This is a genomic window from Pseudomonas sp. TH21 (assembly GCF_016651025.1).
Lineage (GTDB): Bacteria > Pseudomonadota > Gammaproteobacteria > Pseudomonadales > Pseudomonadaceae > Aquipseudomonas > Aquipseudomonas aylmerensis.
The window spans coordinates 6,358,173-6,413,803 of record NZ_JAEKEQ010000001.1; the positions used below are offsets into that span (position 1 = coordinate 6,358,173).

At 61.6% G+C, this 55,631-nt stretch carries 53 protein-coding genes and 1 pseudogene (2 of these 54 cut by a window edge); 21 read left to right on the forward strand and 33 right to left on the reverse strand.

The window, feature by feature from the left end; all coding sequences use genetic code 11:
• A protein-coding gene (locus JFU04_RS28350) for an ABC transporter permease (RefSeq protein ID WP_065902356.1) crosses the window boundary here: on the forward strand, nucleotides 1-764 show its 3' portion. 355 nt of this gene lie to the left of the window's left edge; 764 of the gene's 1,119 nt are visible here — the last part of the coding sequence; its start codon lies off the left edge, out of view; the stop codon is at nucleotides 762-764.
• Nucleotides 765-952: 188 nt separating this feature from the next.
• Here JFU04_RS28350 and JFU04_RS28355 read toward each other — a convergent pair whose 3' ends face one another.
• Complete coding sequence (locus tag JFU04_RS28355) at nucleotides 953-1,360, reverse strand: flagellar basal body-associated protein FliL (RefSeq protein ID WP_065902358.1); 408 nt, start codon at nucleotides 1,358-1,360, stop codon at nucleotides 953-955.
• Between the two features lie 150 nt (nucleotides 1,361-1,510).
• Between JFU04_RS28355 and JFU04_RS28360 the strand changes: the two genes are divergently transcribed.
• Nucleotides 1,511-2,488, forward strand: a complete 978-nt coding sequence (locus tag JFU04_RS28360; RefSeq protein WP_106802333.1) for an NADPH:quinone oxidoreductase family protein — start codon at nucleotides 1,511-1,513, stop codon at nucleotides 2,486-2,488.
• Between the two features lie 290 nt (nucleotides 2,489-2,778).
• Complete coding sequence (gene glpT / locus JFU04_RS28365; protein ID WP_065902361.1) at nucleotides 2,779-4,116, forward strand: glycerol-3-phosphate transporter; 1,338 nt, start codon at nucleotides 2,779-2,781, stop codon at nucleotides 4,114-4,116.
• Here glpT and JFU04_RS28370 read toward each other — a convergent pair.
• Together JFU04_RS28370 and JFU04_RS28375 are read right to left on the reverse strand one after the other, a co-directional pair.
• Complete coding sequence (locus JFU04_RS28370; protein ID WP_065902362.1) at nucleotides 4,113-4,766, reverse strand: gamma-glutamylcyclotransferase; 654 nt, start codon at nucleotides 4,764-4,766, stop codon at nucleotides 4,113-4,115. The two genes, glpT and JFU04_RS28370, sit on opposite strands and share 4 nt — an antisense overlap.
• A 27-nt stretch (nucleotides 4,767-4,793) precedes the next feature.
• Nucleotides 4,794-7,181: a TonB-dependent receptor plug domain-containing protein gene (locus JFU04_RS28375; RefSeq protein WP_120450444.1), complete on the reverse strand. Its 2,388-nt coding sequence runs from the start codon at nucleotides 7,179-7,181 to the stop codon at nucleotides 4,794-4,796.
• Nucleotides 7,182-7,509: 328 nt separating this feature from the next.
• Here JFU04_RS28375 and JFU04_RS28380 point away from each other — a divergent pair, with 328 nt between their 5' ends.
• Nucleotides 7,510-7,992 (forward strand): sn-glycerol-3-phosphate transporter, encoded by a 483-nt coding sequence (locus tag JFU04_RS28380; protein ID WP_065902364.1) that lies wholly within the window; start codon nucleotides 7,510-7,512, stop codon nucleotides 7,990-7,992.
• Between the two features lie 683 nt (nucleotides 7,993-8,675).
• On the opposite strand, the gene JFU04_RS28385 is transcribed toward JFU04_RS28380, so the two are convergent.
• The 5 genes from JFU04_RS28385 to JFU04_RS28405 all read right to left on the reverse strand — a co-directional run bounded on the left by JFU04_RS28385 (nucleotide 8,676) and on the right by JFU04_RS28405 (nucleotide 13,907).
• On the reverse strand, nucleotides 8,676-9,644 hold the full coding sequence (locus tag JFU04_RS28385; RefSeq protein WP_120450451.1) for a CDP-6-deoxy-delta-3,4-glucoseen reductase: 969 nt from the start codon (nucleotides 9,642-9,644) through the stop codon (nucleotides 8,676-8,678).
• On the reverse strand, nucleotides 9,644-11,110 hold the full coding sequence (ubiD, locus tag JFU04_RS28390; protein ID WP_065902367.1) for a 4-hydroxy-3-polyprenylbenzoate decarboxylase: 1,467 nt from the start codon (nucleotides 11,108-11,110) through the stop codon (nucleotides 9,644-9,646). The genes JFU04_RS28385 and ubiD overlap by 1 nt, the downstream gene beginning before the upstream one ends.
• A gap of 156 nt (nucleotides 11,111-11,266) precedes the next feature.
• Nucleotides 11,267-12,526 carry a transcription termination factor Rho gene (gene rho / locus JFU04_RS28395; protein ID WP_003176825.1) on the reverse strand — a complete coding sequence of 420 codons (1,260 nt, stop codon included), beginning with the start codon at nucleotides 12,524-12,526 and terminating at the stop codon, nucleotides 11,267-11,269.
• Nucleotides 12,527-12,760: 234 nt separating this feature from the next.
• The gene (trxA, locus tag JFU04_RS28400; protein ID WP_015886460.1) at nucleotides 12,761-13,090 is read right to left on the reverse strand and encodes a thioredoxin TrxA; all 330 of its coding nucleotides are present in this window, start codon (nucleotides 13,088-13,090) and stop codon (nucleotides 12,761-12,763) included.
• Nucleotides 13,091-13,211: 121 nt separating this feature from the next.
• Nucleotides 13,212-13,907, reverse strand: coding sequence for a FadR/GntR family transcriptional regulator (locus tag JFU04_RS28405; protein WP_201146105.1), 696 nt, complete (start codon nucleotides 13,905-13,907; stop codon nucleotides 13,212-13,214).
• A gap of 255 nt (nucleotides 13,908-14,162) precedes the next feature.
• Between JFU04_RS28405 and JFU04_RS28410 the strand changes: the two genes are divergently transcribed.
• The 4 genes from JFU04_RS28410 to JFU04_RS28425 are packed head-to-tail and all read left to right on the forward strand — an operon-like array spanning nucleotide 14,163 to nucleotide 17,002.
• Entirely contained in the window at nucleotides 14,163-14,948 is a 786-nt protein-coding gene (locus JFU04_RS28410) for a transporter substrate-binding domain-containing protein (protein ID WP_065902369.1), read from the forward strand.
• Nucleotides 14,949-14,962: 14 nt separating this feature from the next.
• Entirely contained in the window at nucleotides 14,963-15,631 is a 669-nt protein-coding gene (locus JFU04_RS28415; RefSeq protein ID WP_017736949.1) for an amino acid ABC transporter permease, read from the forward strand.
• Nucleotides 15,628-16,278 carry an amino acid ABC transporter permease gene (locus tag JFU04_RS28420; protein WP_065902373.1) on the forward strand — a complete coding sequence of 217 codons (651 nt, stop codon included), beginning with the start codon at nucleotides 15,628-15,630 and terminating at the stop codon, nucleotides 16,276-16,278. The genes JFU04_RS28415 and JFU04_RS28420 overlap by 4 nt, the downstream gene beginning before the upstream one ends.
• Nucleotides 16,265-17,002, forward strand: coding sequence for an amino acid ABC transporter ATP-binding protein (locus JFU04_RS28425; protein ID WP_065938032.1), 738 nt, complete (start codon nucleotides 16,265-16,267; stop codon nucleotides 17,000-17,002). The genes JFU04_RS28420 and JFU04_RS28425 overlap by 14 nt, the downstream gene beginning before the upstream one ends.
• Here the strand turns inward: JFU04_RS28425 and JFU04_RS28430 are convergent.
• The 4 genes from JFU04_RS28430 to JFU04_RS28445 all read right to left on the reverse strand — a co-directional run bounded on the left by JFU04_RS28430 (nucleotide 16,974) and on the right by JFU04_RS28445 (nucleotide 21,479).
• On the reverse strand, nucleotides 16,974-17,507 hold the full coding sequence (locus JFU04_RS28430) for a hypothetical protein (protein ID WP_201146107.1): 534 nt from the start codon (nucleotides 17,505-17,507) through the stop codon (nucleotides 16,974-16,976). The genes JFU04_RS28425 and JFU04_RS28430 overlap by 29 nt on opposite strands.
• The gene (locus JFU04_RS28435; protein WP_274610263.1) at nucleotides 17,497-19,935 is read right to left on the reverse strand and encodes a fimbria/pilus outer membrane usher protein; all 2,439 of its coding nucleotides are present in this window, start codon (nucleotides 19,933-19,935) and stop codon (nucleotides 17,497-17,499) included. Before JFU04_RS28435 ends, JFU04_RS28430 begins: the two co-directional genes overlap by 11 nt.
• A 70-nt stretch (nucleotides 19,936-20,005) precedes the next feature.
• On the reverse strand, nucleotides 20,006-20,722 hold the full coding sequence (locus JFU04_RS28440; protein ID WP_201146110.1) for a fimbria/pilus chaperone family protein: 717 nt from the start codon (nucleotides 20,720-20,722) through the stop codon (nucleotides 20,006-20,008).
• Between the two features lie 100 nt (nucleotides 20,723-20,822).
• Nucleotides 20,823-21,479: a DUF1120 domain-containing protein gene (locus JFU04_RS28445; protein ID WP_065902377.1), complete on the reverse strand. Its 657-nt coding sequence runs from the start codon at nucleotides 21,477-21,479 to the stop codon at nucleotides 20,823-20,825.
• 447 nt (nucleotides 21,480-21,926) lie between these two features.
• On the opposite strand from JFU04_RS28445, the gene ppx reads away from it, so the two are divergent.
• A complete protein-coding gene (gene ppx, locus JFU04_RS28450) occupies nucleotides 21,927-23,429 on the forward strand; it encodes an exopolyphosphatase (RefSeq protein ID WP_065902379.1) in 1,503 nt (500 codons plus the stop codon).
• 329 nt (nucleotides 23,430-23,758) lie between these two features.
• On the opposite strand, the gene ppk1 is transcribed toward ppx, so the two are convergent.
• Nucleotides 23,759-25,981, reverse strand: coding sequence for a polyphosphate kinase 1 (gene ppk1 / locus JFU04_RS28455; protein WP_065902381.1), 2,223 nt, complete (start codon nucleotides 25,979-25,981; stop codon nucleotides 23,759-23,761).
• Between the two features lie 18 nt (nucleotides 25,982-25,999).
• Nucleotides 26,000-27,013, reverse strand: a complete 1,014-nt coding sequence (gene hemB / locus JFU04_RS28460; RefSeq protein WP_120450458.1) for a porphobilinogen synthase — start codon at nucleotides 27,011-27,013, stop codon at nucleotides 26,000-26,002.
• Nucleotides 27,014-27,220: 207 nt separating this feature from the next.
• Between hemB and JFU04_RS28465 the strand changes: the two genes are divergently transcribed.
• The gene (locus JFU04_RS28465) at nucleotides 27,221-27,856 is read left to right on the forward strand and encodes a DedA family protein (protein ID WP_106802324.1); all 636 of its coding nucleotides are present in this window, start codon (nucleotides 27,221-27,223) and stop codon (nucleotides 27,854-27,856) included.
• On the opposite strand, the gene JFU04_RS28470 is transcribed toward JFU04_RS28465, so the two are convergent.
• Complete coding sequence (locus tag JFU04_RS28470) at nucleotides 27,837-29,072, reverse strand: sterol desaturase family protein (RefSeq protein WP_106802323.1); 1,236 nt, start codon at nucleotides 29,070-29,072, stop codon at nucleotides 27,837-27,839. The genes JFU04_RS28465 and JFU04_RS28470 overlap by 20 nt on opposite strands.
• A gap of 116 nt (nucleotides 29,073-29,188) precedes the next feature.
• On the opposite strand from JFU04_RS28470, the gene elbB reads away from it, so the two are divergent.
• Nucleotides 29,189-29,854 carry an isoprenoid biosynthesis glyoxalase ElbB gene (elbB, locus tag JFU04_RS28475; RefSeq protein WP_106802322.1) on the forward strand — a complete coding sequence of 222 codons (666 nt, stop codon included), beginning with the start codon at nucleotides 29,189-29,191 and terminating at the stop codon, nucleotides 29,852-29,854.
• A 167-nt stretch (nucleotides 29,855-30,021) separates the two neighbouring features.
• On the opposite strand, the gene JFU04_RS28480 is transcribed toward elbB, so the two are convergent.
• Nucleotides 30,022-30,477, reverse strand: coding sequence for a YaiI/YqxD family protein (locus tag JFU04_RS28480; RefSeq protein WP_065902390.1), 456 nt, complete (start codon nucleotides 30,475-30,477; stop codon nucleotides 30,022-30,024).
• 2 nt (nucleotides 30,478-30,479) lie between these two features.
• Entirely contained in the window at nucleotides 30,480-32,375 is a 1,896-nt protein-coding gene (locus JFU04_RS28485) for an FTR1 family protein (RefSeq protein WP_201146112.1), read from the reverse strand.
• 268 nt (nucleotides 32,376-32,643) lie between these two features.
• Here JFU04_RS28485 and JFU04_RS28490 point away from each other — a divergent pair, with 268 nt between their 5' ends.
• Genes JFU04_RS28490 through JFU04_RS28505 form a run of 4 tightly spaced genes read left to right on the forward strand, consistent with a single transcriptional unit; the run spans nucleotide 32,644 to nucleotide 35,787 of the window.
• Nucleotides 32,644-34,041 (forward strand): COG3014 family protein, encoded by a 1,398-nt coding sequence (locus tag JFU04_RS28490; RefSeq protein ID WP_065902394.1) that lies wholly within the window; start codon nucleotides 32,644-32,646, stop codon nucleotides 34,039-34,041.
• A 10-nt stretch (nucleotides 34,042-34,051) separates the two neighbouring features.
• Nucleotides 34,052-34,423 carry a YcfL family protein gene (locus JFU04_RS28495; protein WP_008439304.1) on the forward strand — a complete coding sequence of 124 codons (372 nt, stop codon included), beginning with the start codon at nucleotides 34,052-34,054 and terminating at the stop codon, nucleotides 34,421-34,423.
• Nucleotides 34,424-34,452: 29 nt separating this feature from the next.
• Complete coding sequence (lpoB, locus tag JFU04_RS28500) at nucleotides 34,453-35,040, forward strand: penicillin-binding protein activator LpoB (protein ID WP_015886479.1); 588 nt, start codon at nucleotides 34,453-34,455, stop codon at nucleotides 35,038-35,040.
• A 3-nt stretch (nucleotides 35,041-35,043) separates the two neighbouring features.
• Nucleotides 35,044-35,787: a penicillin-binding protein activator LpoB gene (locus JFU04_RS28505; RefSeq protein ID WP_201146114.1), complete on the forward strand. Its 744-nt coding sequence runs from the start codon at nucleotides 35,044-35,046 to the stop codon at nucleotides 35,785-35,787.
• Between the two features lie 141 nt (nucleotides 35,788-35,928).
• Here JFU04_RS28505 and JFU04_RS28510 read toward each other — a convergent pair whose 3' ends face one another.
• From JFU04_RS28510 to JFU04_RS28520, 3 genes are all read right to left on the reverse strand, one after another.
• Complete coding sequence (locus JFU04_RS28510; RefSeq protein ID WP_065902398.1) at nucleotides 35,929-36,561, reverse strand: LysE family transporter; 633 nt, start codon at nucleotides 36,559-36,561, stop codon at nucleotides 35,929-35,931.
• An 88-nt stretch (nucleotides 36,562-36,649) separates the two neighbouring features.
• Nucleotides 36,650-37,222, reverse strand: coding sequence for a mechanosensitive ion channel family protein (locus tag JFU04_RS28515; protein WP_065902400.1), 573 nt, complete (start codon nucleotides 37,220-37,222; stop codon nucleotides 36,650-36,652).
• Nucleotides 37,222-39,132 carry an ATP-binding cassette domain-containing protein gene (locus JFU04_RS28520; RefSeq protein ID WP_065902402.1) on the reverse strand — a complete coding sequence of 637 codons (1,911 nt, stop codon included), beginning with the start codon at nucleotides 39,130-39,132 and terminating at the stop codon, nucleotides 37,222-37,224. The genes JFU04_RS28515 and JFU04_RS28520 overlap by 1 nt, the downstream gene beginning before the upstream one ends.
• Nucleotides 39,133-39,182: 50 nt before the next feature.
• On the opposite strand from JFU04_RS28520, the gene JFU04_RS28525 reads away from it, so the two are divergent.
• Nucleotides 39,183-39,650 (forward strand): TIGR02444 family protein, encoded by a 468-nt coding sequence (locus JFU04_RS28525; RefSeq protein ID WP_201146116.1) that lies wholly within the window; start codon nucleotides 39,183-39,185, stop codon nucleotides 39,648-39,650.
• Here the strand turns inward: JFU04_RS28525 and JFU04_RS28530 are convergent.
• Nucleotides 39,647-40,864 (reverse strand): AlgP family protein, encoded by a 1,218-nt coding sequence (locus JFU04_RS28530; protein WP_201146118.1) that lies wholly within the window; start codon nucleotides 40,862-40,864, stop codon nucleotides 39,647-39,649. The two genes, JFU04_RS28525 and JFU04_RS28530, sit on opposite strands and share 4 nt — an antisense overlap.
• Before the next feature lie 193 nt (nucleotides 40,865-41,057).
• Between JFU04_RS28530 and JFU04_RS28535 the strand changes: the two genes are divergently transcribed.
• Nucleotides 41,058-41,735, forward strand: a complete 678-nt coding sequence (locus JFU04_RS28535; RefSeq protein WP_065902408.1) for an FKBP-type peptidyl-prolyl cis-trans isomerase — start codon at nucleotides 41,058-41,060, stop codon at nucleotides 41,733-41,735.
• Between the two features lie 54 nt (nucleotides 41,736-41,789).
• Here the strand turns inward: JFU04_RS28535 and JFU04_RS28540 are convergent, their stop codons facing one another.
• From JFU04_RS28540 to JFU04_RS30770, 8 genes and pseudogenes are all read right to left on the reverse strand, one after another.
• The gene (locus tag JFU04_RS28540) at nucleotides 41,790-42,248 is read right to left on the reverse strand and encodes an Rsd/AlgQ family anti-sigma factor (RefSeq protein ID WP_065902409.1); all 459 of its coding nucleotides are present in this window, start codon (nucleotides 42,246-42,248) and stop codon (nucleotides 41,790-41,792) included.
• A gap of 210 nt (nucleotides 42,249-42,458) precedes the next feature.
• Nucleotides 42,459-42,980, reverse strand: a complete 522-nt coding sequence (locus JFU04_RS28545; protein WP_065902411.1) for a disulfide bond formation protein B — start codon at nucleotides 42,978-42,980, stop codon at nucleotides 42,459-42,461.
• A 237-nt stretch (nucleotides 42,981-43,217) separates the two neighbouring features.
• Complete coding sequence (locus JFU04_RS28550; RefSeq protein ID WP_201146119.1) at nucleotides 43,218-44,459, reverse strand: heme biosynthesis protein HemY; 1,242 nt, start codon at nucleotides 44,457-44,459, stop codon at nucleotides 43,218-43,220.
• A 5-nt stretch (nucleotides 44,460-44,464) separates the two neighbouring features.
• The gene (locus JFU04_RS28555) at nucleotides 44,465-45,580 is read right to left on the reverse strand and encodes a uroporphyrinogen-III C-methyltransferase (RefSeq protein WP_201146121.1); all 1,116 of its coding nucleotides are present in this window, start codon (nucleotides 45,578-45,580) and stop codon (nucleotides 44,465-44,467) included.
• A 38-nt stretch (nucleotides 45,581-45,618) separates the two neighbouring features.
• Nucleotides 45,619-46,368, reverse strand: coding sequence for a uroporphyrinogen-III synthase (locus tag JFU04_RS28560; protein WP_065902419.1), 750 nt, complete (start codon nucleotides 46,366-46,368; stop codon nucleotides 45,619-45,621).
• Nucleotides 46,365-47,306: a hydroxymethylbilane synthase gene (gene hemC / locus JFU04_RS28565; protein ID WP_201146123.1), complete on the reverse strand. Its 942-nt coding sequence runs from the start codon at nucleotides 47,304-47,306 to the stop codon at nucleotides 46,365-46,367. The genes JFU04_RS28560 and hemC overlap by 4 nt, the downstream gene beginning before the upstream one ends.
• Before the next feature lie 138 nt (nucleotides 47,307-47,444).
• A complete protein-coding gene (locus JFU04_RS28570; RefSeq protein WP_065902423.1) occupies nucleotides 47,445-48,191 on the reverse strand; it encodes a LytR/AlgR family response regulator transcription factor in 747 nt (248 codons plus the stop codon).
• A pseudogene (locus JFU04_RS30770) lies at nucleotides 48,188-48,304 on the reverse strand (sensor histidine kinase); the annotation flags it as partial. The gene JFU04_RS28570 and the pseudogene JFU04_RS30770, both read right to left, overlap by 4 nt.
• Nucleotides 48,305-48,693: 389 nt before the next feature.
• Here JFU04_RS30770 and argH point away from each other — a divergent pair.
• On the forward strand, nucleotides 48,694-50,088 hold the full coding sequence (argH, locus tag JFU04_RS28575; protein WP_034110688.1) for an argininosuccinate lyase: 1,395 nt from the start codon (nucleotides 48,694-48,696) through the stop codon (nucleotides 50,086-50,088).
• 92 nt (nucleotides 50,089-50,180) lie between these two features.
• Here argH and JFU04_RS28580 read toward each other — a convergent pair whose 3' ends face one another.
• The gene (locus JFU04_RS28580; RefSeq protein ID WP_201146125.1) at nucleotides 50,181-50,840 is read right to left on the reverse strand and encodes a glutathione S-transferase family protein; all 660 of its coding nucleotides are present in this window, start codon (nucleotides 50,838-50,840) and stop codon (nucleotides 50,181-50,183) included.
• Between the two features lie 126 nt (nucleotides 50,841-50,966).
• On the opposite strand from JFU04_RS28580, the gene JFU04_RS28585 reads away from it, so the two are divergent.
• From JFU04_RS28585 to JFU04_RS28595, 3 genes are all read left to right on the forward strand, one after another.
• Complete coding sequence (locus JFU04_RS28585) at nucleotides 50,967-51,251, forward strand: hypothetical protein (RefSeq protein WP_201146127.1); 285 nt, start codon at nucleotides 50,967-50,969, stop codon at nucleotides 51,249-51,251.
• Nucleotides 51,252-51,436: 185 nt separating this feature from the next.
• Nucleotides 51,437-51,691, forward strand: coding sequence for a TIGR02647 family protein (locus tag JFU04_RS28590; RefSeq protein ID WP_010207442.1), 255 nt, complete (start codon nucleotides 51,437-51,439; stop codon nucleotides 51,689-51,691).
• Between the two features lie 168 nt (nucleotides 51,692-51,859).
• On the forward strand, nucleotides 51,860-54,700 hold the full coding sequence (locus tag JFU04_RS28595) for a class I adenylate cyclase (protein WP_201146128.1): 2,841 nt from the start codon (nucleotides 51,860-51,862) through the stop codon (nucleotides 54,698-54,700).
• Here JFU04_RS28595 and rnk read toward each other — a convergent pair.
• The 3 genes from rnk to cyaY all read right to left on the reverse strand — a co-directional run.
• Complete coding sequence (gene rnk / locus JFU04_RS28600; RefSeq protein ID WP_010207444.1) at nucleotides 54,697-55,110, reverse strand: nucleoside diphosphate kinase regulator; 414 nt, start codon at nucleotides 55,108-55,110, stop codon at nucleotides 54,697-54,699. The genes JFU04_RS28595 and rnk overlap by 4 nt on opposite strands.
• A 131-nt stretch (nucleotides 55,111-55,241) precedes the next feature.
• Nucleotides 55,242-55,460 carry a DUF1289 domain-containing protein gene (locus JFU04_RS28605; RefSeq protein ID WP_106802310.1) on the reverse strand — a complete coding sequence of 73 codons (219 nt, stop codon included), beginning with the start codon at nucleotides 55,458-55,460 and terminating at the stop codon, nucleotides 55,242-55,244.
• A 2-nt stretch (nucleotides 55,461-55,462) separates the two neighbouring features.
• Nucleotides 55,463-55,631: the 3' portion of an iron donor protein CyaY gene (gene cyaY / locus JFU04_RS28610; protein ID WP_065902433.1), read on the reverse strand. It continues 164 nt past the right edge of the window; only the last 169 of its 333 coding nucleotides appear in the window; its start codon lies beyond the right edge, outside the window; the stop codon is at nucleotides 55,463-55,465.

Consider the following 55,631-nt stretch of genomic DNA (forward strand, 5'->3'; position numbering starts at 1 on the left):
TGAATGTCGACGCCACGGCGATGAGCCAGGCATTCATGGGCGCGGGCTACATCGGGCGGATTTTCCAGCGCGAATTGCTCAACTACAGCGGTCAAACCGATGCTGCGAGCAAGACGCCCGCCCTGCTGACCACCCGGGCGCTGTTCAACACCAACCTGGAGGGCGGCTGGTTCCTGGCGGTGATCCAGATCGTCAACAACATCACCATCCTCGCCATCGTCCTGACCGGCACCGCGCTGCTGCGCGAGCGCGAGCACGGCACCCTTGATCACCTGCTGGTGCTGCCGCTGACGGCGCTGGAAATCATGCTGGCGAAAATCTGGAGCAACATGCTGGTGGTGGTGCTGTGTACCTGGCTGTCGCTGGAGGTGGTGGTCAAAGGCTTGCTCGGCGTGCCGCTGGCCGGATCCCTGAGCCTGTTTCTGTTAGTGACGGCGCTGTACCTGTTTGCCAGCACCGCGCTGGGTATCTTCCTCGCCACCCTGGCCCGCTCGACACCACAGTTCGGCTTGCTGGCGATCCCGGTGATCATCCCGATGCTGTTGCTCTCCGGCGGTAGCACGCCGCTGGACAGCATGCCCGAATGGTTGCAGTGGGTGATGCAGGGCTCGCCTTCGACACACTTTGTAAGCCTGAGCGCGGCGATTCTGTTTCGGGATGCGGGGGTGAGCGTGGTGTGGCCTGACTTGTTGGCGCTGGCCGGGATTGGCTTGCTGTTTTTTGCGGTGGCGTTGGCCAGGTTCCGTAAAAGCCTGGCCTCCTAACGTCTATGAACCGGTTCTCGTGGCGAGCGGGCTTGTTGTGGCGAGCGGGCTTGCCCCGCGTTGGGCTGCGCAGCAGCCCTGATCGAGTTTCACATTTCTTCAGACACACCGAGGCGTAGGGTTTTGGGGCGGCTTCGCCACCCAACGCGGGGCAAGCCCGCTCGCCACGACAAGCCTGTTCTGCCGCGTTACTGGATGATCAGGTTGTTGAACAACAGGTCTTCCACCACCGGTTTGCCCGTCTCGTCGTTCATCACTTGCTGGGTCTGCTTGAGCGCTTCCTGGCGCAGCTTTTCCTTGCCTTCAATGGTGCTCATGGTCTCGCTGGTCTGCTGGGTGAACAGCGCTACCAACTGGTTGCGGATCAACGCATCGTTGGCTTTGACCGCTGCGGCAGCCTCGGGGCCAGTGACGCGCAGGGCGATGTCGGCCTTGAATACCTTGAGTTTCGCCGTGCCGTCCAGGCCGTAGTTGCCCACGAACGGCGGGCTCAGGCTGATATAGCTGACCTTCGGCGCCTCGCCTTCTTTGGCTTCTTCGGCCTGCGCTGCCATCGGCAAGGTCAGGGCCAGCATCAACAGGATCCACGCTTTCACAGTTCATTCCTCAAATTCGGTTGCCCGGTAGCATAACGCTAGCAAGGCTGAGTACAAGCTTATGGCGGCTTATCAGGCCGGGGCATGCTCGTTGACCCACGGGCGTACCCTCCTACACTTATCGGCCACGATGCCAAAAGGAATAGTCCGATGAAAGCTGTGCTGTGCAAAGCCTTCGGCCCCGCCGAAACCCTGGTGCTGGAAGAGACCGCAAGCCCTACGATCAAGAAGAACGAAATCCTGCTGGACGTGCATGCCGCCGGGGTGAATTTCCCGGACACCCTGATCATCGAGGGCAAGTACCAGTTCAAGCCGCCCTTCCCGTTCTCGCCGGGTGGCGAAGCGGCGGGCGTAGTCAGTGAAGTGGGAGAAAAGGTCAGCCACCTGAAAGTCGGTGACCGGGTCATGGCGCTGACCGGCTGGGGCAGCTTTGCCGAACAGGTCGCGGTGCCCGGCTATAACGTGCTGCCGATCCCGCCGAGCATGGACTTCAACACCGCCGCCGCCTTCAGCATGACCTACGGCACTTCGATGCACGCGCTGAAACAGCGCGCCAACCTGCAACCCGGCGAAACCCTGCTGGTCCTCGGTGCCTCCGGTGGCGTCGGCCTGGCCGCCGTGGAAATCGGCAAGGCCATGGGCGCGCGGGTGATCGCCGCCGCCAGCAGCGCCGACAAGCTGGCCGTGGCCAAGGCTGCGGGCGCCGATGAGTTGATCAACTACAGCGAAGCCAGCCTCAAGGACGAGATCAAGCGCCTGACCGACGGCAACGGTGCCGATGTGATCTATGACCCGGTGGGTGGCGACCTGTTTGACCAGGCCATCCGCGCCATCGCCTGGAACGGCCGCCTGCTGGTGGTGGGCTTTGCCAGCGGACGCATCCCGGAACTGCCGGTCAACCTGGCGCTGCTCAAGGGCGCGGCAGTGGTCGGAGTGTTCTGGGGCTCGTTCGCGCAACGCCAGCCGCAGGACAATGCGGCGAACTTCCAGCAACTGTTCAGTTGGTATGCCGAGGGCAAGCTCAAGCCGCTGGTCTCGCAGGTGTACCCGCTGGAGCAAGCCGCCCAGGCGATCAATGACCTGGGGCAGCGCAAGGCGGTGGGCAAAGTCGTGGTCCAAACCCGCTGACCAATTGAAATGTGGCCGATGTGGAAGCTGGCTTGCCTGCGATAGCGGTGGGTCAGCCAACACAAGTGCAGCTGCGAGACCACTCTCGCAGGCAAGCCAGCTCCCACCGTTGATCTTCTTGGGCCTCAAGACCTGATACCGACCATCACTTATCTATTAGCGACATGTTCGTAAGAGAACATGCGATTGCTCCCATTTCCTGTATTTGCGGATAAGAGGCAATGCTATTTTCGGTAACGAAACTGTAACATTCGCATCCGCAGTCAAAACAAGAAATTTGGAGCTCTTGAATGTTTGCTTTCTTTCGTCCTGCCGCACACCAGGCACCCCTGCCTGAAGAAAAAATAGACAGCACTTACCGACGCCTGCGCTGGCAGATCTTCGCCGGTATTTTCTTCGGTTATGCCGGCTACTACCTGCTGCGCAAAAACTTCTCGCTGGCCATGCCCTACCTGATCGACGAGGGTTACACCCGAGGTGAGCTGGGCCTGGCGATGTCGGCCATCGCGATTGCGTACGGCCTGTCCAAATTCCTCATGGGCCTGGTGTCCGACCGCTCCAACCCGCGCTACTTCCTGCCCTTCGGCCTGCTGGTGTCGGCAGGGGTGATGTTCATTTTCGGTTTCGCGCCTTGGGCCACGTCCAGCGTGACGATGATGTTCATTTTGCTGTTCATCAACGGTTGGGCCCAGGGCATGGGCTGGCCGCCAAGCGGGCGGACCATGGTGCACTGGTGGTCGCAGAAAGAACGCGGCGGCGTGGTCTCCGTGTGGAACGTGGCGCACAACGTCGGTGGCGGCCTGATCGGCCCGCTGTTCCTGCTCGGCATGGCGTGGTTCAACGACTGGCACGCAGCGTTCTACGTCCCGGCCACCGTGGCGTTGCTGGTGGCGGCCTTCGCCTTCATTACCATGCGCGACACCCCGCAATCGGTAGGCTTGCCGCCGATCGAGCAATACAAGAATGATTACCCGGAAGGCTACGACGCCAGCCACGAAGACGAATTCAGCGCCAAGGAAATCTTCGTCAAATACGTGCTGCGCAACAAAATGCTGTGGTACATCGCGTTCGCCAACGTGTTCGTCTACCTGCTGCGCTACGGCGTGCTGGACTGGGCGCCGACTTACCTCAAGGAAGCCAAGCACTTCACGGTCGACAAGTCGTCCTGGGCGTACTTCTTCTATGAGTGGGCGGGCATTCCGGGCACGCTGCTGTGCGGCTGGATGTCGGACAAGATCTTCCGGGGCAACCGTGGCCTGACCGGCATCGTGTTCATGGCGTTGGTGACCGTGGCGACCCTGGTCTACTGGCTCAACCCGCCAGGCAACCCGGTGATCGACATGATCGCGCTGTTCTCCATCGGCTTTCTGATCTATGGCCCGGTGATGCTGATCGGCCTGCAGGCGCTGGAACTGGCACCGAAGAAAGCCGCCGGTACGGCTGCGGGTTTCACCGGTCTGTTCGGTTACCTTGGGGGTTCGGTGGCGGCGAGTGCGGCCATGGGCTACACCGTGGACCATTTCGGCTGGGACGGTGGTTTTGTGCTGCTGATCGCCGCGTGCCTGCTGGCTATCGCGTTCCTGATCCCCACGCTGTGGCACACCAACAGCGTCAGCGCGGCGCGCTAACCGCCTGAGCAATCCTTGGCACACCGCTTGAGCCGCGCCTCCAGGTTTTTATCTGGCATGGCGTGGCTACGCAGGGCGTTGACGGTCTGCTCGACATAATCGCGAGTCGTGCCGTAACGCCCGCAAGCGCTTTCCAGCACATGATTGAGCACTTCGTCGGGCAAGTTGCCGGCGTAGCTGGGCAAGTGCCGCTCCAACACAAACCCCAACGCCTGCACCTGGCTGCCATCTTCCAGACGGCAACTGAGCCAATGTGGCCGGTACGAGGGATAGGGCATTTCGCGGCGCCACAGGGCGTAGAGCGACGCTTCCAGCTGATCTTCCGGCAGCCGATAGGCAAATCCGCTGCAGGAACCCCCGCGATCCAGCCCGAACACCAGCCCCGGCAACTCCGGCGTACCCCGATGTTCGTGAGACCACAGGTACAGGCCCCGGTGATAACCGTGGACCCGTGCCCGCACCCGCTCGGTGGACGAGCACTCAGGGCGCCAGATCAGCGAACCATACGCAAATAGCCAGACCGGCCCACCCTTGTGCCGACCCATGGTGGCCTGCATCGAGCTCAACAACTGTTCGTGAGTGAGTTGCGGCCCCAGATCGAGCCGCGGAGGGTAAGCCAATTGCAAAAGATCGGATTCAATGGCGGTCATGGCGAAAAGCGGTACGCCTCCTGTGTGTTACCAGTTGTAAGCAACTTTACCGTAATAAAACGCGCCGCTGTAACCGTACGGCGAAAAAGTGCTATAGGCGAGATTGCCACCACTGCTGGCGAAGGCGTTGACCTTTTCCGGGTATTTATCGGTGACGTTGTCGCCGCCCAGGGTGAACGTCCAGTTCTTCAGCTTGTAGTCCGCTGACAAATCCAGCACCCAGGCGGCCTTGAAGGTCTGGTCGTTGACCTTGTCCGCCTGGTAGCTGGTGAATTCACCATAGCGCACCAGGTTGCTGTGCAACGCCCAATTTCCGAAGGTGAAGTCGTTACCCAGGCTCAGCTTGTGCTGCGGCGTGGTATCGCCGAGCAACCCGATGCGCTCACGACGGTCCACACGCAGCAGGTTCACGCCCAGGCTGTCGAGAATCGCCGGGTTGGCCTTCACGTCCGTCACCTTGGTGTGGTTGTAGTTGTAACCTACGGTGCTGTTCCAGCGGATGCCGTTATCGAACTGGTAGCGATAGTTGGCTACCAGGTCGACGCCGTCGGTGCTGGTGTTGGTGGCATTGGTGAAATAGCGGGCACTCGTGTAGTTGATGTTGCCGACGCCATTGGCTTGCAGGTAGGCAATGGCCGCCGGGTTGAGGTTGAGGTTCGACGACAGGCTGATGCGGTCGCGGATGTCGATGCGGTAGACATCGAGCGTCACGGTCAGGTCATCGGCGGGCTCCAGCACCAGGCCGAGGCTGTAGTTGCGCGATTTCTCGGCCTTGAGGTCTTCAGCGCCGAGCAGGCGGGCGACCTGGCTGTTGGCGGGAAAGGTACCCGCTTCCTGGATAGTGCTGCCGATCAACTGCGACGAGGTGTAGGCAAAGTTCTGCTGGGCCAGGGACGGCGCGCGAAAGCCATTCGAGACACTGCCCCGCAAGGCCACCTGCGGCGTGAAGTCATAACGCGCCGACAACGAGCCGCTGACATTGGAGCCGAAGTCGCTGTAGTCCTCATGGCGCACGGCCGCAGAAGCGCTGAGTTTCTCGGTGAAATTGGTTTCCAGGTCCAGGTACTGGGCCCAGTTATGCCGCGAGCTGGTGCCGGCATCGGCATCGCGGAATCCACCCAGGCCGGAGCTGCCGGTCTGGTAGTAGGACGCCGGCTCACCCGCCTCGATCTCGTAGCCCTGGTGCAGGTATTCACCGCCGAACGCTACCGAAACCGGATACGGCAGCCAGCCCACATCGAACTCGCGGGACAGGTCCAGGCTGACTTGTTTCTGATCGTTGCTCAGCGTGCCGTTATCGAACTTGCGCGGCGTGGCCAGGCCCAGGGAGGTGTTGATGGTTTCGGTGCTCAGCTCGTATTGGTTCTTGCCATAGTTGGCCGACAAATCGTAATGCCAGTCATAGGCCAGCAGGCCGCGCAGGCCTACTACCAGCGAGGTGTCTTCCAGGTTGCCCTTGATCAGCGGCAGGTAGCCGTTGGGGTTGAGCGCCGGAATGTTGTTGGAGGCATTGCTCGCCCGATAGAACGCCGCCGTCTCGCCCCGCCGCTTGCTATAGCCACCGAAGGTGTAGAACTCCAGCCCATCGTTGAAGGCATATTCGGAGTTGAACGCCAGCTTGCCTTCATTGGTTGCCGGTTCACCCTGGCGAAACACCTGCTGGCCGTAGGTGGTAGAGCCTACGCTGGCGGGTCGGAAGTCTTTACCGGCGCGGTTGGTGTAATCGTTGTCCGCCCCCTCGGCCGAGAGGTTGATGAAACCGTTGTCCCCTACTGCCAGGCCGGTGTTGCCGCTGATATTGCGCTGGATACCATCGCCTTTCTTGTACTCGCCAAACTTGCTGGAGATCGAGCCACCATGGTCGGCGTGCTTGAGGATCACGTTGATCACCCCGGCAATGGCATCGGAGCCATAGCGCGCGGAAGCACCGTCGCGCAGCACTTCAATGTGGTCCACCGCCGACAGCGGGATCGCATTGAGGTCTGCCGGTGCCGAACCACGGCCTACCGCCCCGCCCAGGTTGACGAACGCGCTGGTGTGGCGGCGCTTGCCGTTGACCAGCACGAGCACCTGGTCCGGCGACAACCCGCGCAACTGCGCCGGGCGAACCAGCTCGGCGCCGTCCACCAGGCTTGGGCGCGGGAAGTTGATCGACGGAATCAGCCGCGCCAACACTGCCCCCAGCTCATCGGAGCCGGTACTGCGCAAGCTATCGCCGGAAATCACATCGATAGGCGACAGCGACGCACTGGCCGTGCGCTCCTGGGCGCGGGTACCGGTAACGATGACAGTGTCGAGTTTGGGTGCATCGGCGGCGGGCGTTTGCGCCGCCAGGACTGGATTGAATCCCACAGCGGTCAGCAAATTGGCCGACAAAATCGCTGTGTACAACGCGTGTTTCTTGTAGCTCCCCATACCGCTCCCCTAAATCAAAATTCAGAACGTCAGTGTCCTGAGTTCGTACGATCGATCCGGCTGGCGGGCGGTAGCGGTCAGTTGTTGGTCATTGGAAGAAAAATCGGTAGTCCGTTGAGATATAGCTTAAAGATATTTATGTAACAAATTAAATACCTTTAAGGAATAAGCGAATGCATAAGCACGGCGCCCCACTCGTCAGGATTGAGGGTGGCAATCCCGTTACTTTCAGCCCGGGTTCAGCCTTGGGAGTGCTCCTGCCGTCAAAATAGCGCGCACATCACGACCCACCTAGCCGCCGATCAAACCGACTATCGAGGTCGCACCCATGAAGACATTTCGACTGCCTGGCCTGTTGTTTCTCGCCCAGGCCACCACTGCGCTGGCCGGAGAGACACCGCCGGCCAACGACGACAAAGGTTTCTGGTACGCGCAGACCAGTGTCTACACCCGACACTTTGCGCCCGACCCGGACCACAACAACCACCAGGACCTGATCGGCCTGGAACGCAATGAGGCGTCAGGCTTTGTGTATGGCGGAGCGACATTTCGCAATTCGTTCCGCCAGCGTTCCTACTACGCCTACGCGGGCAAGCGCTATGACATGTCGGACTATCCGGTGTACTTGAAGCTGACAGGCGGGGCGATCCAGGGTTATCGCGGCGAGTACCGCGACAAGATCCCCTTGAACCGTTTCGGCGTGGCCCCGGTGATCATTCCGTCGGTAGGCACCCATTACGGGCCGGTGGCGGCAGAATTTGTGCTGTTGGGGTTCAATGCGGCGATGGTGACGACTGGCGTGCGCTTCTGAAGCTCACACGGCGCGAACCAATGTGGGAGCGGGCTTGCGATTGCGTTATGCCAGTCAGCAGATATTGCGCTGACCCTCCGCTATCGCAGGCAAGCCAGCTCCCACATTTGGACTGTATTTCAAGGTTGGAACCGAGTTGTATCGACCGCTCAAATGCCGGTGCAGCACCCCGGCCCTCCAGCCCGAACAGCGATCAAAACTGTGGGAGCGGGCTTGCTCGCGAAAGCGGTGGGTCAGTTGCTGAAGATGCTGGCTGATCTGGCGCCTTCGCGAGCAAGCCCGCTCCCACATTTGGGCTGTATTTCAAGGTTGGAATCGAGTTGTGCCGACCGCTCAAAATGCCGGCGCCGCGCCTCGAATCCCAAGCCTGAACAGCGATCAAAACTGTGGGAGCGGGCTTGCTCGCGAAAGCGGTGGGTCAGTTGCTGAAGATGCTGGCTGATCTGGCGCCTTCGCGAGCAAGCCCGCTCCCACATTTGGGCTGTATTTCAAGGTTGGAACCGAGTTGTACCGACCGCTCAAAATGCCGGCGCCTCGAATCCCAAGCCCGAACAGCGATCAAAACTGTGGGAGCGGGCTTGCCCGCGAAAGCGGTGGGTCAGTCGCTGAAGAGGGTGACTGATCTGGCGCCTTCGCGAGCAAGCCCGCTCCCACATTTGGGCTGTATTTGATGTTTGCTCGGCTCAGGGCCGAGGCGCGTAGGCGAACACATCGGCGCGCATCTGGTGTGCATCCATGCCGGCGTCGACGAGCGCGTCCAGGGTGCCGTAGATCATCGCCGGTGAGCCGCTGGCGTAGACATGCACCGTCTTGAGGTCGGCAATGTCTTCGCACACGGCTTCATGCAGCAGGCCGCAGCGTCCTTCCCAGCCGCACAGGTCGCTGACAACCTTGTGCAGGAAGAGGTTGGGCAGTTGCTGCCACTGGTCCCAATGCTCGATCTGGTAGAAATCTTCCGGTCGACGCACGCCCCAATACAGGTGCACCGGGTGCTTGAAGCCGGATGCGCGGCAGTGCTCGATCAGGCTGTGCATCTGCGCCATGCCGGTGCCGGCGGCGATCAACACCAGCGGCCCGTCCGGCAGCTCCGCCAGGTGGGTGTCACCGAACGGCAGTTCGACACGCGCCATCTGGTTGCGCTGCAGCTGTTCCAACAGGCTGCGCGCGCTGTCTTCGCGGACCAGCACATGCAGCTCCAGCTCGCGCCCGGCGTGAGGCGCCGACGCCAGGGAAAACGCCGACTTCTCACCGTTCTCCCGTTCGATCATCAGGTATTGCCCGGCGTGGTAACGCACGGCCTTGCCTGCCGGAGCCCGCAGGCGCACGCGCCACACATCGCCACCGACATCCACACACTCACTCAATTGGCACGACAACTTGCGCAACGGCAACTCTCCCGGCGCCAGCACGCCATCCCACAATACAATGCAATCTTCCAGCGGCTCGGCGATGCAGGTGTAGAACTCACCGTGGTCACGCACCTCACCGCCTTGTTGCACCCGGCCCTCAACCAGCAACGCGGCACACACATGGCACACCCCATTGCGGCACGCCTGGGGACACTCGTAGCCCAGGCGACGCGCGCCTTCGAGGATTCGCTCGCCGGGGACCAGCTCCAGCACCGCGCCGGAAGGTTGCAGGGTTACACGCATCAATCTATTCCCAATTCTTTCCAGATCGCATCGACACGCGCCGTCACGGCTTCATCCTTGACGATGACCCGACCCCACTCGCGGGTGGTTTCGCCCGGCCATTTATGCGTGGCATCCAGGCCCATCTTCGACCCCAGGCCCGACACCGGCGAGGCGAAGTCGAGGTAGTCGATCGGCGTGTTGTCGATCATCACCGTGTCGCGCTTGGGGTCCATGCGCGTGGTGATGGCCCAGATCACGTCGTTCCAGTCGCGGGCGTTGATGTCGTCGTCGGTGACGATAACGAACTTGGTGTACATGAACTGTCGCAAAAACGACCACACACCCAGCATGACGCGCTTGGCATGGCCCGGGTACGACTTCTTCATGGTCACGATGGCCATGCGGTACGAGCAGCCTTCGGGCGGCAGGTAGAAATCGGTGATCTCCGGGAATTGCTTCTGCAGGATCGGCACGAACACTTCGTTCAGCGCCACGCCGAGAATTGCCGGCTCATCCGGCGGACGGCCGGTGTAGGTGCTGTGGTAGATCGGCTTGATCCGATGGGTGATGCGCTCGACGGTGAACACCGGAAAGCTGTCGACTTCGTTGTAGTAGCCGGTGTGGTCGCCGTAAGGGCCCTCATCCGCCATCTCGCCAGGGTGAATCACGCCTTCGAGGATGATTTCGGCGGTGGCCGGCACTTGCAGGTCGTTGCCGCGGCACTTCACCAGTTCGGTACGGTTACCGCGCAACAGGCCGGCGAAGGCGTACTCGGAAAGGCTGTCCGGCACCGGGGTGACGGCACCGAGGATGGTCGCCGGGTCGGCGCCGAGGGCCACGGACACAGGGAACGGCTTGCCGGGGTGCTTCTCGCACCACTCGCGGAAATCCAGGGCGCCGCCACGGTGGCTCAGCCAACGCATGATCACCTTGTTGCGGCCGATCACTTGCTGGCGATAGATGCCGAGGTTCTGGCGATCCTTGTTCGGGCCCTTGGTGACGGTCAGGCCCCAGGTGATCAGCGGGCCGACGTCGCCGGGCCAGCAGGTTTGCACGGGGAGCATGGCAAGGTCGACGTCATCGCCTTCGATGACCACTTCCTGGCACACCGCGTCCTTGACCACCTTTGGCGCCATGGCAATGATCTTGCGGAAGATCGGCAGCTTCGACCAGGCATCCTTGAGGCCCTTGGGTGGCTCAGGCTCCTTGAGGAACGCCAGCAGCTTGCCGATCTCGCGCAGTTCGCTGACCGACTCGGCGCCCATGCCAAACGCCACGCGCTCGGGGGTGCCGAACAGGTTGCCGAGCACCGGGATATCGAAACCGGTCGGCTTCTCGAACAGCAGCGCCGGGCCCTTATTGCGCAGGGTACGGTCGCAAATCTCAGTCATTTCCAGCACCGGCGAAATCGGCATCTGGATACGTTTCAACTCTCCGCGCTGCTCAAGTTGCTGCACGAAATCCCGAAGATCCTTGAATTTCATTAACCATGCCACCCGTAAAATAGGCGTACATCCTACCTGCTCTGGCGGCGGCTGGCAGCTTATCGCGGTGCATTTGCGTGCCGAAGGTGCTTAAAAAACGCACGAAAAAAAATGGCGCCCCTGGGGGCGCCATTTTTTCGGACCTGAAACGTCGTATTACTTACGCTTCATCGACAGGAAGAACTCGTCGTTGGTCTTGGTGGTTTTCAGCTTGTCGATCAGGAACTCGATGGCGGCGACTTCGTCCATCGGGTGCAGCAGCTTGCGCAGGATCCACATGCGCTGCAGTTCGTCGTCGGCAGTCAGCAACTCTTCGCGGCGGGTGCCGGAGCGGTTGATGTTGATGGCCGGGAAGACGCGTTTTTCCGCGATGCGACGGTCCAGGGGCAGTTCCATGTTGCCGGTACCCTTGAACTCTTCGTAGATCACTTCGTCCATCTTCGAGCCGGTTTCAACCAGCGCGGTGGCGATGATGGTCAGCGAACCGCCTTCCTCGATGTTCCGCGCGGCGCCGAAGAAACGCTTCGGTTTCTCCAGGGCGTGGGCGTCGACACCACCGGTCAATACCTTGCCGGAGCTCGGGATCACGGTGTTGTAGGCACGGGCCAGGCGGGTGATGGAGTCGAGCAGGATCACCACGTCTTTCTTGTGCTCGACCAGGCGCTTGGCCTTTTCGATCACCATTTCGGCAACCTGCACGTGGCGGGTTGGCGGCTCATCGAACGTGGAGGCAACCACTTCGCCGCGCACGGTGCGCTGCATTTCGGTCACTTCTTCCGGACGCTCATCGATCAGCAGCACGATCAGGTGAACTTCAGGATTGTTACGCGCGATGTTCGCGGCAATGTTCTGCAGCATGATGGTCTTGCCGGCTTTCGGCGGTGCGACGATCAGGCCACGCTGGCCCTTGCCGATCGGCGCGCACAGGTCGATCACACGACCGGTCAAGTCTTCGGTGGAACCGTTACCGGCTTCCATCTTCATGCGCACGGTCGGGAACAGCGGGGTCAGGTTCTCGAAGAGAATCTTGTTTTTCGCGTTCTCGGGGCGATCGAAGTTGATCGTGTCGACCTTGAGCAGGGCGAAATAACGCTCGCCTTCCTTCGGAGGGCGGATCTTGCCAACGATGGTGTCACCGGTGCGCAAGTTGAAGCGACGGATCTGGCTCGGCGAGACGTAGATATCGTCTGGGCCGGCGAGATAGGAGGCGTCTGCAGAGCGGAGGAAGCCGAAGCCGTCCTGGAGAATCTCCAGCACGCCATCACCGGAGATTTCCTCGCCGCTTTTCGCGTGCTTCTTGAGCAGGGAGAAAATCACGTCCTGCTTGCGCGAACGGGCCATATTTTCTATGCCCATTTCTTCGGCCAATTGGAGCAGGTCGGTAATCGGCTTTTGCTTGAGTTCAGTCAGATTCATATAGGAATGACGTAATCATTTATGGAGGGGGGAAATTAAGCTTTTGGCTTAATGAGGCCGCGCCGCAGAGAAGGCGACAGGATCGCGTACTAATCGAAAAGGAATGCGTCGGCGACGGCTTGCAGGGGGCAGTGGAGAAACCAGTGCGGGGCCGAATGTACCACCTGAGTTTCGGAGCGTCTAGCCCTGTTTCACGAAAAAGCCCCGCAATTTGCGGGGCTTTTTTGACGACGTTTAGATGTTCGCGTCGAGGAAAGCTTGCAGCTGGGACTTCGACAGCGCGCCGACCTTGGTGGCTTCGACGTTGCCGTTCTTGAACAGCATCAACGTAGGGATACCACGCACGCCATGCTTGGCCGGGGTTTCCTGGTTGTCGTCGATGTTCAGCTTGGCAATGGTCAACTTGCCTTCGTAGGTGGTTGCAATGTCGTCCAGGACCGGAGCGATCATTTTGCAAGGGCCACACCACTCAGCCCAGTAGTCAACCAGCACCGGGCCAGCAGCCTTGAGTACTTCGGCCTCAAAGGTCGCGTCGGTGACGTGCTTGATAAGATCGTTGCTCATGGATGTCTCCGGATTGTAAGCAAAAAAAACGTTGCCCATCATAGCCGCCCTTCCCCCGTTCAGGAAGCCGCCTCTGATTGAGTCTTCCTATGATGGCGCATGAGTTTGGGTATGGCCCGACTCAGGGCGTGACGGGCGTCACGAAGGCGATGCCAGTGCGCAATGCCGCATTGCGCACGTGTTCCTGCATGTTTTTTTGTGCCGCCGCACTGGCGCGACGGGCCAGGGCGCGCAGGATCCTGCGGTGCTCCTGCCAGGTCTCCATGGCCCGCTCCGGCCGGATGAACGGTAGTTTCTGGCTCTCCAGGAACACCTCGGCGCTGGCACTCAGGATGCTCACCATCGCCTGATTGCCGCTGGCCAGGAGGATGCACTGGTGGAATTCGAAGTCCAGCCGGGCCGCCGCTTCAAAGTCACCGGCCTTGAGCACCTTGCGCATCGCCTCGACGTTATCTTCCAGGCTGTCCAGCTCATCGAGGGTCAAGGTCATCGCCGCCAACCCTGCCGCAAACCCCTCGAGGGCGTAGCGCAACTGGAAGATATCCAACGGCGTGGCCTGCGCCGCGAAGGGCCAGGCAAACCCCGGCGCCTCTTCTGCCGCCTGCACGAACACGCCCTTGCCCGGCTGCACGCTGACCACCCCCAGGGCACTGAGGGACGACAACGCTTCGCGCAATGACGCCCGACTCACCCCCAACTGCACCGCCAGGTCGCGCTGGGACGGCAGGGCGTCGCCCGGCCCGAAGCCTTGCTCCTTGATCAGTTTACGGATGGCCTGCAGGGCCGCTTCCGGTACGGCTTGGGCGATGGAATTCATAAAAAACTCAAGGTTCTCGTCATCAGAGCGGCTAGTTGTAAAGCTATTCGAAGGCCACGGCAAGCCACGCCCCAAAGGGGCTCGCAGGGTTTTACCGGCGCTCGAAAAAGGTGCGAAAAGCCTCCTGACTGTTCAGACCAGTAAGACCACACAACCTCAACAAATCCCGGCCCTTCAGACGATTCCGAGAGGGCTGGCATGGGCTGTGCACTGAGCAAAATCAGAAAATTCCTTCGCCCTTCTCGGAGAGTTGCCATGACCAAGCGCTACAGCGCCCTGCTCACTGCCCTGTTTGCCAGCCTGATGCTCAGCCAGGCACCTGCCCAGGCCAACGGTCTGGACGATATTGTCGCCCGTGGCACCCTCAAGGTCGCCGTGCCCCAGGACTTCCCGCCCTTCGGCTCGGTCGGCCCGGACATGAAGCCTCGCGGACTGGACATCGACACCGCCAAGCTGCTGGCCGACCAGCTCAAGGTCAAGCTGGAACTGACCCCGGTCAACAGCACCAACCGCATTCCGTTCCTCACCACTGGCAAGGTCGACCTGGTGATTTCCAGCCTGGGTAAAAACCCCGAGCGCGAAAAGGTCATCGACTTCTCCCGGGCCTATGCACCGTTCTACCTCGCCGTATTCGGCCCGCCTGACGCGGCGATCAGCACCACCGACGACCTCAAGGGCAAGACCATCAGCGTGACCCGTGGCGCCATTGAAGACATCGAGCTGACCGCCGTGGCGCCCAAAGAGGCCACGATCAAGCGCTTCGAAGACAACAACTCGACCATCGCCGCCTACCTGGCCGGCCAGGTCGACCTCATCGCCAGCGGCAACGTAGTGATGGTGGCGATCAGCGAGCGCAACCCGAAACGCGTGCCGGCGCTGAAAGTGAAACTCAAGGATTCGCCTGTGTACGTCGGCGTAAACAAGAACGAGCCGGCGTTGCTGGAGAAGGTCAACCAGATCCTGGTCGCGGCAAAAGCTGACGGCAGCCTGGAAAAGAATGCAATGCAATGGCTGAAAGAGCCACTGCCTGCCGATCTGTGAAGCGGAGCTGATTGATGGCCTATCAATTCGACTTTGTGCCGGTGCTGGCCAATACCGACCTGCTGTTGCGCGGCGCGCTGTTCACCCTTGAGCTGACCGCCATCGGCGCCATCCTGGGGGTAGCCCTGGGCACCGTCGGCGCGGTGGTGCGGGCGTGGAAGATCCAGCCGTTTGCGTGGTTCTTCGGGGTGTACGTCGAGTTGATCCGCAACACGCCGTTCCTGGTGCAGTTGTTTTTCATCTTCTTCGGCCTGCCGTCCCTGGGGCTGAAGATCACCGAATGGCAAGCCGCCGTGCTGGCGATGGTGATCAACCTGGGGGCCTACTCCACCGAGATCATCCGCGCCGGCATCCAGGCCATCCCCCGTGGGCAACTGGAAGCCGCTGCGGCGCTGGCAATGACGCGCTTCGAGGCGTTCCGCCATGTGGTGCTGCTGCCGGCGCTGGGCAAGGTGTGGCCGGCCCTGAGCAGCCAGATCATCATCGTGATGCTCGGTTCGGCGGTGTGTTCGCAGATCGCCACCGAGGAGTTGAGCTTTGCCGCCAACTTTATCCAGTCGCGCAATTTCCGTGCGTTCGAAACCTATGCCCTGACCACCCTGGTGTACCTGTGCATGGCGCTGATGATTCGCCAGTTGCTGAACTGGATCGGCCGCCGGTTTGTGATGAGGAACAGTCGATGAGTGATTTCTCCTTCTGGGACATCGTGCGCAACCTGGCCATCGGCTTGCAATGGACGTTGCTGCTGTCGCTGGTGGCGTTTATCGGCGGCGGCGTGATTGGTTTGTTGGTGATGACGATGCGCATCAGCCGCAAAGCCTTCCCGCGCAATGTCGCCCGCACCTACATTGAACTGTTCCAGGGCACGCCGCTGTTGATGCAGCTGTTCCTGGTGTTTTTTGGCATTGCCCTGCTCGGGGTGGATATTTCGCCTTGGCTGGCAGCCGCGATTGCCCTGACGCTGTTTACCAGCGCCTACCTCGCCGAAATCTGGCGCGGCTGCGTCGACTCCATCGCCCACGGGCAATGGGAAGCCTCGGCCAGCCTGGCATTGAACCCGCTTGAACAGCTGCGCTACGTGATCCTGCCCCAAGCCCTGCGGATTGCCGTGGCGCCGACCGTGGGTTTCTCGGTGCAAGTCATCAAGGGCACCGCGGTGACCTCGATCATTGGCTTCACCGAGCTGACCAAGACCGGCGGCATGCTCGCCAACGCCACCTTCGAACCATTCATGGTCTACGGCCTGGTCGCCCTCGGTTACTTCCTGCTCTGCTACCCCTTGTCCCTCAGTGCCCGCTACCTGGAAAGGAGACTGCATGCCTCTGCTTAGAATTTCCGCCCTGCATAAGTATTACGGCGATCACCATGTACTCAAGGGCATCGACCTGACCGTCGAAGAAGGCCAGGTGGTGGCGATCATCGGCCGCAGCGGCTCGGGCAAGTCCACCTTGCTGCGCACACTCAATGGCCTGGAATCCATCAACGACGGCGTGATCGAAGTCGATGGCGAGTACCTCGATGCCGCCCGTGCCGATCTGCGCAGCCTGCGACAGAAAGTCGGGATGGTGTTCCAGCAGTTCAACCTGTTTCCGCACCTGACGGTTGGAGAAAACGTAATGCTCGCGCCGCAGGTGGTGCAGAAAGTGCCGAAAGCCAAGGCGGCCCAACTGGCCCGGCAGATGCTGGAGCGCGTCGGGCTGGGCGAGAAATTCGATGCCTTCCCCGATCGCCTGTCCGGCGGCCAGCAACAGCGAGTGGCCATCGCCCGCGCCCTGGCCATGTCACCCAAGGTACTGCTGTGCGATGAAATCACCTCGGCCCTCGATCCGGAGTTGGTCAATGAAGTGCTCAGCGTGGTACGCCAACTGGCCAAGGACGGCATGACCCTGATCATGGTGACCCACGAGATGCGCTTCGCCCGGGAAGTGGGCGACAAACTGGTGTTCATGCACCAGGGCAAGGTGCATGAAGTGGGCGACCCCAAAGTGCTGTTCGCCAACCCGCAAACCCCTGAGTTCGCCAACTTCATCGGCTCAGTGGAGCAGCCGGACTGACCAGTTCGAAACGGCCCTGCCCATCCAGCACTGTCTGGCTGCGTACCTGCAGGGCGCTGGTGGGCAGGTCGGTATCGATTTCGACCTGAGCCGTCAGTCGCTTGCCGGCCGCCTGAGCCACCAGGACCTGGCCTGGCAACAACTGCCCGTCGGCGGTCTCACCAGGCCGATGTGCCAGCGTCCACTCGACGACGCGCCCATCCACCTGCGCCTGCAGGAGAGCCAGGCGAAAGCGCCCCTGCCGGCCAAACAGATACCCTTGCCCGTCTGCTGCGCCGATAAATCTCACGCCGATAGCCGAGGGCTCCACACACAGCACATTGAGCTGCACCCTGCGCTTACCGAGGGCCAGCGAGTGGCTTTCGGCACGCGCCTCGTTGCGGATGACGCCATAGTCGATACGCGGCTGGCTGACGGACAGCCGGCAGTTTTCAGCCTGTACACCCTCAGCGATCAACACCGTACAGAACAGGGCAAGACACTTGGTCTTTAACTTAAAGGACATGGCACACCGCCGAGGTTGTCTCATAGAACTTGTCATTGTCGGCCTCGGCCTCGGGAACAACGTTGAGCCGGCAAGAGGATGAGTCCGGCAGTGCAACCATGAGGTCTTGCGAGTCATTGACGTCATTCAGGAAGATCATGCCGTCACCCACCACACTGGTCAGGAAGCGCTTGTTTTTGTCGAACACCGCAGCGCCCTGTGGCAGCGCTTGGCCTTGCTCATCAGTGGCGGTGAGCAGTACACGGCGCACGCTCACCACATCGAATGCCACGGTATTAACCGACCCTCGCCCGGCAGCCAGCACTTGGGTGCCGTTTTTCAGGTCAACGCGTTTTGGCAGGGACTGGGTCTGCACTTCAATGCGGCTGTCGGTATAGGCGGGCAAGCCCGGGATCACGGCCTGTCCGCTGAAGTCCGTCCATACCGGGCCGTACGGGGTGTCGAGTTTCGCAGCGCCGATGTTGCCCACCGATGCAATGCCAAATGTGTCCTGCACCGCATACGGCGAGAAGGTCACCCCGCCGGCGTGAGCCACCACGCCACCCTGTAACTGCCCGTTGTAAAGAGTGCCCAGCGGGTCCTGGCTGACGCCCAGGCCGACCCGCGTGTAACGTGGCATCAGCTCCACCTGGCCGCGCATCGATTGCTCGCGGGCACTGAGGTCACGCTCGACACCCACCTCGTAATTGACGTAATCATTGACCCGCTCACTGAGCGCAGTGCCGGCACGGGATTGATCACCACGCCGACTGATATAGCTGTTCACGCGACGGTCACTGCCCAGCGGCACGCTGACCTGCAGCCGCACGGACAGGTCATTGTCCAGGGCCGCATCGCGACGATTGTCATCGCGTGTGCCGTCACGGCGTGACTGACGGCCGCCCACCTGTGAGTCGGCCACCAACGCGACATCGGCGTGCCGGAACGATTTGTTCCACGACGCAAACACATGGTCGGCCGATTGCCCATCAAACTGGGCACTGCGGGTATAGCCCAGGGAAAATGCTCCCAGGGTGGTGTCGACCCAGCTCACACCTGCCGTGTACTGATTTTTGAAACGCGCATCCAGGTCATCGGCCCTGGCTGAGCGGCCCGCTTCATGGACTTCGCGATAGCCACGGGTCTGCGTGGTCGCGCTGAGGTTGACGTCCACATTGGCGTAGACCGGGCTGCTCACCGATACGCTGCTGCGAGCCCCGGATACCGCGTCACGGCTATCACGAGACACGTTATGGCGAGCCCCCACGGAAACCCGCTGGAACAGCACACTGCCCAGGGTGCCACCTGCCGACCAATATTCATCGGTGCTCAACAAGCCAAGGCCGGCGGACGAATCGCGTCCCAGGCCCCACGTGCCGCTGCCCATGGCGACCACCGGCGTGGGGCCTTGTTCATGTGCATTCTTGCGCACCTTGCCCAACGAGAAATAATACCCAGGTGCCGCCGGCGTACTCCCTGCGAACGACGCCGCCGGCACCACGAAACTGCGCTTGGCGCCCCGCACATCGATGACACTGACCTCCAGGTCGCTGGTGCTGTTGAGCAACGGCAAACCGGTAAGCCGAAAGGGGCCTTCGGGCACCAGCGTGCTGTGAATCAACGCGCCGGACTGGCGCACCTCAATGCGCGACTGGCTTTGGGCCAACCCCTCGACCACGGCGTTGTTACTGCCTGCCGGCGCTCGCGATTGGCCATCGGGAGAAAACTGCACGCCGGATAACTGCAGGCCACCAAACAGCGGGTTGTTGCTGGAGAGTTGCCCCACCTGGAAGGTCGATTGCAACGCACTCAGGTCCCGCTGGGCGTAGGCGTACAGGTGCTCGTTGCGCGCCACACCGTTGTCGGATACATAGAATTGGCGGCTGCGAACAATCCAGTCGCCGAGGTTGAAGCCGGCCTCGGTATAGGCCGAAACGAAGCGATTGGGTCCACTGTCCGAATAGCTGTTGAACCCCTGTACGTCATAGTTGAATAACGCCGCCGCACCGCCCCGGGCAAATTGCCCCGCCTCCCATTGCGGCTCACGCAGTGATCCGGTGGGCACCACCAACGCGATCTCCTCGTTGCCGGGGCGCAGGCGCACCATCGTCGTCGGGAACGCGCCAAGGAAGTCATGGCAAGCCTGGTCCGCGGTCGCGCCTTTGTGAAGCACACGGCCAGGCTCGATCAACCCGGCTTTTTCCAGCAGCCCCTTGGTAAAACACAATTGCCCCTGGGCGTCGAACCGAGCATCCACCAACCCCAGCGGATTGCCATTGACCTGCAGCCCCACCACCTGCACGCCCTCGCGAAAGCGCGCGGCACTGCGAAAGTAGTCGGAGACCTTCGGGTCGATACCGTGGGTGGTGAGTGCCGCGAGGTCGAACCCCTCCCCCAACTCCAGCGCCGGGGCGAAGCCGGGCAGCCCCCATAGCGTCGCCATCCCCATCAATAGCGTGGGTCGGCGCGGCCACACAAAAGCCACACGCCTGTTATTCGACTGGTTGTTCATCGGTCGATCAACCCTCGTCGGCATTGATCAGGGCCCGATAGCTATCCGCCGAAAACCCGTAGAGCGTGGCCGGCCTGATCTCGACGCCCGTCACGCCCTCCAGCGCGCCGTCGACCTGCACCGCAAGCGCTTCCCCCGGCAACACATAGGTGCGCGGCAAGGTGGCGAGACCCCCTTGGGGCAGCAACTGCACCTGTGGCTCCAGGCGTACCACGTAGGCGCTGTCGTTGTGGACCGTGAGACTTTTGCCCGCACGTTTCCACTTCAGCAGTTCCCAGGGCGTGTCGTGCACAGGCAGATCCTTTGGGTGCAGGATCAGCGGTAAATTCTGCCGCAAGGTGATACCAATCGTCGCACCGCCTGGGCCGCGTGCCTGGGGGATGCCCTCGAAAGACACCCGCTTCAATCGCTGGGTCTTCAGGGGTTCCTTCAATGTGGCGATAAAACGTACCAACTGGGTTTCACCCGCCTCCACGCGTGTGATGGGCGGCGTCACGATCAACAGAGGCTCGACGTCTTCGGGCACATTTTCCACGACCGAGTGAAGTAGCGCCGGCCCAGGGTCGGTATTCTTGATATTTATCGTCGCTTCGCCCTGTGCTTCATAAAGCACAACGACGGTGGTTTCCGGCAACATGCCATCCGCGAGAACAACACTGTTAAAACACAACAACAAACCTGCACAAAACAACCGCACATTATTGATGACTGAAAGACTAAGCACCCAGTATTTCCCACGACATAAGTTGGCGATTGATAATCAGGCCCGGATAAAACAGCCGACAAGAAATACACACATTTCTGATCGGCTATCATTCAGTCGCTTAGATGTAACTCAACTCAAGTGTTGCGCGCCCATCCAGGGTAATGTCACGACTCAGGTCCAGGTCTTGCGCCCTGTTGATGACTGCGCGCACCGCAATGGTCCCGGTCAGCTGAGGAATCGAGGCCGGGGAAATCGCAGTGCCGCTGCGCCACGAGTATTGAGAGGGCGATTGGGCGACCTTACCGTCGCTGCTCTGCCAGCCACCGGAACCGACACGCATGATCGGAAACAGCGTCGCAGTGCTTGTCCTCAGGTCCCTGAGGGTGACCGCAAAGCCGCCGGTGCGCCGACCAGACACCATGCCCAAGCCATAGTTATGCGTTTCGGTATAACCCGAACCCAATGCATTGAGGATCCCCGAGACCTTGCTGGCGGACTGCAGGTCGACAAATCTCAGTCCGAACGTCATGGGTGTGCTGCCGCAACTGACGCTCAGGGGCGTGGTTCGTTCGGCCAGGGGGTTGAAGGCGGTCTGCTGCAACGTGCCCGAGGGAATATCGCCGTAGTTGATAATCCCGCCACCGGTCATGCTGAGGTTGCAGGCGGTGGGCTTGATAGTGCCCCTGACAATCAGCTCGGCACTGGTGGACGCATGAACATTGAGGGCGCCAGCCAGGCACGCGATACCAAGAGTCAATCCAACAATTTTTTTCATAATCGACCTGTCATCTAAAGTTAGGAGGCGCCTTTATTTGCGCTTGAATAAACAAGCCATAAATAAATAACACCACGGCAAGATTGCCGAGTGACAGTCTGTCGCTTTGGTGCCCGAACAAAGAATAAGACGACACCGTGATTACTGTGGGAGTGATATAAACAAACTGTCGTCTGAGCGCGCCGCAACAGTAGTCCCGAACCACTTAACGAATAGAACCCTGACGTTTAATTTGTAGGCGAAATCATGATCAGCCGTCCAGAAGCACGAAGTTATATATTCCTACAGCTTCCAACGACTGTGCTAACAGTGGTGCGGAAAGTTTGACTACATTTCCTACAGTAATCGCCTACAGACGACCTGAGAGAAATTCCCGCAGCACTACGCGTTGGCGTTGGCGGTCGATCGTGGCACGATGGCAAGGTTATCGACCGAGACCCCCAAACCATGCCGCAATCCCAAGCCAAGAATCTGTCCCTGATCGCCGCCATCGACCTGGGCTCCAACAGCTTTCACATGGTCGTGGCCAAGGCCCAGAACGGCGAAATCCGCATCCTTGAGCGGCTCGGCGAGAAAGTGCAACTGGCCGCCGGGATCGACGACGAGCGCCAGCTCAATGAAGAATCCATGCAGCGCGGGCTCGATTGCCTCAAGCGTTTTGCCCAACTGATCAACGGCATGCCACTGGGCGCCGTACGAATCGTCGGCACCAACGCCCTGCGCGAAGCACGCAACCGCGGCGAATTCATCCGCCGCGCCGAGGAAATCCTCGGGCATCCGGTGGAGGTCATCTCCGGCCGTGAAGAGGCGCGCCTGATCTACCTGGGTGTCTCGCACACGCTGGCCGACACACCGGGCAAGCGCCTGGTCGCGGACATCGGCGGCGGCAGTACCGAGTTCATCATCGGCCAACGCTTCGAACCACTGCTGCGCGAAAGCCTGCAGATGGGCTGCGTCAGCTTTACCCAACGCTATTTCAAGGACGGCAAGATCACCCCGGCACGCTACGCCCAGGCCTACACGGCGGCGCGCCTGGAGATCATGAGCATCGAACACGCCCTGCATCGCCTGACCTGGGATGAAGCCATCGGTTCGTCCGGCACCATCCGTGCCATCGGCCTGGCCTTGAAAGCCGGCGGTCATGGCACCGGCGAAGTCAACGCCGAAGGCCTGGCGTGGCTCAAGCGCAAGCTGTTCAAACTGGGCGATGCCGAGAAAATCGACTTCGACGGCATCAAGCCCGACCGTCGCGCCATCTTCCCGGCCGGCCTGGCGATCCTCGAAGCGATCTTCGACGCCCTCGAGCTGCAACGCATGGACCACTGCGACGGCGCCTTGCGCGAAGGCGTGCTCTACGACCTGCTGGGCCGTCACCACCATGAGGACGTGCGTGAGCGTACCCTCAGCTCGCTGATGGAGCGTTATCACGTCGACTTGGAGCAGGCCGCCCGTGTCGAGCGCAAAGCCTTGCACGCATTCGACCAGGTGGCCGAAGACTGGGACCTCGAAGACGGCGTATGGCGTGAGCTGCTGGGTTGGGCGGCCAAGGTGCATGAAGTGGGCCTGGATATCGCCCACTACCATTACCATAAGCACGGCGCCTACCTCATCGAGCACTCGGACCTCGCCGGGTTCTCCCGCGAGGACCAGCAAATGCTCGCGCTGCTGGTGCGTGGCCATCGCCGCAACATCCCCAAGGACAAGTTCGCCGAATTCGGCGACGAAGGCATCAAGCTGATCCGCCTGTGCGTGCTGCTGCGCTTTGCGATCCTGTTCCACCACATCCGCGGCACCCAGGAAATGCCCCAGGTGACCCTGCGCGCCAACGGCGAAAGCCTCGACGTGGTGTTCCCGAAAGGCTGGCTGGACGAGAACCAACTGACCCAGGCGGACTTCGCCCAGGAAGCGGAGTGGCTGACGCGGGTGGGGTTCAGCCTGAACCTGCGCTGACCTCGAAGCAGGCAGCAAGCGTGGCATGAGGGCTTGTTGTCTGTGCCAAGCGGGCCTTGTTGGAGTAGGCAGGCGTGTTGTCTTGGCAAGTAGGCCTTATGTGGGTGGCAAGCGTACTTCTTGTGGCGAGCGGGCTTGCCCCGCGTTGGGGCGCGAAGCGGCCCCGACCCATCAAGCCACCGAGGAGCGTCAGTCGGAGCGCGTTTGCAGGTTTTGGGGCGGCTGCGCCACCCAACGCGGGGCAAGCCCGCTCACCACAATAATTGGGCTACACCCAGCACAAAAAAACGGCCCTTAAAGGGCCGTTTTTCATGCTGCCAGGTAAAGCCTCAATTCACCGAGAGGATCGGGCTGCCCAACTTCTCCAGCAACGTCGCCTGCGCGCTGCGCGGGTTCTGGTTGCCGGTTGGCGTGTTGCGCACGTAGCGGCCGTCCGATTGCAGGCTCCAGCTGTGGGTGTTGTCGGTGAGGTAGCTTTCCAGCTCCTTCTTGACCCGCATGATCAGCTTCTTGCCTTCTACCGGGAAACACGTCTCCACACGCTTGTCGAGGTTGCGCTCCATCCAGTCGGCGCTGGAGAGGAACATCTGCTCCTCGCCGCCGTTGAGGAAGTAGAACACGCGGGTGTGCTCCAGGAAGCGGCCGATGATCGAGCGCACATGGATGTTGTGCGAGACGCCGGCGATGCCCGGGCGCAGGCAGCACATGCCACGCACCACCAGGTCGATGCGCACGCCCGACTGGCTGGCCTTGTACAGCGCGCGGATGATCTTCGGATCGGTCAGCGAGTTGAACTTGGCAATGATGTGCGCCGGCTTGCCGTCGAGGGCGAACTGGGTCTCGCGGGCAATCATGTCGAGCATGCCCTTCTTGAGGGTGAACGGCGCGTGCAGCAGCTTCTTCATGCGCAACGTCTTGCCCATGCCGATCAACTGGCTGAACAACTTGCCGACGTCTTCGCACAAGGCGTCGTCGGAGGTCAGCAGGCTGTAGTCGGTGTAGAGCTTGGCGTTGCCGGCGTGATAGTTGCCGGTGCCCAAGTGGGCGTAGCGCACGATCTCACCGGCTTCACGGCGCAGGATCAGCATCATCTTGGCGTGGGTCTTGAAGCCCACCACGCCGTAGATCACCACCGCGCCGGCGGCCTGCAGGCGGCTGGCCAGTTGCAGGTTGGATTCTTCGTCGAACCGCGCACGCAGCTCGATCACCGCGGTGACTTCCTTGCCGTTACGCGCTGCGTCGACCAACGCATCGACAATCTCCGAGTTGGCGCCGGAGCGGTACAGGGTCTGGCGTACGGCCAAGACATGCGGGTCCTTGGCGGCCTGGCGCAGCAGGTCGACCACCGGGGTGAAGGACTCGAAGGGGTGCAGCAGCAGGATGTCCTGCTTGCTGATCACGCTGAAAATGTTTTCGCTGTTTTGCAGCAGTTTCGGGATCTGCGGAGTGAACGGCGTGTATTGCAGCTCCGGATGGCTGTCCAGGCCGGTGATGCTGAACAGGCGCGTCAGGTTTACCGGACCGTTGACCTGATACAGCTCGGTCTCGCCCAGGTTGAACTGTTTGAGCAGGTAGTCCGACAGGTGCTTGGGGCAGGTGTCGGCTACTTCCAGGCGCACCGCGTCGCCGTAGCGCCGCGAGAACAGCTCGCCACGCAGGGCACGCGCCAAGTCTTCGACGTCTTCGGAGTCCAGCGCCAGGTCGGCGTTACGGGTCAGGCGGAACTGGTAGCAGCCCTTGACCTTCATGCCCTGGAACAGGTCATCGGCGTGGGCGTGGATCATCGACGAAAGGAATACATAGTTATCGCCAGGCCCACCCACCTCTTCCGGTACCTTGATGATCCGTGGCAGCAAGCGCGGCGCCGGGATAATCGCCAGGCCCGAATCGCGACCGAAGGCGTCGATACCTTCGAGCTCGACGATGAAGTTCAGGCTCTTGTTCACCAGCAACGGGAACGGGTGCGTCGGGTCGAGGCCGATCGGGGTGATGATCGGCGCGATTTCGTCGCGGAAGTAACGGCGCACCCAGGTCTTGATCTTGGTGGTCCAGTGACGACGACGAATGAAGCGGACCTGATGTTTTTCCAGTTCCGGCAGCAGGATGTCGTTGAGGATCGCGTACTGGCGGTCCACATGGCCGTGCACCAGCTCGCTGATGCGCGCCAGCGCCTGGTGCGGCTGCAGGCCGTCGGCGCCGGCTTGTTCACGGGCGAAGGTGATCTGCTTCTTGAGGCCGGCGACGCGGATTTCGAAGAACTCGTCCAGGTTGCTGGAGAAAATCAGCAGGAATTTCAGCCGTTCCAGCAGCGGGTAGGACTCATCCAGCGCCTGCTCCAGCACGCGGATATTGAATTGCAGTTGTGACAGCTCGCGGTGGATGTACAGGCTGCTGTCATCCAGGTTGGTCACCGCGACCACCGGCGCCGGCACAGGCGGCTCGGCCACCACGGCAGGCGCGGCCGGCTCCAGCTCCGGCGGGGTCTCGGTGACTTGTTCCACCACCGGGTGAGCGTCTTTTACGGCAACTTCGGAGAGTCCTTCGGTATTCATCGAGTGTTCCTGTGAGGGCTATTGTTGCTCTCTAAGCAATTGGGCAGCGCGGGCGGCGAAGTAGGTCAGGATGCCATCGGCGCCAGCACGTTTAAAGGCAGTCAGGGATTCAAGGATCACCCCTTCACTCAACCAGCCATTCTGGATCGCGGCCATGTGCATGGCGTATTCACCGCTGACCTGATAGACAAAGGTCGGCACTTTGAATTCCTCTTTGACCCGGTAAAGGATGTCCAGGTAAGGCATCCCGGGCTTGACCATCACCATGTCGGCACCTTCGGCCAGGTCAGCGGCCACCTCATGCAGGGCTTCGTGGCTATTGGCCGGGTCCATCTGGTACGAGGCCTTGTCGGCCTTGCCCAGGTTCAGCGCCGAGCCCACCGCATCGCGGAACGGGCCGTAATAGGCACTGGCGTACTTGGCCGAGTAGGCCATGATCCGCACATTGACGTGGCCCGCCAGTTCCAGGGCTTCGCGAATCGCCTGGATGCGGCCGTCCATCATGTCTGACGGCGCCACCACCTGGGCGCCCGCTGCGGCGTGGGACAAGGCCTGCTTGACCAGCGCGTCGACGGTAATGTCGTTTTGAACATAGCCGTCTTCGTCGAGAATGCCATCCTGGCCGTGGGTGGTGAACGGGTCCAACGCCACGTCGGTGATCACCCCCAACTCAGGGAAACGCTCGCGCAGGGCGCGGGTGGCACGCTGGGCGATGCCTTGCGGGTTCCAGGCTTCGGCAGCATCCAGCGACTTGAGCCCAGGCGGCGTGACCGGAAACAGCGCCAGCGCCGGAATCCCCAGCTCAACCCAGTTCGCCGCCTCGATCAGCAACTGATCAATGGTCAAGCGCTCTACACCCGGCATCGACGCCACCGCTTCCCGACGATTGTCACCGTCCAGCACAAACACCGGCAGGATCAGATCGTTCGTGGTCAGTACGTTTTCACGAACCAGACGACGAGAAAAATCATCACGGCGATTGCGGCGCAGGCGGGTGGCAGGGAACAGGCGATTGGCAGGGGTAAAGCTCACGACAGACTCCTGAGCCCGTGTTTACGGGCGAGCGTTGCAGTTATAAGCGGCCATTATGACGAAGGAATGACAGTTGTGCTTATCGATGCGACCTGTAGTCGCATTCGTCGTTTATGTAGGAATTGTTCACTTCGTGACACATCTCGATACTTTCATGAATGTTCGCGAAGGCGTAGGCTGCGCGTTCATTTCGCCAGCACCCAGACCATGCTTCAACAATTTCTGCATGACTTCGGCTACTTTGCCCTCTTCCTAGGCACGTTCTTCGAAGGCGAGACCATCCTGGTTCTCGCAGGCTTCCTGGCGTTCCGTGGATACATGGATATCAACCTGGTGGTCGTGGTTGCCTTCTGCGGCAGCTACGCCGGTGACCAGTTGTGGTATTTCCTTGGGCGCAAGCACGGCCGCAAACTGTTGGCGCGCAAGCCGCGCTGGCAATTGATGGGCGACAAGGCCCTGGAGCATATCCGCAAGCATCCGGATATCTGGGTGCTGAGCTTCCGTTTTGTCTACGGGTTGCGCACGGTGATGCCGGTGGCGATCGGTCTTTCGGGTTATCCGCCGGCGCGCTACTTGATCCTCAACGGCATCGGCGCCGCGATCTGGGCTGCCGCCCTGGGGGCTGCGGCCTACCACTTCGGCGCAGTGCTGGAAGGTATGCTCGGCAGCGTCAAGAAGTACGAGCTGTGGGTGCTGGGCGCCTTGCTGCTGCTGGGCTTCGGCCTGTGGCTACGCCGCCGCTTCAAGAACGCAAGGATTGCGCGCCAGGCGTGTGAGGATGCCAAGGCCCGGCTCGCCGCCGAGCCGGCCCCCGTCGAGACGCCTAAGACACCAGTCGAGTAAGCCGGCTTCTGCAGCAGTAGAGGCCGATCACGCTGAGCAGGCTGTAACTCGCCAGCCCCAGCCAGCCCAAGCTGCTGGCCGGCCATAGCCCGACCAGCGGCGCCAGCCACACCAGTGGCACATTCAGCGCCAGGCGCACCAGCTCAGCCTTCAGCGCCCACGGGCGATTCTCCAGGGCGACCCCCAGGGTAAACAATCCCAACGCCATCGCGCCCCAGCCCAGCACCAGCGCCTGCGTGGGCAGCCCTTCGCCGAAATTCATCAGATAGCTGCCAAAGCCCACATACGCCGCAAACTGCAGGGCGACGTACACCTGCTGGCGCGCGTCCAGCGGCACCTCGAATTTGCGGAACTGGGCGAGGTCCGGCTTGGCCAACGGATACTTCGCTTTCACATCCGCCGGTCGCCAGCCGGTGCGCATGAACCAGATACGCAGCTTGTCCCACACGCTCTCGGTGCGCCGCGCATCACTCCACAACTGTGCATAAAACTGCAGGTTGGCCCACAGCGGATTCCAGCTGGCCAGGGGTGTGGTGACGCCAAAGATCACCGGCTCGTTGTCGTCCTCTTCCTGAAAGCTGCCGAACAGCCGGTCCCAAATAATGAACACCCCGCCGTAGTTGCGATCCATGTAGAGAGCGTTCTGTGCATGGTGGGCCCGATGATTGGACGGCGTGACGAAGAACCATTCGAACCAGCCAAGCTTAGGCACATGGCGGGTGTGCACCCAGAATTGGTACAGCAGGTTGAGCGACGCGACGCTGATAAACACCACCAGCGGCACGCCGAGCACGGCCAGGGGGAGATAGAAGATCCAGCTCAGCAGAAAGCCGGTGCTGGTCTGGCGCAAGGCCGTGGTGAGGTTGTAGTCCTCGCTCTGGTGATGCACCGAATGCGCGGCCCAGAGGATGTTGCGCTCATGGCCGCAGCGGTGCAGCCAGTAGTAGCAGAAGTCGTAGAAGACGAAGGCGAATACCCAGGTCCAGACGCTGTGGGCCGACAGCTCGATCACGGCCAGGTGCTTGAGCGCAAACGCGTAGGTCAACAGCCCTACGCCCTTGGTGAGCAGGCCCGTGGTGGTGGACAGCACGCCGGTGCTGAGGCTGTTGATGGCATCTGCCACACGGTAGTTGCGCTGCCCGCGCCAACGGTCGGCGAGCAGCTCCACCACGATCAAGGCAATGAAAAACGGTACCGCGTAAGGCACGAAGTCCATGGTCTGGTCCGGTCTATTTTTGTTACATCAAGATTAGGTGCAGCGGCGCGAGATCCCATTGGCAACAGATGACAAATTAGTAGACATTTAACGCCAAGACCCCAGGAGAAATGCCCATGAGCAAAAAGATTGCAGTGATCCTTTCCGGCTGCGGCGTGTATGACGGCGCAGAGATCCACGAAAGCGTGATCACCCTGCTGCGCCTGGACCAGCGCGGCGCTCAGGTCCAATGTTTTGCCCCGGATATTGCGCAACTGCATGTGATCAACCACCTCACCGGTGAAGAGATGCCCGAATCACGCAATGTACTGGTGGAATCTGCCCGTATCGCCCGGGGCGAGGTGAAGGACATTCGCGACGCCAACGCCGACGAGTTCGACGCGTTGATCGTGCCCGGCGGATTTGGCGCGGCGAAAAACCTGTCGAACTTTGCCGTCGAAGGCGCCGGTTGCAGCGTCAACCCACAGGTGCTGGAGCTGGCCGAAGCCTTTGCCGAAGCGGGCAAGCCGGTGGGGCTGATCTGCATCTCCCCTGCCCTGGCCGCGAAGATCTACGGCCCTGGCGTGACCTGCACCATCGGTAACGACGCCGACACCGCCGCCGCCCTCGACAAGATGGGCGCCACCCATCACGAATGCACGGTGGAAGACATCGTCGAGGACAAGGCGCGCAAGCTGGTGAGCACACCGGCGTACATGCTGGGCAAGAACATCAGCGAGGTGGCGTCAGGCATCAACAAACTGGTGGATCGCGTGCTGGAGCTGACGCACGAGAACGACTGACCCGTTAATTGTGGCGAGCGGGCTTGCCCCGCGTTGGGGCGCGCAGCGGCCCCAGTGGGGCACCGCGGTCATTCAGACACAACGGGGTGACTGGTTTCAGGGCGGCTGCGCCACCCAACGCGGGGCAAGCCCGCTCGCCACAATAAGCCCGTTTGCCACAAGGGGCGTCAGGCCTGGCGCATCAGCCGCGTCAGGAGGCGATCCAGCGCATTGGCAAATGCCTGCTTGTCCTTTTCCCCGTGGGGCGGTGGACCGCCGCCCATCTGGCCTTGCTCACGCAGATCAGTGAACAGGTTCCGCACCGCCAAGCGTTCACTCATGTTCGCCGGGCTGAACTCCTTGCCGCGCGGGTCCAGAGCCGTGACGCCCTTTTTCACCAACCGGTCGGCCAGGGGCACGTCGCTGCAGATCACCAGTTCACCGGGCACCGCGTGCTCCACCAGGTAGTCATCGGCCGCGTCCGGGCCGCTGGGCACCACGATCAATTTCACGCAAGCAAAGCTTGGCTTGATCTGGCTCTGCCCGGCCACCAGCACCACCTCGAACTGACGCTTTAAAGCGAACTTCACCACCTGGTCCTTGGCCGCCCGCGGACAGGCATCTGCATCGATCCAGACACGCATGCCTATGCCACCACTCGGCGCTTTTCGGCCACACGGCTGCGGCCGTACAGCACCGCAATCGCCAGGATTGCCACAGCCTGCGCACCCAGCGAGTACGCATCGGCGTGGATGCCCAGCCAGTCAAAGTCAAAGAACGCCACCGGCCGCGTGCCGAAGATGCCCGCTTCCTGCAACGCCTTCACGCCGTGCCCGGCAAACACCACCGACAGCGCGCACAGCAGCGCCGCGTTGATACCGAAGAACAGCGCCAGCGGCAACTTGGCCGAGCCGCGCAGGATCACCCAGGCCAGGCCCACCAACAGCACCAGCGCCGTGGCGCCACCCGCCAGCACAGCGTTGTGCCCAGCCGGGCCGGCCTGCAGCCACAGGGTTTCGTAGAACAGGATCACTTCGAACAGCTCGCGGTACACCGAGAAGAACGCCAGCATCGCGAAGCCGAAACGCCCGCCACCGCCGACCAGGCTGCTCTTGATGTAGTCCTGCCAGGCCGCTGCGTGGCGCCGGTCGTGCATCCACACGCCAAGCCACAGCACCATCACGCTGGCAAATAGCGCCGTGCAGCCTTCAAGCAATTCACGCTGGGCGCCGCTCACATCAATCACATACGCGGCCAGCGCCCAGGTGGCCAAGCCAGCCAACAGCGCCAGGCCCCAACCGACATTGACGCTGCGCACCGCTGATTGCTGGCCGGTGTTACGCAGGAACGCGAGGATCGCGGCCAGCACCAGAATCGCTTCCAGCCCTTCACGCAGCAGGATCAGCAAACCGGAGATGTAGCTCAACGACCAACTCAGGCCATCGCTGCCGAGCAGACCGGCAGACTCCGTGAGCTTGCCCTTGGCCACGTCCAGGCGCTGTTGCACCTGCTCGATCGGCAAACCGTCCTGCAGCGACTGCCGATAGGCCATCAGGGCCTTCTCGGTGTCCTTGCGCACGTTGGCGTCGACGTTATCCAGCGAACTCTCCACCAGCTCGAAGCCTTCCAGGTACGCGGCTACCGACAGGTCGTAGGCCTGGTCATGGTCGCCGTTGCGGAAGGCAGCGAGGCTCTTGTCCAGGGTCGCGGCGGTGTAGTCGAGCAACTGCGCCGGGCCCCGCTTGACCTGCGGCGGCTGTGCACGCTGGGCGCGGAAGGTCGCGGCAGCAGATGGGCCGTTGGCGGCCAGCACTTCATTGGGGGTCTGGCGGGCCAGGTCGGCGAGGTTGAACGGTTGCTCGGTTTTCGCCGCAGCCGGGTCGGCAGTGAAGCCGGCGATGTAGGTGGCCAAGTCCCAGCGCTGGCGATCATCCAATTGGTCGGCGAAAGACGGCATATCCGTGCCTTCGACGCCCAGGCCGAGGGTGTTGTAGATCGCGTAGAGGCTCAGGCGATCCAGGCGCGCGGCATCGCGCAGGTTGGCCGGCGGTGGCGTCATGCCCACGCTGGCCGGGCCATCACCGGCGCCGGCCGTGCCATGGCACACCGAGCAATGCTGCGCGTACAGCGGTGCGCCGCGCGTGGGGTCGGGCGTGATCGCCGGCGCCTGGCTGACTTCATACGCCACCGCCAACTGGGCACCGAGCTGGCGCGCCTGGCGTGCAACTGCGCCGCCATCCTGGCGGGCGGTTACCGCGGCCAGGAGTTCATCGACACCCTTTACCAGCGCCGCGCGTTCCGGACGCTGCGGCAACTCTGCGACCAGGCCCTGCAACACGCCGAGAAATTCCAGCTGCTCACTGTATTCGGACTCATCGATGACCTTGCCCGCCTCCACCGTCGGTGGGTAGTCGGCGCCAATGTAGTCCAGCAAATGCAGGGCCTGGGGGGCGCCCTCGGCAGTCGCGGCCAACAGGTTGAAGCTGCACGACATCAGCGCCGGCAACAGCAGCCAGGCGAGAAAACGGAAGGGGGCAGTCATGAATGAATCTCAAAGGGAAATACGAAGTAACACATTGTTAAGCCTTAAAGGGTTTGACTCAAGGCGTTAGTGATTTGTCGTCTGCGAGGGCGGAAAATTTCAGCGGCGCAGTAGTGGCATCCGCGTCGAATCATTCAAAGCAAAAAGCCATTGTTTTGCCAGTAATGGCGCTTATAATGCCGCGCCCTGTTAGTGCGAAAGGGAATTTCGTTCCTCGTTTTTATGAGGAATCATCACATTAGCTGAAGACTTTCAGGGAAGAAGTTGCATGGCATTTCGCGCCTTACCTCCGCTCGCGCTCGTGGCGGTTACCTTGCTGTCCGGTTGTTCGATGTTCCGCAGCTACGACACCGAGCTGCAAGCCACCAACCAGCAATTGGCCACTGGCAACGTCGACGGCGCCCTGACGCTGCTGGAAAAGAACAACAGCGGCGACGACAAGGACCTGCTGTATTTCTTCGAGAAAGGCGAGTTGCTGCGGGCCAAGGGCGACATCACCGGCAGCCAGACCGCCTGGCGCAGCGCCGACCTGCAAGTCTATAAGTGGGAAGAGTCGGTCAAGTTCGACAGCGAAAAGTACCTCTCCCAGTTCGGCAGCTTCCTGGTCAACGACAAGGTGCGTCGCTACGAAGGCTATGACTACGAAAAGGTCATGCTGACCACGCAGATGGCTCTGAACCTGCTGGCCCTGAACGACTTCGACGGCGCACGCACCGAAATCAAGAAGACCCACGAGCGCGAAGCCGTGATCGCTGACCTGCGCGACAAGGAATACCTCAAGCGCGAAGACGAAGCCCAGCGCGAAGGTGTAACCACCCAGATGAAAGACCTGCGCGGCTACCCGGTGGAGTCCCTCGACGCGCCGGAAGTGGTCGGCCTGAAAAACAGCTACCAGAGTGCGTTCAGCCATTACCTGGCCGGCTTCGTCTACGAAGCCCTGGGTGAAAAAGACCTGGCCGCGCCCGGCTATCGCAAGGCCGCCGAGCTGCGCCCCAACACCAAGCTGCTGGAACAAGCCTTGCTGGACCTGGACAAATCCAAAGTCGGCGCCGACGAAACCGACGTGCTGATCGTGGTCCAGAGCGGCCTGGCCCCCGCGCGCGACTCGATTCGCCTGCCGCTGCCGATCCCGATCAATGGCAACCTGGTGATCACCCCGCTGTCGTTCCCGGTAATCAAGGCCGACACCTCCACGGCCACCTTCGCCCAGATCGGCATCGACGGCCAGCAGCAGAACCTCACCGCGCTCAACAGCACCACGGCCATGTCCCGCCGTGCGCTGCGCGATGACATGCCCGGCATTATCCTGCGCACCACCGTGCGGGCAGTCACCCGTGGCGTGGCGCAAAACAACCTGAACAAGACCAACCCGATGGCGGGCCTGGTGCTGGGTATCGCCTCGGCCGTGACCGAAGGCGCCGACACCCGCACCTGGCGCACCCTGCCGGACATGACCCAAGTCACTCGCCTGCGCCTCAAGCATGGCGAACACCAGGTCAGCCTGCCCAACGCCCTGGGCGGCACGCTGGTGACGGTCAAGGCCGACCAGCGTTACCAGGTGATCACGCTGCGCGTGGTCGGCAACCAGGTGTTCGCCGGCGGGCTTGCGGCCCATGTGGTGCCGAGCACGCCGCCCCAGGCCATTGCCACCCTCAAACAACCTTAAGGAGCACGCTATGCGTCATTTCATCCTCGGCGCCCTGGCGCTGGTCCTGCTCGCCGGCTGCGCCACCCCGCCGCCGCCGGAGCCTGGCAGCGCCGCGAGCAAAATCGTGGTGATGGGCAAGTTCAAGGGCATCGCCGTCGGCGCCATTCGCGTCGCGCGCGAGAATGGCTTCCTCACCGCCAAGGTGCAGTTGAGCAACATCACCAGCAGCAACCAGATGATGTATTACCGCTTCGCCTGGCTGGGCGCCGACGGCTTCCCGGTGGGCGACGAAGAAACCTGGAAAGTGCTGAACCTGTACGCCAACCAGGCAACCTTCCTGCCGGCCATCGCCAATCTGCCGCAAGCGGCGGACTTCCGTCTCGAAGTCAAAACCCCTTGAGCCGTCCACCCTTTTTGAGAGATTTCCCCATGTTTGCACGCTTCTCGATCCTCGCCGTGGTGGCCGTCCTGGCCAGCGGTTGCGCCAACACCTCGCCGGTACTGGGCGGCAAGAACATCAGCTACGGCGACACCAAGGCCGTGGAACTGGTGACCAACGAGTTCGGCTCCACCGACCTGCAGATGATCGCCGAAAGCATGACCCGCTCCCTGGCCCAGTCCGGCATCCTGCAGGGTCGCCCGGTGGTGCAGGTGTATGACGTGAAGAACAAGACCAGCGAATACATCGACACCCGCGAGATCACCACGTCGATCAAGACCCAGCTGATGAAAACCGGCACCGCGCGCTTCGCCAGCGACAACACCGACATGCAAAGCCAGGTCGACCAGCTAAAGCTGCAGAACCAGAGCGGCCTGTACAAGAAATCCACCGTGAGCAAGACCGGCAACATGGTCGCCGCCAAGTACCGCCTGGAAGGCTCGATCAGCTCCATCGTCAAGCGCAGCTCGGACTACAAGGACGTGTTCTACAAGTTCAGCCTGCAGCTGATCGACGTCGAGAGCGGCCTGGCCGAATGGATGGACGAAAAAGAAATCCGCAAGACTACGGAGCGCTAAGCAATGCGTGCATGGATCGGCATGATCGGCCTGCTGTGCGCCTTTGGCGCCTCGGCCGCCCCGAAGATCGCGGTGACCGACCTGGCCTATGAGGCGCGGGTCGAGGAATACATTCACCAGGTGTCGGCCAATAACAACTTCCAGGCCAGCGCTTACCACGCCAGCGGGTCCTCGAACTACAGCGAGTACGAAAGCCGTACCAGCTACATCGAGCAGACCGAGCTGCGCAAGTTCAGCGGTGATATCAAGGGCGAGATCCTCAAGTCCCGGCAGTTCCAGTTGGTGCAGGGCGCGCCCTACACCGCTGACGCCAAGGGTGACGTCTACGACGTGATCAAGCGCATCAAGGCCGGTCACTTCAAGGGCGCGGACTATGTGCTGTTCGGCACGCTGTCGGACATCGACTTTACCCAGGACATCAACGCCCTGGACCACACCAACAGTTACTCGGCGGTGCTGGGCCTGACGCTGGTGGCGGATTTCAGCCTGATCAACACGCGCACCTACGAGATCACCTCGGCGTTCACCGCCATGGGCGAAGGCCAGGACACCAAGCTGGTCAACAACCGTGACGTACGCGTCAGCCTGAACCGACCACGCGTGGTTAAAGAGGTGTCGAAAGCCTTGGGTGAGGATGTTGCGCGGCAGCTGGCCGAACAATTGGGTGGTGGTTATCAGGAACAACCTGGGCAGCCGGCATTGCGCAATAACCTGCCACGGGATGAAGCGCCGAAGATTCTGCGCTGAATGAAAATCCCGCTACCGATATAAAACCAATGTGGGAGCGGGCTTGCTCGCGAATGCGGTGGATCAGTCAATACATCTGGTGACTGACACTGCGCATTCGCGAGCAAGCCCGCTCCCACATTTTTTAACCGGTTTCGTCAGTTACGCCGTTGCGCGATGCAAGCTGGCGAGGAAACCCGCCGCTCCCACGAACAACCCGGCAAACGTGCGGTTCATGCGTTTCTGCTGCTTCGGCGTGCGCAACAGGCGCAACACTTTCGAGGCCAACCCGGTGTAGCCCGCCATCACGATCATGTCGACGCTGATCATGGTCGCGCCGAGGATCAGGTACTGGATCAGCAGCGGCGCCTGCGGGTTCACGAACTGCGGCAGTACCGCCAGCATGAACACCAAGGCCTTGGGGTTGCTGGCGTTGACCAGGAAACCACGGAACATCATCGCCATCGGCTTGCCGATCGGGCGTATCGTCGCGTCCTCGCTCATGTCCATGGGCAGGGCACGCCATTGCTTGATGGCCAGGTACACCAGGTAGGCCACGCCGAACCATTTGATCGCATAAAACGCGGTAGACGATGCCGCCAGAATCGCCCCCAGGCCACCCGCTACCACGGCAATCTGCATCGCCAGGCCCAGTTGCAGGCCGATGGCGTTCCAATAGCCGCGCAGGAAACCGTATTGCAGGCCGCTGGACATCGACGCGATGGCACCGGCGCCGGGGGAAAGGGAGATGATCCAACTGGCCACGAAAAAGGCCAGCCATGTGTCGAGTGCCATTACACACCTCAGGGAAGAGTTAGCGGTTGTGCCTAAAGCTAACTCCGCCGACCAAAGGCTGGCTATAGATTTTTACAAGATGTGAATACTAGCGATCGCCGGGGAACACGTGAGTCCCTGGCCAACGCCGCACCGAGCGCTGGAAGAACAGGCTGTTGGGCACCTGCACCATCGCGCTGTCAGTGCCGGCTTCTGCTACTTCGACCAGCGTGGTGTAGAGCAGGTTGATCGCCACCACCCGGCCCTTCACGCCGGGTTTGTCGACGGTATCCACCAGCTCGACGATATCACCGAGGCGAAACGGCCCGACGGTGAAGATCAGAATCGCGCATAGCAGGTTGGAGAGCACCGACCACATGGCGAAGAACGCCACCGCCGCCACCGCCACGAACCCCGACAGCGCGGTCCACAACACCGTGGCCGACACTCCCAGGCGGCCCAGCACGAAGATCAGCGCACTGCCCATGATCAGCCAGCGCAAGCCGCCGCGCAGCGGCATCAGCAATTGCGGCGGCAGCGGGTAGCGTTCGCCCAGGCGCGTCAGCCCCTTGGCGACAAAGCGCTGGGCGAGGTAGCCGGCCAGCAGGATCAACAGGATTTGCACACCGATCCACACGGGCTCGACCCATTGCGTCGGTATCGGCAGTTGCAACGCTTCCATCAGGACAGCGCCTCCAGCTCCGCCTGCAGGGTTTCCAGCAACTCGAGGGCTTCCATCCAGGTTTCCTCCAGTTGCCCTTCACGCACCTTGAGCTTGGCCTGTTCGGCGAGCAGGTCGCGCAGCTCATCCTTGCGCGCAGCCTCATACACGGCGCTGTCGCCCAGGCTGGTCTCGATCTTGGCCAGGCGCTCGTGCACCTTGCCCAACTCGGCTTCCAGCTTGTCGGCTTCACGCTTGTGCGGCGCCAACTGTTGGCGCAACGCAGCAGCGGCCTGGCGTTGGGCTTTCTTGTCGGTCTTGTCCGGGTTGACCGGGGTGTTGCTGACCGGCGCGTTGCGCAGGCGGTAATCCGTCAGCCAGCGCGCGTAGTCGTCCAGGTCGCCGTCGAACTCTTCGACTTTGCCATCCGCCACCAGCAAGAAGTTGTCGGTGGTGCTCTTGAGCAAGTGGCGATCGTGAGACACCACCAATACCGCACCGCTGAACTCCTGCAAGGCCATGGTCAGCGCCAGGCGCATTTCCAGGTCCAGGTGGTTGGTCGGTTCGTCGAGCAGTAGCAGGTTCGGGCGATCCCAGGCGATCAAGGCCAGGGCCAGGCGGGCTTTTTCGCCGCCGGAGAAATTCAGCACCGGCTCATCGATGCGCGCGCCACGGAAGTCGAAACCGCCGAGGAAGTCGCGCAGGGTCTGCTCGCGCTCGGTCGGCGCCAGGCGCTGCAGGTGCAGCAACGGGCTGGCCTTGGAGTCGAGGGAGTCCAACTGATGCTGGGCGAAATAGCCCACTACCAGGTTCTCGCCACGGGTCAGGCGCCCGGCCAGGGGTTGCAACTCGCCGGACAGGTTCTTGATCAGCGTCGACTTGCCCGCACCGTTAGGCCCGAGCAAACCGATGCGTGCACCCGGCGTGAGCTGCAGCTTGACCTTCTCCAGGATGGTTTTGTCGCCATAACCCAGGCGTGCATCCGAAAGATCGAGCAGCGGGCTGGAGATTTTCACCGACTCACGGAACACGAAATCGAACGGCGAATCGACGTGGGCCGCCGACAGCTCTTCCATGCGCTCCAGGGCCTTGATCCGGCTCTGGGCCTGGCGGGCCTTGGTGGCCTGGGCCTTGAACCGGGCGATGTAGCTTTCCATGTGCGCACGTTGCGCCTGTTGCTTCTCGTAGGCCTGTTGCTGCTGGGCCAGGCGCTCGGCACGCGCGCGTTCAAACGCAGTGTAGCCGCCACGGTAGAGAGTGATTTTCTTCTGTTCGACGTGGGCGATATTGTCGACCACGGCATCGAGGAAATCCCGGTCGTGGGAAATCAGCAGCAAGGTGCCTGGGTAGCTCTTGAGGAAGTCTTCCAGCCACAGGATCGCATCGAGGTCCAAGTGGTTGGTCGGTTCATCGAGCAGCAACAGGTCCGAGGGGCACATCAGCGCCTGGGCCAGGTTCAGGCGCATGCGCCAGCCGCCGGAGAAGTCGGCGACCGGGCGGTCCATCTGTTCGTTGGTGAAACCCAGCCCGGCGAGCATCTTGCGGGCGCGGGCGTCGGCCGTGTAGCCGTCGGCGCTGTCGAGTTCCGAGTGCAGGCGGGCCTGGGCCGCGCCGTCCTGGGCTTTCTCGGCCTCGGCCAGGTCGTGTTGCACCTGGCGCAGGCGCAGATCGCCATCGAGCACGTAGTCGATCGCGATGCGGTCCAGGGTGTCGATCTCCTGGCGCATGTGGGCGATGCGCCAGTCAGCCGGTAGCAGGCAGTCCCCGGAATCCGGGGTCAGCTCACCCAGCAACAAGGCGAACAACGTGGATTTGCCGGCGCCGTTGGCACCGATCAGGCCGGCTTTGTGACCGGCGTGCAGGGTCAGCTCGGCGTCTTCAAGAAGACGTTGCGGGCCACGCTGTAATGTTAGGCTTTGAAGTCGGATCATAATGGCGGCGGAGTCTACCAGCTTCGTTGGCCGCTGGCTTGGGTGTGAATATGTGCGCTGACCTGTGGAGCTTTGCCCTCTCGACTTACGCCCGCCCAGGGTGCGAAGCCGCTTGCCTGCGTATGCAGGCGCAAGGTGCAGATGTGTGCCTGTTGCTCTGCGGCGCGTGGCTGGAACGGCGCGCTGTAGCGCCGACACCCGAACGTATCCAGGCGCTGAAACAGATTGCCGGGCCCTGGCAGGCACAGGTGGTCGGACCGTTACGGCACGTGCGCACACAATGGCGGGCCATGGCGCAGCAGGATGAGGCAGTAGCTGCGTTACGCGAACGGGTCAAGGCCCTGGAACTGGATGCCGAACGCACGCTGCTCAAGCGCCTGGAAGCGCTGGCGCAAGCATGGCCGGGTGATGACGTGGCGGGGCAACTGCGATGGCTTGAAGGACTGGCGGCTGAGGATGCCGCCAACCTTGACCACAACGCGCTGCAGCAGCTGCGCGTCGCGGCCACCGGCGCTTAGGAAGCGCTGGTTGGGGTGGTGCTTGGCGCTACCGGTGCAGGAGTGCTGCTGGTCGGTGCGGTTGGAGCGCTGGACGCTGCGGTAGTCGCAGGTGCTGCCGGGGTCGCTGGCTTTGCCGGAGCTGGCTTGGCTGCAGCGGGTTTTGCAGCTGGCTTAGCGGCTGGCTTTGCAGCAGCAGGTTTAGCGGCTGGCTTGGCGGCTGGTTTCGCAGCAGCAGGTTTAGCAGCTGGCTTGGCGGCCGGTTTTGCAACAGCAGGTTTGGCAGCTGGCTTGGCGGCTGGTTTTGCAGCAGCGGTTTTAGCAGCTGGCTTAGCGGCTGGCTTTGCAGCAGCAGGTTTAGCGGCTGGCTTGGCCGCTGGTTTCGCAGCAGCAGTTTTAGCAGCTGGCTTGGCGGCTGGTTTCGCAGCAGCGGTTTTAGCAGCTGGCTTGGCGGCTGGTTTTGCAGCAGCAGTTTTGGCAGCTGGCTTGGCGGCTGGTTTTGCAGCAGCAGTTTTAGCAGCTGGTTTGGCGGCTGGTTTTGCAGCAGCAGTTTTGGCAGCTGGCTTGGCGGCTGGTTTTGCAGCAGCGGTTTTAGCAGCTGGCTTGGCGGCTGGTTTCGCAGCAGCGGTTTTAGCAGCTGGCTTGGCGGCTGGTTTTGCAGCAGCGGTTTTAGCAGCTGGCTTGGCGGCTGGTTTTGCAGCAGCGGTTTTGGCAGCTGGCTTGGCGGGTGGTTTTGCAGCAGCAGTTTTAGCAGCTGGCTTGGCAGGTGCTTTCGCAGCAACAGCCTTGCTTGCCGGCTTTTTCGCCGAGCTGGCGGCAACGGCTTTTGCAGGGGTACGAGCGCCCAGCACTTTAGCCACGGCTTCCTTCACACGACCAACGCCCTGGGCCAGTTTCAGGCTTTCCTGAGCATCTTTTTTGAGTTGGGAAATGTAAGTGCGGGTTTCAGCTTGGCGATCCTTGAGGGCGTCCAGCAAGTCCTCAAGTTCTTTGACAGCGTCTTTGGCCTTGGCTTGTGCCTTGGCCTTGCCGGCAGTCGCGGCGTCTTGCAGTTTGGTGCGGGATTTGTGCAGCTTTTCTTGCGCTTTACCGCGTTGTTTTTCCAGCTTGGCGAGCAGCTTTTCTGCATCGGCCAACGCTTGGGAACAGGCGCTTTCCAGGTGTTCGAGCAAGCTGCCCGAAAGTTGTTGGAGTAAATGCAACGGGGTATTAACAGGCTTCTGTTTGGCCGACATGGTTTACCTCCTGGCTGACGTGGGTGCGGCTCATACTAGCCCTCTGCTCTTACCGCCGCTAGGGCATGTTGACAGTATCGTTTGCCTTGCGTTGCAACGTACGAAAATTCTTATCGATATAACGAAAATGCGCGGCACTTTTTACGCTCCCACACTGGCATAATCCGTCGCACTTTCGGCGGGAGAAATGCTCATGTCGCGTTACCTTTTTCTTGTGCTTGGCCTGGCAATCTCGATGGCCAATGCGGGCGAGCAATCACCGGCGAAAACCACCGCGCAGGATCAACACGACCTCGCCTACAGCCTGGGTGCCAGCCTCGGCGAACGCCTGCGCCAGGAGGTTCCGGACTTGCAGATCCAGGCCTTGATCGACGGCCTCAAGCAGGCCTATCAAGGCAAACCGCTGGCGCTGGATAACGCGCGTATCGAGCAGCTTCTGGCCCAGCACGAAGCGCAAACCGAAGCCGACGCGCAGGCACCCCAAAGTGAAAAAGCACTGGCCGCCGAACAGCAATTTTTAGCCAAGGAAAAATCCGCAAAAGGTGTGCGCGAACTGGCGGATGGCATCCTGCTCACCGAGCTCACTGCCGGCACGGGCAACAAGCCGTTGGCCAGTGATCAGGTCCAAGTGAAATACGTGGGACGCCTTCCCGATGGCACGGTGTTCGATCAGAGCACGCAGCCCCAATGGTTTCGCCTCGACAGCGTGATCAGCGGCTGGAGCAGCGCGCTGCAACAGATGCCAGTAGGCGCGAAATGGCGCCTGGTGATTCCCTCAGCCCAGGCTTATGGCGCCGACGGCGCCGGCGAGTTGATCCCGCCGTATACGCCGCTGGTGTTCGAGATCGAATTGCTCGGTACTCGTCACTGACCCAATAAAAAACGGTGCGCAATGCGCACCGTTTTTTTATCCCGCCAGCAAAGGTCAGGCCTGGGTGGCCGCCTCTTCCTTGTGAGCGTTGTGCAGCACTTCGATCAGGCAATCTTCCAATTCGAAACGCTCATGGAGCAGGCCACCCAGCTCCTTGAATTTTTCGGCGACACAATTACCGGCATCACACAGGTCGGTGAACGCGAGCAATTTTTCGGTGATCACATCGATACGTGGGTAAAGGGTCTCGGCCAATTCCAGACCACGCTGATCATCAAAAGCTTCCGCTTCTTTGGTCAGTTGCTCGTAGACACCGAAATGTCCAGCCGATACGTAGTCCACCAACACAGCGCAGAAATCCTGCAACGGTTCGCGGTTCTCAGCCAGTGCCTCGGGCTTGGCGCCGAGAGCATCAAAGGCCCGAACCAGTTCGTGACGTGCCTTCAACCAGCTGTCGATCAGCTTGTGCACCCCACCCCAGCGTTCCTGAGCATTCTGACAACTTTCCAGCATGATGATCTCTCTTCCCTATAGGGGCGCTGCTGCCTGGTGCCCGCGCAACACTTCAAGGATTAAAGCGGCAGCCGGACAAGGCCACATCTGACAAACGGTTTCATTAACGCGTGCGGGCCAGATTATGCCCGCATGACTGTGGCTTCAAGGTACGCAGGAGAGAAAGTTCATACAAGTGTTTAATCCCCTTCTGCAAAGTGTGACGGCCTTTCAGTGCCGAGCAGGACGCAAACGCTGGCTCGAAATCAGCCGCGAAAACTGCGTAGCGCCCAGGATCAGCATGCCCAGGAAGAACAGCAGGCTCCACTCGGGGAGGCTCAGGTCGAACAACGTCCAGTTGATATCAACGCAATCAACCGTGCCTTTGACGGCCGATTGCAATGCCTGCCACAGCGACAGGTTTTCGATCATGTATTGCAGGCTCGGCCAGCAGTCGCCAGCCTGGTCGGGTGCGGCATTTTGCAACAGTACCTGGCGCACGGCAGTGATGGCGCCGAGTAATGCGCAGCCCATGCTCGCCAGACCGTACAGGTAGATGGCAGAACGCTTGGGGCTGTAGAGCGCGGCGGCCAGGTTGATCAGCGTGAAGGCCGCCAGGAAGACCCTTTGCAACTGGCACAGGAAACAAGGCCGCAACGACGCGCCAAATTCCAGGTAGAAGGACGCACCCAACGTCAGCCCACCTGCCAGGAATGCAAGGAAAAACAAGGAACGTGAAGGGGCCAAAGACATGCTTTATCCGCACCGCGAAATATAGGTCAATACGGTAGAGGAAAGGCCCGACCCCTTTCAATACATGCTAGAGCAGACGATTCCGCAAGAGGATAAGGACAACCCGTCAGAGGATGGAAGACTTCAAACTATTGAACGTAGGAGCATGCCTATAAAGGCTCTAGCCAACGCGCTTGCGAGACATTGAAGGGTTGGCTATCAGATTTGTCTGAGCCAACCCTTGGATAACATCCTACTTCAAACTCGCGCAGGTACCGGCAGCGGTGACGCCAGCAAGCGGCTATCCAGCAGGCCCAGCCCCTCCTGGAACAGCTGGTTGCTGCGCTCGGTGTCGCCCAGTTGGGCCAGCAGCCGCGCCAGTTCGGCACAGGCTTCCGGATTGCGCTGTACCTGCAGGCTGCTCTCCAGGTAGTCACGCGCCTTGCCCCACAGGCTGTTTTGCAGGCACAAGCGGCCCAGTGTCAACAGCAGGCTGGCATCGCCGGGATGGTCCTTGAGCCAACCTTCGGCAAACTTCAACTGGCGGGCGGGATCACTGCCACGCAACAGGCCGTAGAGGCGGATCAGGTGGCTGTCGTAGCCGCGCTTGATCGCGCCACGCAGCGCTTCTTCGGCCTTCGCGTCGGCACCCAACTGACGCAACTGCTCGGCATAGGCCAGGACCAATTGCGGCTCCTGCCGCTGCGCAGAGGTGAGTTGTTGCCAGGCCCGCTCAAGTGACTGCAAGCCCGCTTCACCCTGATCTTCGCGCTGTGCAGCCAGGCTCAGGTTTTCACCCCAGGCGCGGCGCTCGAGTTCGGCCAACTCGCTGGCAGGCAGCACCTTGTCCTTGCGCAGTTCCGGCAGCAGGCGGATCACTGATGACCAGTCGCCCCGCTGCTGATGCAGGCGCTGCAATTGACGCAATACCTGCGCGTTGTGCGGGTGACGTTCGTGCATCGCTTGCAAGGTGGTCAACGCGCCCTCCGTATCGCCTCGGTCCAGCTGCAGCTGCGCGTGGCTCAAGGCAACCGCCAGCTCGGCCTGGGGCTGACGCTCCAGGGCACGTTCCAGCAAGCCGTCTGCCTCTTCGTAGCGGCCTTGCTCATTGGCGGCACGAGCGGCGCCGAGGTAATACAGCAATGGCTGGCGCTCGGCTTCGGCGGCACGGTGCAAATGGCGCTCGGCGCTGGCCCAGCGGCCCTCGGCGAGGTCCATCTGGCCTTGTTCGATGGCAATCTGCACGCGGCGGCTGCGGTTACGCCGCGACCACGGGTTGACCACCCCACCGGAGGTGGTCACCAGGCTCAACAACACGCGGATCAGATAGATTGCCAGGCCGATGGCAAATACGGCCACCAAGGTGGCCCACAGGCTCGACTCGTAATGCAGCACATGCGGGTAGGTAATCAGCACGTAGCCGGTGTGCTTGGAAATGCCCACGGCCAGTGCCAGGGCGATCGCAATCGCCAGCACCAGGATCACATAGAAACGCTTCATCGGCTCTACTCCTGGGTTGCCGGCGTGCCCGCGGCCGCCTTGGCTTCGTCGGCAGACAGATGACGACGGTCAAGGTACGCCTGCACGGCGGCCAGGCTCGCGGCCAGGTCCGGGGTCACCACCGAGACGGCCTTGGGCTCAAGCTCGGCGATACGTGCCAGCAGCGCCTTGCTTTGCGGGTTGTCCTGGTTGAAGTTGTCCTGCAGCACGCTGCGCGCCTCGCCCAGCGAGCGGCTGTAGACCGCCGACTCGCCATTGAGCGCGGCCCACTGTGCTTGCTCCAGGGCCAGGCTCAGGGCCAGGCGTACCTGGTTCAGGCCTTGGCCGGCCAGCAACGGACGGATGTTGTCGTCCGGGTTGAAGTCGATGCGGAAGTACCGCGAAATCTGCTCCCACCACTGGCTCCAACGACTCTCGGTATCGGTGGTCGGGCGTCCTTGGGAAGCGGGATCGGTCAGTTGATATTCAGGGGCGATGGCCGCCAGTTGCACGACCTGGTCACGCAAGGCCGCCAATTGCAGGTACAGCCCCGTGCGGTCCGGCTGCTCAGTGCTGCGCAGCGCGGCCAGGCTCTTGGCCAATTGCTCGCGAGCGGCATACGAGCCCGGATCGCTTTGCTCGCGAAGGATCTCGTCGGCGCCCTGCACCAGCGACTGGGCACTGTTGATGTCCTGCAAGGCCGACAGGCGCAGGCTCGCCAGGCGAATCAAATGCTCGGCCTCAGCCAAACGCCAATCCTGGCGGCTGGCGCCCAGCACAGTTTCCAGCCGCTGACTCAAGCGTTGCTGGTCACCCTGCAGTTGCGCGACCAGACGGCGACGCTCCTCCAGCTCATCGGCACCTGGCAACTGGGCCAGGCGCGCCGCCAGTTGCTGCTGGCTTTGCTTGAGGGTCTGGGACTGGTCGTCGAGGGTCTGCACCTGCCCCAGCTGTTGCTGGCTGCTGGCTTGCAAGGCGCGGACCTGCACGATCCCCCAACCGCCTGCGGCAACGCCGGCAGCACCCAGCAGCAGGGCGACGATTGCCAGGCCATTGCCACGGCGCGGCGCGGTGACCGGTGACTCAGCCGGCGCATCGAGTGCGGGCTGGGTTTCATCTTTAGGCAAGGCTGTTTCGCTCACGTATCCGTCCTTTGCGTATCAGAGAGTGGGGGCGGCCGTCACAAGACACAGCTGCCCAACGCCACTAACAAAGCCGCGGCACTCGCGCCGCGACAATCCACCACTTTTTCTGCGCCTGCGGCCCGCGCCATCTCCTGGACTCGCGGACTGGGCACGAACAACGGAAGCCGGGCCACCTGAGACCAATCGGCGCCAGCCAGGGCCTGCAAGTGCAAGAAACCCTGCCCACTGCTGACCACCAGGCCGTTCAGGCGTTCCAACTGGATGCGTTGCATCAGTACTCCCGCCTGATAGTCCGGCAAGAAACGACGATACAACTCCAGATAGTCGACACTAGCACCTTGCTCACGCAAACGCTCAGCCAGCAACTCCCGCCCCCCCTCGCCGCGCAGGATCAACACCCGCGCATCCGGGCGCGCGATAGCCTCGCGCAACGCAGGCAATTGAAGCAAGGCCTCGCTGTCATCGCCAGACTGGGGGTAGTCAACGTTTAGGCCGTGCTCGGCCAACACCTGCGCGGTGGCGCCGCCGACGCTGAACCATGGCAGCTGCGGCCAGGCTTGGGTCAGCTGTTGCACGGCAAGGCGCGCGGCCGGTTTGCTTACCACGATCACTGCGCAGTAACGGTCGAGATGGCGGAACACGGCCTGCTGCTCGGGGGTAACAGCAAAGGGTTCGATGTCCAGCAAGGGTAAGCTGCTGCTGAAGATTCCGGCGTCTGATAATGCCGAAGCCAGGGCTGCTGATTCCTCGGCAGGCCGCGTCAGCAGCAGTCGCCATCCGGTCACTGCGGGCCGGCCTCGCCATAGACTTTTTGCAGGATGGCGCCAGCGCCCTTGTCCAGCAGCTCTTCCGCCACCTGGATACCCAGGGCCGTGGCATCACGCTGCGGACCACGCACCTCGGCAGTCAGCAGGGTGCCGCCGTCCGGATCGCCTACCAGGCCACGCAGCCACAGATTGTCGCCTTCGAGCACGGCGTAGCAGGCAATCGGCACCTGGCAGCCGCCGTTGAGGTGCTTGTTCAGGGCGCGTTCGGCCGTGACGCGCACTTCGGTGTCGTGGTGGTCCAGGGGTTTGAGCAAGGCGTGAATTTCAGCATCGGCGGTGCGGCATTCGATGCCCACTGCGCCTTGCCCACCGGCCGGCAGGCTGTCCTCGACACTGATGGCCGAGGTGATGCGGTCTTCGAAACCCAAGCGGATCAAGCCGGCCGCGGCGAGGATGATCGCGTCATATTCGCCGGCATCCAGCTTGGCCAGGCGGGTGTTGACGTTGCCGCGCAGGAAACGAATCTGCAGGTCCGGGCGGCGAGTGAGCAACTGTGCCTGGCGACGCAGGCTGGATGTGCCGACGATGCTGCCCAGCGGCAGCTCATCCAACGACGCGTAGTTGTTGGACACAAAGGCGTCGCGCGGGTCTTCACGCTCGCAGATGCAAAACAGGCCCAGGCCTTCAGGGAAATCCATGGGCACGTCTTTCATCGAATGCACGGCGATGTCGGCTTCGTTTTCCAGCAGCGCGGTTTCCAGTTCCTTGACGAACAGACCCTTGCCGCCGATCTTCGACAGCGGCGAGTCCAGCAGCTTGTCGCCGCGACTGACCATGGGCACCAGGGTCACCTTGAGGCCGGCATGGGCCTGCTCAAGGCGTGCTTTGACGTATTCGGCCTGCCACAAGGCCAAGGCGCTTTTACGGGTGGCGATGCGGATTTCGCGAGAGGACATGGATCAATCCGTACTGAATAGATACGGCAGATAATAACAGCTCAGGCAAATACGCTTTGATTTGAATCAGCAAGTGCGGGGCCTCCCTGGCCGCGTCGCACCGGGATAAGAGGTACAGGCATCGCCGCAGGCCCCAGGCTAAAGCTGTTGCATCATCTTGCGCACACCGGCGACATGGCGTCGGCTGACGATCAATGCATCGCCATTCAGCCCTTTGAGGAACAACTGGAAATGCCCCAGGGGTGTGCGCTGCAAGCGTTCGATTCGCTCGCGGGCCACCAGCGCGTTGCGGTGGATCCGCACGAAGCGGTCGCCGAATTCATCCTCGAGCGCCTTGAGCGGTTCATCGAGCAGCACTTCGCCGCCCTGGTGGCGCAGGGTCACGTACTTGTGATCGGCAATAAAATAGACCACCTCGCCCAGCGGAATCAGCTCGATGCCTTTGCGTGTGCGGGCGCTGATGTGGCTGCGTGGCCCGTTACCACTTTGGGCGGCGGGCTGGGTCAGTGCGGCGAGCTGGACACGATTGGGCCGCTCGGCCTTTTTCAGCGCCTTGAGCAACGCCTCGCCAGCCACGGGTTTGGTGAGGAAGCTGACACCGCTGGCTTCGAGCGTGTCGGCGGAAAACTCTTCCTGGGCCGCGCACAGCACCACGGCAGGTGGCGATTCTCGCTCACTCAGGCGGGCGGCAACTTGCAGGCCATCAAGGCCCGGCAGGCGGATATCGAGCAGCACCACATCGGGCTTGAGGCTGTCGATCAACGCCAACGCCTCCTCCCCGTTGGTGGCGCTCGGCTCAAGGACTGTATAACCCTCGAGTTCACTGACCAAACGGCTCAGTCGCTCGCGGGCTTGGGGTTCGTCATCAACGATCAGGACATTCATATTGCGCTGGATTCCTGCGTGAGTCTCGCACAAGGATAGCGTAGACAGGTGCGGTGACTTGCGTCACAGCGATCCACGCTAAGACTAGCGCGAGCGGCAAAAAGTGCCCCGACAGCGGCACCCATATTTACCCGGACCTGTTCAATAGCGCCCAAGACCTGCTGCCTGTGGGCACTGTCGTAGGGTTTGCTGATACACAATCCGAATACCCCCCTTTTTAATGGTTAGTCTGGGCTATGACCGCATCACCCGACTTTGGTGCATTCACACACTATCAGTCCAACTGTAGACGCTCACTGAGACGACATTGCTCAATCGTCAAATATCGTTTCAATAAAGCCTTGTCCCAGTCTCTTCCCGGACGCGTTCGACGGCAAGGCACTTAGCCAGCTTTGCACAAATAAAAATGCCGACGACCCGCAGCACCGCCACAACGGGCAACCCTGTTATTATCGCCGGCACACTTCCATGCCTCTTTATTAAGCAGATCACGAGCGAATCCATGAGCACCGACAAGACCAACCAGTCCTGGGGCGGCCGCTTCAGTGAACCCGTCGACGCCTTCGTCGCCCGCTTCACCGCCTCCGTCACCTTCGACCAGCGCCTGTACCGCCACGACATCATGGGCTCCATCGCCCACGCGACGATGCTGGCCAAGGTCGGCGTGCTGACCGACGCCGAGCGCGACAGCATCATCGACGGCCTGACCACGATTCGCGGCGAGATCGAAGCCGGTACGTTCGACTGGCGCGTCGACCTGGAAGACGTGCACATGAACATCGAGGCCCGCCTCACCGACCGCATCGGTGTGACCGGCAAGAAGCTGCACACCGGCCGCAGCCGCAACGATCAGGTGGCTACCGATATTCGCCTGTGGCTGCGTGACGAAATCGACCTGATCCTGTCCGAAATCACCCGCTTGCAAAAAGGTCTGCTGGAGCAGGCCGAGCGTGAATCGGACACCATCATGCCCGGCTTCACCCACCTGCAGACCGCACAGCCCGTGACCTTCGGCCATCACCTGCTGGCCTGGTTCGAGATGCTCAGCCGCGACTACGAGCGCCTGGTGGATTGCCGCAAGCGCGCCAACCGCATGCCGTTGGGCAGCGCCGCACTGGCCGGCACCACCTACCCGATCGACCGCGAATACACCGCGCAACTGCTGGGTTTTGACGCCGTGGGCGGCAACTCCCTGGACGGCGTGTCGGACCGTGACTTCGCCATCGAATTCTGCGCCGCCGCGAGCATCGCGATGATGCACCTGTCGCGCTTCTCCGAAGAGCTGGTGCTGTGGACCAGCGCGCAATTCCAGTTCATCGACCTGCCGGACCGCTTCTGCACTGGCAGCTCGATCATGCCGCAAAAGAAAAACCCCGACGTGCCCGAGCTGGTACGCGGCAAAAGCGGCCGCGTGTTCGGCGCGCTGATGGGCCTGCTGACCCTGATGAAAGGCCAGCCGCTGGCCTACAACAAGGACAACCAGGAAGACAAGGAACCGCTGTTCGACGCCGCCGATACACTGCGCGACTCGTTGCGCGCGTTTGCCGACATGATCCCGGCGATCAAGCCCAAGCACGCGATCATGCGTGAAGCGGCGTTGCGCGGGTTCTCCACCGCGACTGACCTCGCGGACTACCTGGTGCGCCGTGGCCTGCCGTTCCGTGACTGCCACGAAATCGTCGGCCACGCCGTGAAGTACGGCGTGGACACCGGCAAGGACCTGGCGGAAATGAGCCTGGAAGAGCTGCGTCAATTCAGCGACCAGATCGAGCAGGACGTGTTCGCGGTACTGACCCTGGAAGGGTCGGTGAATGCCCGCAACCACGTGGGCGGCACTGCGCCGGCGCAGGTGAAGGCTGCCGTCGCGCGCGGCCAGGCCCTGCTCGCCAGCCGCTAAGCACTCGCTTGCCGGCGATGAGGTCCTTGAGATCGCAGTTGATCTTGAGGCCGCCATCGCCGGCAAGCCGGCCCCTACAACTGTGAGCGTCGCTATTTCTTCGCCGCCACCATGGCCATGAACGCCGGCATCGCCGCTTCCCTGTCCGCCGCCACTTTCTGCGCGTTGGGCATCCCGTGCAAACGTTCCAGCAACGCTTTAGCTTTCGGCATCTCAGCCAGCAGATCCAGGCCAAACAGCTTCTCGCCCACCGCGCAGGCGAGGTTCACGCTGTACATGAAATACAGATCCGCAATCGTGAAGCTCTCCCCCGCCACAAACGGCGCGAATTTACCGTGCCGGCCTAATGAGCCAACCCCGAGCAACAGCTCCGCCTTGGATTTTTCCTTGATCGCCTCCGGCACCGGCATGCCGAAAAAGGCTTCGGCGAAACAGGCGCGAGCCGGCAATTCGATATACAGCTCGATTTCTCGGCACAGCGCCAGCACTTGGGCGCGCTGGAACGGCTCCGCCGGGAGCAGCGAAGGCCCTTCCTGGGTTTGCTCGATGTATTCGAGGATCACGCTGGTTTCGTTGATAAAGCCCTGCTTCACGCCCAGCACCGGGACCTTGCCGCGCGGGCTGACTGCCAGGGCTTTGGGGGTTTGCCCGGCGTAAAAAGGCACCTCTTCGAAAGGCAGCCCCTTCTCCAGCAACGCCAGCTTGACCATGTTGTAGTAGTTGCTGACCGAGAATCCGTAGAGCTTGAGCATTGCGATTGCCTCCAGGCCGGGAATGGGGTTGGCTGCAAGCGTTATAGCTCCCCGGGCCTGGCCTTGCCAGCAGCATCAACCGCTTGAATGGGGGTAGACTGGCGCCCTTTCCTACAGGAGCCTGCCATGAGCGAGCCGACCGATATCGACAGCGACGAAGAAGAGTTCACCGAAAGTACGCTGACCCAGGCCATCGAAAACCAGATCGAAAGCGACAACCCGCCTGCCGCCAAAGCCACCTTCAACAAGCTGACGCTGGTGGGCTATGAGCGCGACGACATTCTGAATCTCATGGCCCATGTGCTGGCCGTGGAAATCGACAAGATGCTCGAAGAAGACCGCGCATTCGATACCGAATGGTACGAAACAGCGCTGCGGGCACTTCCAGAGCTGCCTCCGGAAAATAGCTAAGTCACCAGACCTGGCAGGAGCCAGCCTGCGCGCGAAAACCGCCAACGCCAACACGAGTAGCCTGAATACACGCGGCGCTCTCAGGTTTTTCGCGAGCGCGCTTGCTCCTACTGGACAGCCCGGCAAAGTGCGTTCACCTTATGCCCTGCTAGCCTCTAATAAATTTTAGAAAGTCTGGAGTCCTTATGTCGTATACCCCTGAGTTGGTTGCCGAACTGGAAATCCTTGTACTCTTCCCCTTGGACAGCACCAAGGAAGGTCTGAAAGTCCACCAGACCGCCGCTCCCACTGCCATCGCCGCTGCCAAACGCCTTCATGCGAAAGGACTTATCGACCAGCCAGACGGGGGCTACCTGACCAGCCTTGGCCGGGACGCTGCAGAGCAGGCTCAAACGCTGCTGACCATCCTCACCACTGCCACCACCAAAGAAGCTGCCTGATCCCTGAGACCGCCCATGGAGTCCGCGCTCTGCGGATTCCGGGGGCGTTGCCGTGGACGCCACAAAATTCTGGCGCCAAAAACAATTTCCCTCTAAACCTCCTACGCTACTGGCTGTAAACTCCGACACGGCCGCCCACGTTGGGCCCTGCGAGCCAACGAATTCGACATGACCCGCACCCACGAAATCCGCCCCGACCTGGACGAAGGCATTGACCGCAAGGTACTGGCCCAACTGCGCGCGCGTTTCATGGCCCTCAACGAAGGCCGCATGGCCCGGGCCGTCGAGGGGCTGACGCCACGCCAGCAAAGCGTGCTGACCCTGTTGCCGCTGTTCTTTCACGTCAATCACCCGCTGCTGCCAGGCTATGTCTCGGGCAGCACGCCTGCGGGGCTCTCAAATTTCGAACCCGACGCCCAAGCCCTGACCGAAGCCCAGCGTCTGACTCGCTCGTTCTCCTACAAGCCACGCCATGGCAACCCGCCACGGCCGATTCATGGATTGTTCCTGATGGGCAGCCTCGGCACCCTGGCCCAGGCGGATCAGAGCGATATGGACGTGTGGGTGTGCCATGCGCCGGACCTCGGCGAAGCCGAGCTGGCCGAACTGCGCAAAAAATGCCAGCTGCTGGAAGCCTGGGCCCTGAGCATGGGCGCCGAAGCACACTTCTTCCTGATCGAGCCGACGCGCTTTGTGCTCGGCGAGCGCGACACGCAACTGAGCTCCGACGACTGCGGCACCACCCAGCATTACCTGTTGCTGGACGAGTTCTACCGCACCGCCATCTGGCTGGCCGGGCGCACGCCGATCTGGTGGCTGGTGCCGGTATACGAAGAGACCCGCTATGCCGAGTTCACCCATACGCTGATTTCCAAGCGCTTTATCCGCGCCGATGAAACCCTCGACCTCGGCCACCTGGCGCACATTCCCCCGGGCGAATTCATCGGCGCCGGGCTGTGGCAGCTGTTCAAGGGCATCGAGTCACCCTACAAGTCGGTGCTCAAGCTGCTGCTGACCGAGGTCTACGCCAGCGAGCACCCGAACGTGCAGTGCCTGAGCCTGCGCTTCAAGCGCGCGGTGTTCGCCAACCAGATGGACCTGGATGAGCTCGACCCGTACATCGTGGTCTACCGTCGCATCGAGGAATACCTCAAGGCCCGTCATGAGCCGGAACGCCTGGAACTGGTACGGCGGGCGCTGTACCTGAAGGTCAACCGCAAGCTGACCGTCGGCCAGCGCGCGACCAGTTGGCAGCGGCTGTTGCTGGAGCGCCTGGCGCATGAGTGGGGTTGGGACCAACGCCAGCTGGCGCTGCTGGACAGCCGCAGCCAGTGGAAAGTACGCCAGGTGGCGTCCGAGCGCCGCGCCCTGGTCAACGAGCTGAACTACAGCTATCGCTTCCTGACCCAGTTCGCCCGCACCGAACAGACCGTCAGCCTGATCAACAAGCGCGACCTCAATGTGCTGGGCCGGCGCCTGTATGCCGCCTTCGAACGCAAGGCCGGCAAGGTCGAATTCATCAACCCCGGCATCGCCCCGGACCTGGCCGAAGACACCCTCACCCTGGTGCAGTCGCCCAATCGCAAGGAGCCGGGCCAGCACCATTGGGGCTTGTACAACGGCAACCTCACAGCCATGGAATGGGAACACTTCGCGCCGATCAAGCGCAGCCGTGACCTGCTGGAAATGCTCACCTGGTGTCACCGCAACGGCGTGATCGACAGCAGCACCCGCCTGGCGCTGCATCCAGGCGTCAGCGACATGACCGAGTTCGAGCTGTTCAACCTGCTCGGCAGCCTGCAACAGACCATCGCCCTGCCGCTGGCCAGCGTCGATGAGGAACGCCTGCTGCGCTCGGCGGTGCCCGAGGAGGTGTTGTTGCTGATCAACGTCGGCGTCGACCCGCTCAAGCATCACCGCGACCTGAATATCCTGATGACTACCGAGCGTACCGACTCGCTGAGTTATGCCGGGGTGCGCGACAACCTGGTGCTGACCCTGGACCAGGTCACGCTCAATAGCTGGAACGAGGTGATGGTCAGTCGTTACGACGGCCCCCATGCGCTGCTCGACTGCCTGCGCGACTACCTCAACCAACTGCCGGCCGACCATCTGCCGCGGTTGCGGGTGCGCTGTTTCTGTCACAACCGTGCGCAGTTCATTGCCCAGCGCGTCGAAGAAATCTTCGACACCGCGCAGAACCTGCTGCTCGGCCAGGGCAATCACCGCTACCTGCTCCAGGTACAGCAGCACTATCACGTGATGGAATTGACGCCGGGCCAGGCCACCCATGTGTCGCTGGCAACCCAGGACGCGCTGATTGCCTACCTCAGCGAAGAACTCGCCAGCTACAGCCCGCTGCACCTGGACGCCATGGCCCTGGAAGACCACGACCTGGCCTTGTTGCTGCCGATGGGCATGGCCGATTGCGTGCAGGTGTTCTACCGGGTCAACGAGGGTTTCGCCGAGCTGTATGTGCTGGATGAGTTCAACGCGCTCTGGCAGCAACGCTTGCCGTTCCACGATGAGCAGAGCTTGTTGGCGCCGTTGCAGCGCTTCCTGCAATCGATCATTTATCGCCGGGATGCGCTGTCACCGCTGGACCCGCAACAACCGCTGGGCGAGGTGCAAATCTTTTATTACCAGCTGTTGCCGTCGGGCAGCAGTCGCGCACGCGGCATCGAGCCGCGGCCGGCACCGCAAAACCCGACAAACAAACCGTTTTATGACGTGCAGGCGATTATTGGCAAGGCGGCGCCCGGCCAAGTGGGCATTACCCTGTACTGCAATCAGCGGGAGTTTTGCGAACTGGAGTTTGGCGACCAGCTGTTTGCAGTGGTCGCCCAGGAGATTGTCGGGCAACGTCGGGAAGCCGAACGATACCGCTGCTACATCACCGACCTGGACCTGTCGGGCCTGCTCGGTGATGTACAGAGCCCGAGCAATTTGTACCTGCGCTACAAGGCCGAGCTGGAGCTGTCGCTCAATGCGGCGCTGAGCCAGATTTAGAGAGGAAAGGCGCCGCCATCCTTGGGCTGGCCTTCAACGCTGAGCAATTCGAGCTTGAGCGTCTTGCCGCCTGGTGCTGGCCAGTCGATATGCTGGCCCACCTGCAGGCCGAGCAACGCGCTGCCGACCGGCGCCAGGATCGAGATCTTGCCTTCGTCGGCGTTGGCGTCCTTGGGGTAGACCAGGGTCAGGTGGTAGTCCTTGCCGCTGCCTTGCTCACGGCAATGCACGCTGGAGTTCATGGTCACGACACCCGCAGGCACTTCATCGTGACCGACCACGTCTTCGGCGCGGTCGAGTTCGGCTTGCAACGCTTCGACGCCGGGAGACTCGTCGCCCAAGCGGTCGATCAGTTGCTCCAGACGCTGCACGTCAAGACGGGTAAGAATGATGGACGGTGCGGTGGTCATGATTCAGGCAGACTCCTTTTTTCTGCACAAAAAAGCAAAACCCCGCCAGGAAAAGGCGGGGTTCTCACGGGCCTCGATGAGTTGAGGCGTACCCGGACACTACCACAGCGTCACAAATAAACAAGACGACCTCAGGCACGCGCCCTGCGCTGCTCGGCATCCAGGCAGATCACCCGGCGCCGGGCATCATCGGCGGAGCGCCATTCACGGATGTCTTCCACGTGGCGGAAGCAACCAAGGCAGACTTTATGCTCGTCCAGACGACACAAACTGATACAAGGTGACGGCACCGCCGGGCTGACATTACTGAACAGCGGCTTCGGCGGGCGGACAGGTACAGGCTGGGTCACGGTCAGATCTCGTCGAAATCCAGCTCGGCGCCGGTATATTCGTGGACCAGGCGCGCGACCATCTCGCCCAACAGCTCTTCACTCTTGTCACACTGCCATTTGCCGCTTTCTTCTTCGTAGTCGAAGTGCACGCCACCGGAGCGCGCCGCCAGCCACAGCTGACGCAGCGGC

Bases quoted from the DNA above. Each gene is read 5' to 3' on its own strand.
- JFU04_RS28510 (WP_065902398.1), bottom strand. From the start codon at position 36,561: ATGGCACTCGACACATGGCTGGCCTTTTTCGTGGCCAGTTGGATCATC.
- JFU04_RS28515 (WP_065902400.1), bottom strand. From the start codon at position 37,222: ATGGAAGCGTTGCAACTGCCGATACCGACGCAATGGGTCGAGCCCGTG.
- JFU04_RS28410 (WP_065902369.1), top strand. From the start codon at position 14,163: ATGACCAAGCGCTACAGCGCCCTGCTCACTGCCCTGTTTGCCAGCCTG.
- JFU04_RS28530 (WP_201146118.1), bottom strand. From the start codon at position 40,864: ATGTCGGCCAAACAGAAGCCTGTTAATACCCCGTTGCATTTACTCCAA.
- JFU04_RS28445 (WP_065902377.1), bottom strand. From the start codon at position 21,479: ATGAAAAAAATTGTTGGATTGACTCTTGGTATCGCGTGCCTGGCTGGC.
- JFU04_RS28490 (WP_065902394.1), top strand. From the start codon at position 32,644: ATGGCATTTCGCGCCTTACCTCCGCTCGCGCTCGTGGCGGTTACCTTG.
- JFU04_RS28485 (WP_201146112.1), bottom strand. From the start codon at position 32,375: ATGACTGCCCCCTTCCGTTTTCTCGCCTGGCTGCTGTTGCCGGCGCTG.
- JFU04_RS28420 (WP_065902373.1), top strand. From the start codon at position 15,628: ATGAGTGATTTCTCCTTCTGGGACATCGTGCGCAACCTGGCCATCGGC.
- JFU04_RS28380 (WP_065902364.1), top strand. From the start codon at position 7,510: ATGAAGACATTTCGACTGCCTGGCCTGTTGTTTCTCGCCCAGGCCACC.
- ppk1 (WP_065902381.1), bottom strand. From the start codon at position 25,981: ATGAATACCGAAGGACTCTCCGAAGTTGCCGTAAAAGACGCTCACCCG.
- JFU04_RS28385 (WP_120450451.1), bottom strand. From the start codon at position 9,644: ATGCGTGTAACCCTGCAACCTTCCGGCGCGGTGCTGGAGCTGGTCCCC.
- JFU04_RS28595 (WP_201146128.1), top strand. From the start codon at position 51,860: ATGACCCGCACCCACGAAATCCGCCCCGACCTGGACGAAGGCATTGAC.
- JFU04_RS28375 (WP_120450444.1), bottom strand. From the start codon at position 7,181: ATGGGGAGCTACAAGAAACACGCGTTGTACACAGCGATTTTGTCGGCC.
- ubiD (WP_065902367.1), bottom strand. From the start codon at position 11,110: ATGAAATTCAAGGATCTTCGGGATTTCGTGCAGCAACTTGAGCAGCGC.
- JFU04_RS28370 (WP_065902362.1), bottom strand. From the start codon at position 4,766: ATGACCGCCATTGAATCCGATCTTTTGCAATTGGCTTACCCTCCGCGG.
- rho (WP_003176825.1), bottom strand. From the start codon at position 12,526: ATGAATCTGACTGAACTCAAGCAAAAGCCGATTACCGACCTGCTCCAA.
- JFU04_RS28590 (WP_010207442.1), top strand. From the start codon at position 51,437: ATGTCGTATACCCCTGAGTTGGTTGCCGAACTGGAAATCCTTGTACTC.
- JFU04_RS28505 (WP_201146114.1), top strand. From the start codon at position 35,044: ATGCGTGCATGGATCGGCATGATCGGCCTGCTGTGCGCCTTTGGCGCC.
- argH (WP_034110688.1), top strand. From the start codon at position 48,694: ATGAGCACCGACAAGACCAACCAGTCCTGGGGCGGCCGCTTCAGTGAA.
- JFU04_RS28465 (WP_106802324.1), top strand. From the start codon at position 27,221: ATGCTTCAACAATTTCTGCATGACTTCGGCTACTTTGCCCTCTTCCTA.
- JFU04_RS28580 (WP_201146125.1), bottom strand. From the start codon at position 50,840: ATGCTCAAGCTCTACGGATTCTCGGTCAGCAACTACTACAACATGGTC.
- JFU04_RS28430 (WP_201146107.1), bottom strand. From the start codon at position 17,507: ATGTCCTTTAAGTTAAAGACCAAGTGTCTTGCCCTGTTCTGTACGGTG.
- JFU04_RS28425 (WP_065938032.1), top strand. From the start codon at position 16,265: ATGCCTCTGCTTAGAATTTCCGCCCTGCATAAGTATTACGGCGATCAC.
- lpoB (WP_015886479.1), top strand. From the start codon at position 34,453: ATGTTTGCACGCTTCTCGATCCTCGCCGTGGTGGCCGTCCTGGCCAGC.
- JFU04_RS28480 (WP_065902390.1), bottom strand. From the start codon at position 30,477: ATGCGTGTCTGGATCGATGCAGATGCCTGTCCGCGGGCGGCCAAGGAC.
- JFU04_RS28360 (WP_106802333.1), top strand. From the start codon at position 1,511: ATGAAAGCTGTGCTGTGCAAAGCCTTCGGCCCCGCCGAAACCCTGGTG.
- JFU04_RS28570 (WP_065902423.1), bottom strand. From the start codon at position 48,191: ATGAATGTCCTGATCGTTGATGACGAACCCCAAGCCCGCGAGCGACTG.
- JFU04_RS28415 (WP_017736949.1), top strand. From the start codon at position 14,963: ATGGCCTATCAATTCGACTTTGTGCCGGTGCTGGCCAATACCGACCTG.
- hemC (WP_201146123.1), bottom strand. From the start codon at position 47,306: ATGTCCTCTCGCGAAATCCGCATCGCCACCCGTAAAAGCGCCTTGGCC.
- JFU04_RS28405 (WP_201146105.1), bottom strand. From the start codon at position 13,907: ATGAATTCCATCGCCCAAGCCGTACCGGAAGCGGCCCTGCAGGCCATC.
- JFU04_RS28520 (WP_065902402.1), bottom strand. From the start codon at position 39,132: ATGATCCGACTTCAAAGCCTAACATTACAGCGTGGCCCGCAACGTCTT.
- JFU04_RS28550 (WP_201146119.1), bottom strand. From the start codon at position 44,459: ATGAAGCGTTTCTATGTGATCCTGGTGCTGGCGATTGCGATCGCCCTG.
- JFU04_RS28495 (WP_008439304.1), top strand. From the start codon at position 34,052: ATGCGTCATTTCATCCTCGGCGCCCTGGCGCTGGTCCTGCTCGCCGGC.
- JFU04_RS28585 (WP_201146127.1), top strand. From the start codon at position 50,967: ATGAGCGAGCCGACCGATATCGACAGCGACGAAGAAGAGTTCACCGAA.
- JFU04_RS28435 (WP_274610263.1), bottom strand. From the start codon at position 19,935: ATGGGGATGGCGACGCTATGGGGGCTGCCCGGCTTCGCCCCGGCGCTG.
- JFU04_RS28470 (WP_106802323.1), bottom strand. From the start codon at position 29,072: ATGGACTTCGTGCCTTACGCGGTACCGTTTTTCATTGCCTTGATCGTG.
- JFU04_RS28525 (WP_201146116.1), top strand. From the start codon at position 39,183: ATGTGCGCTGACCTGTGGAGCTTTGCCCTCTCGACTTACGCCCGCCCA.
- JFU04_RS28535 (WP_065902408.1), top strand. From the start codon at position 41,058: ATGTCGCGTTACCTTTTTCTTGTGCTTGGCCTGGCAATCTCGATGGCC.
- trxA (WP_015886460.1), bottom strand. From the start codon at position 13,090: ATGAGCAACGATCTTATCAAGCACGTCACCGACGCGACCTTTGAGGCC.
- rnk (WP_010207444.1), bottom strand. From the start codon at position 55,110: ATGACCACCGCACCGTCCATCATTCTTACCCGTCTTGACGTGCAGCGT.
- ppx (WP_065902379.1), top strand. From the start codon at position 21,927: ATGCCGCAATCCCAAGCCAAGAATCTGTCCCTGATCGCCGCCATCGAC.
- elbB (WP_106802322.1), top strand. From the start codon at position 29,189: ATGAGCAAAAAGATTGCAGTGATCCTTTCCGGCTGCGGCGTGTATGAC.
- JFU04_RS28545 (WP_065902411.1), bottom strand. From the start codon at position 42,980: ATGTCTTTGGCCCCTTCACGTTCCTTGTTTTTCCTTGCATTCCTGGCA.
- glpT (WP_065902361.1), top strand. From the start codon at position 2,779: ATGTTTGCTTTCTTTCGTCCTGCCGCACACCAGGCACCCCTGCCTGAA.
- JFU04_RS28540 (WP_065902409.1), bottom strand. From the start codon at position 42,248: ATGCTGGAAAGTTGTCAGAATGCTCAGGAACGCTGGGGTGGGGTGCAC.